The sequence below is a fragment of the Alteromonas sp. genome, from assembly GCF_984505615.1.
The window spans coordinates 1-57671 of the sequence record NZ_CFHOXV010000016.1 but is presented as its reverse complement, the minus strand read 5'-3'; the positions used below and the strand labels follow the sequence as shown (position 1 = coordinate 57671).

At 49.9% G+C, this 57671-nt stretch carries 48 protein-coding genes; 29 read left to right on the top strand and 19 right to left on the bottom strand.

Annotation, left to right across the window (positions count from 1 at the left end; all coding sequences use genetic code 11):
* Positions 1-62 precede the first annotated feature (62 nt).
* Complete coding sequence (locus tag AC4PME_RS11025; RefSeq protein WP_491046076.1) at positions 63-689, top strand: gamma-glutamylcyclotransferase family protein; 627 nt, start codon at positions 63-65, stop codon at positions 687-689.
* Positions 686-1201, top strand: a complete 516-nt coding sequence (locus AC4PME_RS11020; protein WP_491046075.1) for a GNAT family N-acetyltransferase — start codon at positions 686-688, stop codon at positions 1199-1201. Before AC4PME_RS11025 ends, AC4PME_RS11020 begins: the two co-directional genes overlap by 4 nt.
* 29 nt (positions 1202-1230) lie before the next feature.
* Here the strand turns inward: AC4PME_RS11020 and AC4PME_RS11015 are convergent, their stop codons facing one another.
* Together AC4PME_RS11015 and AC4PME_RS11010 are read right to left on the bottom strand one after the other, a co-directional pair.
* Entirely contained in the window at positions 1231-1830 is a 600-nt protein-coding gene (locus AC4PME_RS11015) for a peptidylprolyl isomerase (RefSeq protein ID WP_491046074.1), read from the bottom strand.
* 12 nt (positions 1831-1842) lie between these two features.
* The gene (locus AC4PME_RS11010) at positions 1843-3036 is read right to left on the bottom strand and encodes a methyltransferase (RefSeq protein ID WP_491046073.1); all 1194 of its coding nucleotides are present in this window, start codon (positions 3034-3036) and stop codon (positions 1843-1845) included.
* A 26-nt stretch (positions 3037-3062) separates the two neighbouring features.
* Between AC4PME_RS11010 and AC4PME_RS11005 the strand changes: the two genes are divergently transcribed.
* From AC4PME_RS11005 to AC4PME_RS10990, 4 genes are all read left to right on the top strand, one after another.
* The gene (locus AC4PME_RS11005) at positions 3063-3716 is read left to right on the top strand and encodes an alpha-ketoglutarate-dependent dioxygenase AlkB family protein (protein ID WP_491046072.1); all 654 of its coding nucleotides are present in this window, start codon (positions 3063-3065) and stop codon (positions 3714-3716) included.
* A complete protein-coding gene (locus AC4PME_RS11000) occupies positions 3704-4024 on the top strand; it encodes a BolA family protein (protein ID WP_491046071.1) in 321 nt (106 codons plus the stop codon). The genes AC4PME_RS11005 and AC4PME_RS11000 overlap by 13 nt, the downstream gene beginning before the upstream one ends.
* A gap of 270 nt (positions 4025-4294) precedes the next feature.
* Positions 4295-5251: a TIM barrel protein gene (locus AC4PME_RS10995; protein WP_491046070.1), complete on the top strand. Its 957-nt coding sequence runs from the start codon at positions 4295-4297 to the stop codon at positions 5249-5251.
* Positions 5252-5279: 28 nt separating this feature from the next.
* Positions 5280-6899 carry a carboxylesterase/lipase family protein gene (locus AC4PME_RS10990; RefSeq protein ID WP_491046069.1) on the top strand — a complete coding sequence of 540 codons (1620 nt, stop codon included), beginning with the start codon at positions 5280-5282 and terminating at the stop codon, positions 6897-6899.
* A gap of 101 nt (positions 6900-7000) precedes the next feature.
* On the opposite strand, the gene AC4PME_RS10985 is transcribed toward AC4PME_RS10990, so the two are convergent.
* Positions 7001-7933, bottom strand: a complete 933-nt coding sequence (locus AC4PME_RS10985) for an AEC family transporter (protein ID WP_491046068.1) — start codon at positions 7931-7933, stop codon at positions 7001-7003.
* Between the two features lie 195 nt (positions 7934-8128).
* Here AC4PME_RS10985 and AC4PME_RS10980 point away from each other — a divergent pair, with 195 nt between their 5' ends.
* Complete coding sequence (locus tag AC4PME_RS10980; RefSeq protein WP_491046067.1) at positions 8129-8761, top strand: phosphatase PAP2 family protein; 633 nt, start codon at positions 8129-8131, stop codon at positions 8759-8761.
* Position 8762: 1 nt separating this feature from the next.
* On the opposite strand, the gene AC4PME_RS10975 is transcribed toward AC4PME_RS10980, so the two are convergent.
* Complete coding sequence (locus AC4PME_RS10975; protein WP_491046066.1) at positions 8763-10091, bottom strand: nitrate- and nitrite sensing domain-containing protein; 1329 nt, start codon at positions 10089-10091, stop codon at positions 8763-8765.
* Between the two features lie 440 nt (positions 10092-10531).
* Here AC4PME_RS10975 and AC4PME_RS10970 point away from each other — a divergent pair, with 440 nt between their 5' ends.
* The 3 genes from AC4PME_RS10970 to cynS all read left to right on the top strand — a co-directional run bounded on the left by AC4PME_RS10970 (position 10532) and on the right by cynS (position 13666).
* Positions 10532-11389, top strand: a complete 858-nt coding sequence (locus AC4PME_RS10970) for a formate/nitrite transporter family protein (protein ID WP_119500049.1) — start codon at positions 10532-10534, stop codon at positions 11387-11389.
* Positions 11390-11479: 90 nt separating this feature from the next.
* Entirely contained in the window at positions 11480-13201 is a 1722-nt protein-coding gene (locus AC4PME_RS10965) for a bifunctional protein-serine/threonine kinase/phosphatase (RefSeq protein WP_491046065.1), read from the top strand.
* A 15-nt stretch (positions 13202-13216) separates the two neighbouring features.
* Positions 13217-13666 carry a cyanase gene (gene cynS, locus AC4PME_RS10960; RefSeq protein ID WP_474845105.1) on the top strand — a complete coding sequence of 150 codons (450 nt, stop codon included), beginning with the start codon at positions 13217-13219 and terminating at the stop codon, positions 13664-13666.
* A gap of 84 nt (positions 13667-13750) precedes the next feature.
* Here cynS and AC4PME_RS10955 read toward each other — a convergent pair whose 3' ends face one another.
* The 4 genes from AC4PME_RS10955 to AC4PME_RS10940 all read right to left on the bottom strand — a co-directional run bounded on the left by AC4PME_RS10955 (position 13751) and on the right by AC4PME_RS10940 (position 16851).
* Entirely contained in the window at positions 13751-14020 is a 270-nt protein-coding gene (locus AC4PME_RS10955; protein WP_119500052.1) for a hypothetical protein, read from the bottom strand.
* A 98-nt stretch (positions 14021-14118) separates the two neighbouring features.
* On the bottom strand, positions 14119-15312 hold the full coding sequence (locus AC4PME_RS10950) for a JmjC domain-containing protein (protein WP_491046064.1): 1194 nt from the start codon (positions 15310-15312) through the stop codon (positions 14119-14121).
* Positions 15313-15558: 246 nt separating this feature from the next.
* The gene (locus AC4PME_RS10945) at positions 15559-15990 is read right to left on the bottom strand and encodes an OsmC family protein (RefSeq protein WP_491046063.1); all 432 of its coding nucleotides are present in this window, start codon (positions 15988-15990) and stop codon (positions 15559-15561) included.
* 636 nt (positions 15991-16626) lie between these two features.
* A complete protein-coding gene (locus AC4PME_RS10940) occupies positions 16627-16851 on the bottom strand; it encodes a hypothetical protein (protein ID WP_349584089.1) in 225 nt (74 codons plus the stop codon).
* 239 nt (positions 16852-17090) lie between these two features.
* On the opposite strand from AC4PME_RS10940, the gene AC4PME_RS10935 reads away from it, so the two are divergent.
* The 11 genes from AC4PME_RS10935 to mobA all read left to right on the top strand — a co-directional run bounded on the left by AC4PME_RS10935 (position 17091) and on the right by mobA (position 32173).
* Positions 17091-18656 (top strand): SulP family inorganic anion transporter, encoded by a 1566-nt coding sequence (locus AC4PME_RS10935; protein ID WP_491046062.1) that lies wholly within the window; start codon positions 17091-17093, stop codon positions 18654-18656.
* Between the two features lie 355 nt (positions 18657-19011).
* A complete protein-coding gene (nirB, locus tag AC4PME_RS10930) occupies positions 19012-21555 on the top strand; it encodes a nitrite reductase large subunit NirB (protein WP_491046061.1) in 2544 nt (847 codons plus the stop codon).
* A 12-nt stretch (positions 21556-21567) separates the two neighbouring features.
* The gene (gene nirD / locus AC4PME_RS10925; RefSeq protein ID WP_119500057.1) at positions 21568-21921 is read left to right on the top strand and encodes a nitrite reductase small subunit NirD; all 354 of its coding nucleotides are present in this window, start codon (positions 21568-21570) and stop codon (positions 21919-21921) included.
* A gap of 52 nt (positions 21922-21973) precedes the next feature.
* Positions 21974-24745, top strand: coding sequence for a nitrate reductase (locus AC4PME_RS10920; protein WP_491046060.1), 2772 nt, complete (start codon positions 21974-21976; stop codon positions 24743-24745).
* A complete protein-coding gene (gene cobA, locus AC4PME_RS10915; protein WP_490708308.1) occupies positions 24738-25628 on the top strand; it encodes a uroporphyrinogen-III C-methyltransferase in 891 nt (296 codons plus the stop codon). The genes AC4PME_RS10920 and cobA overlap by 8 nt, the downstream gene beginning before the upstream one ends.
* On the top strand, positions 25612-26610 hold the full coding sequence (locus AC4PME_RS10910; protein WP_491046059.1) for a glycosyl transferase family protein: 999 nt from the start codon (positions 25612-25614) through the stop codon (positions 26608-26610). The genes cobA and AC4PME_RS10910 overlap by 17 nt, the downstream gene beginning before the upstream one ends.
* A 500-nt stretch (positions 26611-27110) precedes the next feature.
* Positions 27111-28436: a CmpA/NrtA family ABC transporter substrate-binding protein gene (locus AC4PME_RS10905; RefSeq protein WP_491046089.1), complete on the top strand. Its 1326-nt coding sequence runs from the start codon at positions 27111-27113 to the stop codon at positions 28434-28436.
* Between the two features lie 21 nt (positions 28437-28457).
* Positions 28458-29447 (top strand): ABC transporter permease, encoded by a 990-nt coding sequence (locus tag AC4PME_RS10900; RefSeq protein WP_119500063.1) that lies wholly within the window; start codon positions 28458-28460, stop codon positions 29445-29447.
* Between the two features lie 15 nt (positions 29448-29462).
* Positions 29463-30320 carry an ABC transporter ATP-binding protein gene (locus AC4PME_RS10895; RefSeq protein WP_119500064.1) on the top strand — a complete coding sequence of 286 codons (858 nt, stop codon included), beginning with the start codon at positions 29463-29465 and terminating at the stop codon, positions 30318-30320.
* A 90-nt stretch (positions 30321-30410) separates the two neighbouring features.
* Complete coding sequence (locus AC4PME_RS10890; RefSeq protein WP_491046058.1) at positions 30411-31613, top strand: alginate export family protein; 1203 nt, start codon at positions 30411-30413, stop codon at positions 31611-31613.
* A complete protein-coding gene (gene mobA / locus AC4PME_RS10885) occupies positions 31586-32173 on the top strand; it encodes a molybdenum cofactor guanylyltransferase (protein WP_491046057.1) in 588 nt (195 codons plus the stop codon). Before AC4PME_RS10890 ends, mobA begins: the two co-directional genes overlap by 28 nt.
* Positions 32174-32226: 53 nt before the next feature.
* Here mobA and AC4PME_RS10880 read toward each other — a convergent pair whose 3' ends face one another.
* From AC4PME_RS10880 to ccoG, 5 genes are all read right to left on the bottom strand, one after another.
* Entirely contained in the window at positions 32227-33615 is a 1389-nt protein-coding gene (locus tag AC4PME_RS10880; protein WP_491046056.1) for a sensor domain-containing diguanylate cyclase, read from the bottom strand.
* Positions 33616-33782: 167 nt separating this feature from the next.
* Positions 33783-34385, bottom strand: a complete 603-nt coding sequence (locus AC4PME_RS10875) for an HD domain-containing protein (protein ID WP_491046055.1) — start codon at positions 34383-34385, stop codon at positions 33783-33785.
* A gap of 68 nt (positions 34386-34453) precedes the next feature.
* Complete coding sequence (locus AC4PME_RS10870) at positions 34454-35077, bottom strand: thiol:disulfide interchange protein DsbA/DsbL (protein ID WP_119500069.1); 624 nt, start codon at positions 35075-35077, stop codon at positions 34454-34456.
* Positions 35078-35171: 94 nt separating this feature from the next.
* Positions 35172-36179 (bottom strand): serine/threonine protein kinase, encoded by a 1008-nt coding sequence (locus AC4PME_RS10865; protein WP_303573780.1) that lies wholly within the window; start codon positions 36177-36179, stop codon positions 35172-35174.
* Positions 36151-37584: a cytochrome c oxidase accessory protein CcoG gene (ccoG, locus tag AC4PME_RS10860; protein WP_491046054.1), complete on the bottom strand. Its 1434-nt coding sequence runs from the start codon at positions 37582-37584 to the stop codon at positions 36151-36153. Before ccoG ends, AC4PME_RS10865 begins: the two co-directional genes overlap by 29 nt.
* 265 nt (positions 37585-37849) lie before the next feature.
* Here ccoG and AC4PME_RS10855 point away from each other — a divergent pair, with 265 nt between their 5' ends.
* From AC4PME_RS10855 to AC4PME_RS10845, 3 genes are all read left to right on the top strand, one after another.
* Complete coding sequence (locus AC4PME_RS10855; protein WP_491046053.1) at positions 37850-38215, top strand: hypothetical protein; 366 nt, start codon at positions 37850-37852, stop codon at positions 38213-38215.
* Positions 38216-38435: 220 nt separating this feature from the next.
* A complete protein-coding gene (locus tag AC4PME_RS10850; protein ID WP_349584126.1) occupies positions 38436-38966 on the top strand; it encodes a DUF3016 domain-containing protein in 531 nt (176 codons plus the stop codon).
* A 230-nt stretch (positions 38967-39196) separates the two neighbouring features.
* Positions 39197-43690 carry an ExeM/NucH family extracellular endonuclease gene (locus AC4PME_RS10845; protein WP_491046052.1) on the top strand — a complete coding sequence of 1498 codons (4494 nt, stop codon included), beginning with the start codon at positions 39197-39199 and terminating at the stop codon, positions 43688-43690.
* 97 nt (positions 43691-43787) lie between these two features.
* Here the strand turns inward: AC4PME_RS10845 and AC4PME_RS10840 are convergent, their stop codons facing one another.
* Positions 43788-45548 carry an acyl-CoA dehydrogenase family protein gene (locus AC4PME_RS10840; protein WP_491046051.1) on the bottom strand — a complete coding sequence of 587 codons (1761 nt, stop codon included), beginning with the start codon at positions 45546-45548 and terminating at the stop codon, positions 43788-43790.
* Between the two features lie 279 nt (positions 45549-45827).
* On the opposite strand from AC4PME_RS10840, the gene AC4PME_RS10835 reads away from it, so the two are divergent.
* The 3 genes from AC4PME_RS10835 (at position 45828) to AC4PME_RS10825 (ending at position 49407) form a co-directional block, all read left to right on the top strand.
* Positions 45828-47696, top strand: coding sequence for an acyltransferase family protein (locus tag AC4PME_RS10835; RefSeq protein ID WP_491046050.1), 1869 nt, complete (start codon positions 45828-45830; stop codon positions 47694-47696).
* Positions 47697-47815: 119 nt separating this feature from the next.
* The gene (locus AC4PME_RS10830; RefSeq protein ID WP_491046049.1) at positions 47816-48565 is read left to right on the top strand and encodes an SDR family NAD(P)-dependent oxidoreductase; all 750 of its coding nucleotides are present in this window, start codon (positions 47816-47818) and stop codon (positions 48563-48565) included.
* A 2-nt stretch (positions 48566-48567) separates the two neighbouring features.
* Positions 48568-49407 (top strand): amidohydrolase family protein, encoded by an 840-nt coding sequence (locus AC4PME_RS10825; protein ID WP_491046048.1) that lies wholly within the window; start codon positions 48568-48570, stop codon positions 49405-49407.
* A 56-nt stretch (positions 49408-49463) separates the two neighbouring features.
* Here the strand turns inward: AC4PME_RS10825 and AC4PME_RS10820 are convergent, their stop codons facing one another.
* From AC4PME_RS10820 to AC4PME_RS10800, 5 genes are all read right to left on the bottom strand, one after another.
* Complete coding sequence (locus AC4PME_RS10820; RefSeq protein WP_491046047.1) at positions 49464-50828, bottom strand: TrkH family potassium uptake protein; 1365 nt, start codon at positions 50826-50828, stop codon at positions 49464-49466.
* Positions 50825-51481: a potassium channel family protein gene (locus tag AC4PME_RS10815; protein WP_491046046.1), complete on the bottom strand. Its 657-nt coding sequence runs from the start codon at positions 51479-51481 to the stop codon at positions 50825-50827. The genes AC4PME_RS10820 and AC4PME_RS10815 overlap by 4 nt, the downstream gene beginning before the upstream one ends.
* Before the next feature lie 197 nt (positions 51482-51678).
* Positions 51679-52863 (bottom strand): mandelate racemase/muconate lactonizing enzyme family protein, encoded by a 1185-nt coding sequence (locus tag AC4PME_RS10810; protein WP_119500080.1) that lies wholly within the window; start codon positions 52861-52863, stop codon positions 51679-51681.
* Between the two features lie 238 nt (positions 52864-53101).
* On the bottom strand, positions 53102-53869 hold the full coding sequence (locus AC4PME_RS10805) for a class II aldolase/adducin family protein (protein WP_119500081.1): 768 nt from the start codon (positions 53867-53869) through the stop codon (positions 53102-53104).
* A gap of 119 nt (positions 53870-53988) precedes the next feature.
* Positions 53989-54405 carry a hypothetical protein gene (locus AC4PME_RS10800; protein WP_491046045.1) on the bottom strand — a complete coding sequence of 139 codons (417 nt, stop codon included), beginning with the start codon at positions 54403-54405 and terminating at the stop codon, positions 53989-53991.
* 335 nt (positions 54406-54740) lie between these two features.
* Here AC4PME_RS10800 and AC4PME_RS10795 point away from each other — a divergent pair, with 335 nt between their 5' ends.
* Both AC4PME_RS10795 and AC4PME_RS10790 read left to right on the top strand, forming a co-directional pair.
* On the top strand, positions 54741-55799 hold the full coding sequence (locus tag AC4PME_RS10795; RefSeq protein WP_491046044.1) for an efflux RND transporter periplasmic adaptor subunit: 1059 nt from the start codon (positions 54741-54743) through the stop codon (positions 55797-55799).
* Between the two features lie 2 nt (positions 55800-55801).
* On the top strand, positions 55802-57671 hold a 1870-nt coding region (locus tag AC4PME_RS10790), incomplete at its 3' end, for an efflux RND transporter permease subunit (protein ID WP_491529591.1).

Genomic DNA, 57671 nt, shown 5'->3' with positions numbered 1-57671 from the left:
GAAGCCGGGCCGGCGAGACGCTATACTGACTCCCGTTATGGTTTTCCATTGCGGGAGTTTTTTTGTTAAGCACACTAAAAAAGTGGGATGAGCATGCGCAGACTAAGCCGCTTATTCTCGGTTACGGTAGCCTGATGAGTCGCGACAGCCGCGCCCGCTTTTCAGGCATTCATCATGACGGTCTGATGGTAACTGTGAGAGGTTATCGCCGCGGCTGGATCACCCGTAGTATTGAGGAGAAACAAACCTACGTGGGGGCATTACCCGATGACAATGCCAGTCTGAATGCACTTCTTGTACCGGTAGCATTAGATCCTGCCCTGGCGGAAAGAGAAAAAGACTATCAGTTTGAGAAAGTTGCCCCGGCACAAATCTTTTCCCGGCAAGATGAAGATCAACAGGCTGCTTTACAAGCGTGGCTGGCTAATCGTGAAGTCTATATTTGTCGTTCATTGCTTACCCGTACTGCAGAACAGGACTGGCCGGTACACCTGTCTTATGTGGATACATGTATGACAGGATGTCTGGAAGTTGAGGGGGAGCAGGCGGCAACGGATTTCGTTAAACAAACAGCACACTGGAATGCTCATCTGGTTGATGACAGGGCGGCACCACAATATCCCAGAGCAGCCAGAACAGAGCCCGGTGTACGCCAAATCATCGACGATATTTTAAGGGCACATCTTTGATTCTTTCTACATCGCGGCTGCGTCTTCGCAAGCCGGTGGCTGAAGATCGCAACTGGATTTTTGCGTTAAATCATGACCCTCTGTGGCTACGTTTTATTGGAAACCGGGGTGTACATACACTTAAAGATGCGAACCGGTATATTGATAATGCGCTGGTGCATTTTGAAAACCATGGCTATGGCTTGTTTGCCGTAGAAGATAAATTAACCGGTAAACCGTTGGGGATGTGTGGTTTGATAAACCGCGGTATTTTCAGTGCGCCTGATTTGGGATTCGCCTTGCTTCCGCAAGCCCGCGGGCAGGGGATTGGTGGCGAAGCCGGTGAAGCGGTTATCAGCTATGCCAGAGACACCCTTGGCGTGACTTACCTCACTGCGATGACTCATGCTGATAATACTGATTCTCAGAAACTGTTAATGAAGCTGGGCTTTAAGAAGAGGGGCAATCTGTTTATGTCAGGTGTCTTTGCGCAACATTTTTTCTGGCTGGATTTAAAAACGCGGCAGCGCTGAATTCACGCGCTGCCACAGCGTCAGCTTTTTTACACCGCCGGAAGTAAAGTGACAGATTTCAGAATGAGGGGCTCTTTAGGGGAATTCGGTTCACCCAGTGCAGGCTGATAGTCCAGCTCTACTTCCATCATTTTTTCGACAACAGCTTCGCCTTCCACAATCATACCAAACACGCTGTAACCCCAGTCTCTGCCGGGATCCAGGTTGGTATTGTCATTCATGTTAAAGAAGAACTGTCGGGTCGCTGAATGCGGGTCGTTCTGACGTGCCATGGAAACCGTGTACATCTTGTTGCTCATGCCACTGCCGGATTCGTTGAAAATCGTGCCGTAATCCGGCTTTTCATCAAACTCAGCATTGTAACCGCCACCCTGGACGATATAGCCGGGTACAACACGGTGAAAAATGGTGCCGTTATAGCTTTTCTTATCAACGTAACGCAGGAAGTTATTCACGGTGATAGGCGCACGGCGGCGGTACAGTTCGACGACAAAATCGCCCATTGTGGTTTCCATTTTCACCCGCGGGTAATAATTGTCCGGCTGAATTTGTGAGCCGTCATCTTTTGGTTTTGCTGCAATAACCGGAGTGGTTACGACAACTAAAGCCAGCAGCAAAGCACGCAGCATAGCATTCTCCCTTTAGCGTTTTGCACAACTTAAAATAACAAACTTCTGGTGGCTGGCAACTTGCGTTACGCCACCAAACAAGCGCTTTAATTTAACATGGTAATCGAGATGGCGGTTACCCACCACCACCAGATGTCCGCCTCTGGCCAGACTGGCTTTGGAATCTGAAAACATTTGCCAGGCAATGTGGTCGGTTATCGCGTTCTGCTGATGAAAGGGCGGGTTGCAGAACACTTTACTGAATCCGCCCTCTTCAGCCTGTTTCAAGGCGTCAAGGCAGTTCGATGGCACAAATTCACATTGTGCCAGTTGTTCAGGAAAGTTCTCTGCCACGTTTTGTCTGGCTGAGGCCAGCGCCATGAATGACTCATCAACAAAGGTGAGCCGCGCCTGTGGTGCCAGTGCCAGCGCGTTCAGACCTAAAATGCCGTTACCGCAACCAAGATCAATAACCCGTTCGTTGTTGGTCACGTTCATATGATCAATCATGAACCTTGCCCCGATGTCTAAAGAGCGTCCGGAGAATACATTGGCATGGTTGGAAAGTGTCAGCGTTACACCGTTCTGGCTTTTCGCTGTCCAGCGTACCGGATAAGGAGACTGTACGGGCTTCTTCAGTATCGCAGCATCCGGCTTTGCAAAAATAAGGCGGGATTTTTTCTTTGCCAGTGAAGTGGTGGTGTGACCGGTGTATTTCTCAAACAGCTCCAGCACATTTTTCGTTATGGCCTTCACCTTTGCGCCGGCCACAATACGTGTTTCAGGCGTGATGACCTTTTGCAGCATAATTAACTGATGTTCCAGCAACGCCAGAGTGCGGGGTATTTTTATAATCACCGTTTGCGGCTTTTCCGGCAACGGAGCAAGGCAATCAGCAGCTTTCAATGGTGAGGCTACCAGTCCGTTGTCATCCAGTGTGGCGGCAATATTATTACCTTTCAGGTTGTCAGCCAGCGAGCGGTGAGCAATCCATGAATCTGAGATCCAGCAGGGATTATGACTGGCATACCAGCAGCCCAGGGTGCCAAAGTCATCATTAAATATGATACATTTTCCGGGGCCTTCAGGGGCTTCTGAAGCAAGATAATCGATAATCAATTCATCGGCGCTGTCCCAGGCCTGTAAACTGATATGCTGATGTTTTGCCGGGTGGCGTATTAAGTTCAGTTCGCGGTCGCGAAAGGCAAAGGCTGTGTTGTCGCTCATGGTAACGTTAATCGGGTTCCGGATTTATGCAATTTTCACTATTCGATGATGGCTGTAACGCCGGCGCTGCGCCTCAGAAACTGGCGTTACCCGGCGCGGATGTTACTTACATACCGGGCTGGCTCGGGCCGGATGATGCTGACGCGTTGTACGCATCGCTGGCCTCATCGTTAAACTGGTCACAGGATACCATTAAACTGTTTGGTAAGCCGGTTAAAATTCCGCGTCTGCAAGCCTGGTACGGGGATGCTGTCAGCGAGTATTCCTACTCCGGCCTGACGATGGTACCGCGCCCATGGACCGCTGATCTGCTGGCGTTGAAAACACGTTGCGAAAATACCGCCGGTTGCAGGTTTAACAGTGTGCTGGCGAACTGGTACCGGCACGGGCAGGACAGCATGGGCATGCATGCCGATGATGAAAAGGAGCTGGGCGTGCAGCCGGTTATTGCATCTGTGACTCTCGGTGAAGCGAGGCCCTTCCTGTTTCGTCACCGCAGTGGTGCTACGTCAGTGAAGGTCAGTCTTGAGCATGGCTCACTGCTAATCATGCAAGGAGACACTCAGCGCAACTATCTGCACGGCATCAACAAGACGACCCGGCATGTTGATGGTAGAATTAATCTAACTTTCCGATTTATCTATCCCGCTGTGCCGGAGCAGAACCCATGCAAAATGTAAAACAGTTTATCGAACAGCAACTCAATGATGCTCTCACACCTGTGTATCTTGAAGTGCTGGATGAAAGTCATATGCACAACGTACCCGATGGTGCCCAGAGTCATTTCAAAGTAACGGTGGTGTCAGAAGCGTTTGTTGGCGTACGTCGGGTGCCCCGTCACCAGAAGGTGAACGGGTTGCTGGCCGAAGCTTTACAGGGGCCGGTACATGCACTGGCTTTGCACACGTATACCCCTGAAGAATGGGAAGCCAGAGGCGGCAGTGTAACCCCGTCACCGGATTGCCTGGGTGGCAGTAAGTTGGGATAGTTTTCCATCATTTTTGAAGAGAAAAAGAGCACGCCGGTCGTGCTCTTTTTTGTTTTCTTTGACCTCTCCCGGCCCCGTCCGGAAGAGGAGAGATCTCAAACTGGCGTCCGGTTCTGTCACTTGTCTAAAAATGTTAAACAATAGTTGTAAAATGATATCGATGTCATTAATGTAAAGGTTCTAAAGTGGGTGTAACAAATAATTAACTTCTTGCAGGCTCAACGGGACCAACGTGTTGAGCCTGTTTCTTACCGGAGAGAGGAAACAATAATGACTTCGTCACTTACCCGTCGACATTTTCTTAAAGCTGGTCTGGGCGTAGCCGGTGTGCTGGCAGCGCCGGGACTGATGGCCAACGCGATGACCGGAGGCTGTAATGCAGTTTCAGGCAGACCTTACGGCGTACAAATGTACATGCTGCGCGACATGTTTGCTAAAGATCCCGCCGGTACAATTAAAAAACTGGCCGCAGCCGGTTTCAAGCAGCTTGAAATGTTCGGTGTAGGTGGTTCAGTGAATGCAGAAGGCGCGCCGCTGTTCGGTTTAAGCATCGATGATATGGCAGATCTTATGGCAGAATATAAGCTGACAGTGCCGTCTGTACATATTAATTCCGACCTGGAAGACATTGAATATATCAAGGAACTGGGAAGCAAACTGAATATCGATTACTTCATCGAGCCCATGGCCGGCGAATTCCTGAATTTCAAAGATGGTAAAGTAAACCTGAACACCCCTTCTTCTGTTGACGAAGTTAAAGCTATTGCTGCACGTCTGAACAAACGTGGTCAGACAATGAAAGAGCTTGGCTTCAAGTTCGCATACCACAACCACAACTTTGAGTTCGATAAGGTGGATGGACAGGTGATTTTCGACATCATGATGGAGAACACCGACCCGGAGCTGGTTAAAATTGAGCTGGACTTGGGTTGGGTGGCTGCAGCCGGTCATGATCCTGTTGCCATGCTGAATAAATACAAAGGCCGTGTTATCGGCTGTCATATGAAAGATTACGACGGTTCCGTTCCGCTGAGTGACGATCCGCGTATGATTATTCCTGAGATGTCACGCATCTCAACCCCGGGGGACGGCAAATCAGACTTTGCCGCCATCGTTAAACACCTGAACGAAAATAACGTGAAGTACCGTTACGTAGAAGTGGATGTAACAGATACGCCGTTTGAAGATGCTGTGCGCGGACTCTGTCATCTGAGTGCGTTAGGTTAACCGTGGATCAGAATAAGGAACGTTTGTTATGAAAAAACGGCTGTTTGCTTTGTCTGCTGTTGCAGCAGTAATGTTAAGTGCCTGTGGTGAGAAAGTGGCTGAAAGTCCTGCGCCGGTAGCTGAAGATGCATCACCGCAGGTAACGGTTAAAAATGGTACGCTGCAGGGCGTTAAAGATGATGATATCCGCGTTTTTAAAGGGATCCCTTACGCAAAACCTCCGGTTGGTGAAAATCGCTGGCGTTCTCCTCAGCCCGTTGCAGACTGGAACGGTGTGAAAGAAGTGCTGGATTACGGCAACGACTGTATGCAAAAGCCGTTTCCAAGTGACGCTGCACCGCTTGGTAAAGAGCCTGCCGAAGATTGCTTGTACGTGAACGTATGGGCACCGCAGGAAGATGATATCAAGCGTCCTGTGGTTGTGTGGATCCATGGTGGTGGCTACGTGAATGGTGGTGCATCGCCTGCCACCTATGACGGTAGCGAATTTGCCCGTGCCGGTGTGATTTTTGTCAGCTTTAACTACCGCCTTGGCCGTTTCGGTTTCTTCGCACATCCGGCACTTTCAGCCGCTGAAGAAGGACCGTTGGGGAATTACGCTTTTGAAGATCAGATAGCGGCCATGCAATGGGTGAAAGATAACGTGGAAGCTTTCGGTGGTGATAAAAATAATGTCACCATCATGGGCGAATCTGCCGGTGGCGGCTCGGTACACAATCTTATGCAGACACCGGGCGCCCGGGGTACCTTCCAGCGGGCGATTATTATGTCCGGTGGTGGCCGTTCCCTGGTAGGCGAACGCAGCTTAACGGAAGAAGTAAACGGTCAGCCCTCTGCGGAGCAGATTGGCGTTAATTTCGCTGAAAAGAATGGCATTTCCGGAAATGGCGCAGAAGCGCTGGCTGCTTTGCGGGCATTGCCGGCAGCCAAAGTGGTAGATGGCCTGAATCTGATGGCACTGTTCCAGCCTCCCGGCGGTGTACCGACGTATGTTGGCGGCCCTATTGCTGATGGTGACATTGTACAGGGCAGCACCCAGTCATTGCTTGAGCAGGGTAAAGTCGCGAAAGTGCCGGTAATGGTGGGTACGACCAGCCAGGATATCGGATTCAGCATGTTCCCGGATAAAGAGTCATTGTTCGCCTCATTCGGTGAGTATGCGCAGGCAGCGAAAGATGCCTATGATCTTGAAGGCACCGGTGAATTACAGGATATCGGAGCGGAAGTGGCACAGGACCGTATGATGCAGGAGCCTGCAAGGTTTGTTGCAGAGCGTATGACGGACCTGGACGAAAACGTGTACATGTACCGGTATGGTTACGTGGCAGAAAGTGTCCGTAACGGCAAGGGCGCACCTCATGCCAGTGAGATCCCGTTTTTCTTTAAAACGGCTGACGTGAAGTATCCGGATGCCACTGAGCAGGATCTGACTGCCTCTGAACTGGTTTTCGACTACGTGGTGAGCTTTATCGAAAATGGTGATCCTAATGTGGCCCGGTTGCCGGAATGGAAGCCGTACGACAACGAGGCGCATAACATCATGACGTTCACCATGGACGCTACAGCGGTGCATGGTGAAGACCCCTGGACAGAGCGTCTGGATGTGGTTCAGCGTTCAACCGAAGCGGCTCAGGCAGCCATGCGTTAACCGTGCTTTTCAGCGGTATTTCAACGTAAAAGAGCGCATCAATATGCGCTCTTTTTTGTTTTCATTATCTGTTTGTTACGCCCGGGCTTTAAATCTGACCACTATACCAGGTTCAGCGAGGTCAATGTTCCGAATGCCAGAGCTGTCACCGGTAATGAAACCAGTGTGGATACAGCAATAATACTGGCAGCCAGCCTGTGGTCTCCGCCCATATTTCTTACCATCACATAGCTGGCAGCGGCTGTCGGGGCAATAGACAGCAGCAGCACAATCCCCAGGCTCATTCCGGTAAATCCGGCAAGATACGCCAGCCCTACCATCAGCGCGGGATAAAGAATGCATTTGCTCACTGTACTTAAGGTGATATTAAACCAGTCGGCGGAGAATGAGCGGAACTGCAACGAGGCGCCGGTACAAATGAGCGCAAGCGGTAAGGTTAACTGGGAAACATATTCACCGGTTTTAAGAATGGCGTCAGGCAGTGTCCATGAGTAATAGGAAAAGGGCAGTGCCACGACGATGGAAATGATCAGCGGATTTTTAGTAATACCCTTGATTTGTTTGCTCACAGAGCGGTGGCCGGTCTGATAAAAGTTAAGCACAATCACCGACAAAATATTAAATAAAATCGTGATACAGCCCAGGTATACAGAGGCGGCAGCCAGCCCTTCGGGCCCGTACGTATTGGCGCAGTAAGCCAAACCGATAATACCCATGTTGGCTCTGAAACCGCCCTGAACCACTACGCCTCTTGCCTGATAGGGCGTCACCGTCATCCTTGCCGTAAGCACCAGCAGAGCACACATGATGAGTGTGCCGGCAATACCTACCCCAATCAGCGGAAAGTTTGCGGCATGGGCAAAGTCGGCCTGACTGATAGACAAAAACAGCAGTGCAGGTAATGTGACGTTGAAAACCAGTTTAGAACCGGCTTCAACAAAGCTCTCGTTCAGCCATTTTATGCGGAAAAATAACCAGCCCATCAGCAATAAAATCAGCACGGGTAATAAGGTTTCAGTGATAAAGGAAAACATGGGCAGTCAATACAGGAGATGATGGCGGCCATTATATCAAGATTTTCGATACTTGAAGGCGTTGTAACAGCAAATCTGTTGTATTCAGCGTATTGATTCTTCCGGTAAAGCGATCCAAAGCTGCACTCAAAAGGAATAAAGACTATCTGTCAGTGACCCTTCGTTTCTATGCAATCCGATCACATCAGGCCATCCGTGTTGCGACTTATGGCTTTTGCCGGACTTTCCGGTTTGTTTCTGCTCGCGGCATGGGTACATTTTGATCCCGTGTCCGCCATCGATAAAAGCATCATGCTGATGTTCCGTCGGGCCGGGGACCCGGGGCAGCCGGCCGGGCCGTTATGGCTTGCGGTTCATTTTCGTGACATGACCACTCTGGGCAGTAACTGGTTTTTAATTGTGATCACCGGCCTGGCAGCTCTGGTGTTACATAAAAAGGGGCAGACCCGTCACGCTGTTTTTCTGATAGCAACGGTACTGTCCGGTATGGTTGTCAGTTTTGCGCTGAAGTATGGTTTTCACCGGCCTCGACCTGAACTGGTTCCTCATATTACGAAGGTGTACACCAGCAGCTTTCCCTCTGGTCATGCCATGATGTCATGTTTAACGTATCTTAGTCTGGCGTTCACCGGTGCATCAGTGAGCGGCAACCCGTCATTGACCCGCTGGTTTTCCGGTATTGCCATGTTGATTATTTTGCTGGTCGGCATGAGTCGTGTGTTTCTGGGGGTTCACTGGCCCACTGACATTCTGGCAGGCTGGTGCGCGGCTGTCCTCTGGCTGTCACTGGCTTTAATGACAATGGCACCCGGACGGCAAAATGGCTGAATCATTTACTGCCTGATGTGGCTTTTACTACCCGTTCCGCCACATCAATCAGGCGACAATTCTGATCCATCGCTGTTTTTTGCAGGCGACGGTAAGCCTGATCTTCGGTTAATTGCCATTGCTGCATAATAAGCAGTTTGGCACGGTCGATACATTTTTGATCGGTAATCGCCTGGCGGGCTTCCTCCAGTGCAACTGACATGTTTTTGATGTGTTCAGTCTGATCGCATAACAAGTCGTAAAAAGACCGGTGTGCGGACAAATTTTCCGCATTGGAAAGGGTATCCGGACCGGACATTTCTGATCCCCGTAAGCCCGGCATTTGCGGATCAAACAGCATGGTCAGTGGTGTGCCCGTTGGATTAGGCTGTTGTTCCAGCGTTTTTACCCGTTGATGATGATTTTTCAGCTCGGCATCTGCACGACTGACCAGCTCTGAAGCCAGTGAAATGAGTTTGGTGGTCAGAGCTTCGTCAATGGATTGCATGGCATCAATGCGGGTCGTGGCAATGTCATACCATACTTCACTTATTTGTCCGTCAATGGGACTGCCATCAGCCAGTTGTTTTATCATTGTTCGCAGGCGGATAAGGTCGGCCTGGGCATCGCTCTGACAGATGTCTTCCCATTGCTGCAGTGTTGGCGGATCCGCAAAAGCCGTAAATATGTCGAAACTGTGTTGCTGATCCTGCTGGAGTTGTTCAAGGCGGTCGCATAATGATTTATTAAAATGGGTTTCAGCAAAGCCAATAGCGCCCCATGCCCGTTCCTGTCCGGCCAGTTCTTTGCCTTGTAAAAAATTGAACAGCGCCACCAGAAGCCGGGTGATATCCGGATCGCTTGCCACGTCAGCGGCCTCAAAGATAACTGAGAGTAAACCCGTTACCAGCCGGCAGTATGCCTGTGTTGACTCAAGGGATGTCAGTGCCTGTTCAGCTACCTGATCCCGCAGGGAAGAAAGGTTATCCAGCCCTTGTAGCGCCATGGTGATGCTTACCAGTAAGCGCATGTTAGCGGCACTTTCGTCGCCCGAGAGGTATAGAGATTTTAGCTGGCTGCGCAAGGTTTGTTCGGCAAAATTACTGTCTGCAATCTGATCTTCCCGTTGCTGACCAAACCGTTCCCCTTTCGACGCCAGATATACGTTACTGATACCGCGCTCCCGCTGGAGTTGATGGATCATGTCTTTCACTGAGGTCACCAGTTTGCAGTTGGATGCCAGTTGATTAAGTGCGTGAATTTCGGCGTGCTTTGCCGCCAGTAGAAACCGTTTTGTCGCTTCGCTGAATACTGCCATGGTGGTGGTGGTGTCTTTCTGTGGTGGTCGCAATCGACGTTGCCTGTTTATGAGATTTAGCAAAGCCTGTTCCACCATTTTAACCTTTTGATAATAAAGGGTTAGTTTCCTTGTTCTACCTTGTTAATATGCAATCCGCATAGCTTTGGCGGAATTTTCTCCGTTTCACAGGAAAATGCGGATCTTCATTGTGCGTGGATGAACTTTTTTGGTGCAATCAAGAAATGAATGGTCAGCAAGTCACACGTTAATATTCATAACTATCAGAAAAATAATGACAATTTAAATCTGGCCTTTTCCTTGCTGTTTAAAATTGCAACACGGGTTTTTGCATACAACACAATGTAAACTTGGATAACGGCGTCCAATACCACACTGGAAACAGTGCATGGTTGGGCGTTTTTTTGTGCCCGCATTTTGTTGTGTGCAATACATGTCAGCGACTAAACACACACAACAAAAAGGTATACACAATGGCTTACTTACTTCCGAATGAATTTGTAACCAAGATGGTGGATGCGGGTGAATCCAAAATTTACATGTCTACCCGTGATACATTAATTCGCGGTTATATGGCCGGCGCAATCCTTGCTCTGGCAGCGGTTTTCGCAATTACGATTGCTGTACAAACCGGCGTATTTTTAATTGGTGCGGTGCTGTTTCCTGTTGGCTTCTGTATGCTTTATCTGATGGGATTCGATCTGTTAACCGGTGTTTTTGTACTGACACCACTGGCCTGGCTGGCGAAACGGCCCGGTGTCACCTGGTCTCAAATTCTCCGCAACTGGGGGCTGGTATTCTGCGGTAACTTTGCCGGTGCACTGACAGTGGCGTTCATGATGTCATTTATCTTTACCATGGGCTACAACACTGATGGTGGTGCTATTGCAACAAAAGTAGCCGGGATCGGTGAAGCCCGTACCCTGGGTTATGCTCAGTACGGAATGGAAGGCTGGCTGACCATTTTCATCCGTGGCATGCTATGTAACTGGATGGTATCGCTGGGTGTAGTAGGTGCCATGATCTCAACCCACGTGAGCGGTAAAATCTTTGCCATGTGGATGCCAATCATGCTGTTCTTCTTCATGGGCTTTGAACACTCTGTGGTGAACATGTTCCTGTTCCCGTTCGGCCTGATCATGGGCGGTGATTTCTCTGTGATGGATTACTTCTTCTGGAATGAAATCCCGACAGCTCTGGGTAACCTGGTTGGTGGTCTGGCGTTTACAGGTTTAACGCTGTACAGCACGCACTTTCGTACTGCTCCCAAGCGTAAGCTGGCTGCGCAATCTGCACCGGTAGCAACAGATTCAAAACCTGCTGCAGTTTAATGAAGACTTGCTGGGTACCTTCCGGCACACAGGGCCTGCCGGACATTGCCCGGCAGGCTCAATTCAAACCTCTCACTGAGCTGCTTCAATATGCTTAGTTTATCCATCGGTCAATATTCCAGTGCAGGGGAAAAGCCGCTGAACCAGGACAGTTATGGTTTCAGGCTTCCCGAAGGTGATTTGCTCACATTTAAAGGCGCTGCGGTGGCACTGGCAGACGGTATCAGTTCCAGTTCAGTGAGTCACATTGCCAGTCACGTATGTGTTAAACAGTTTCTCGAAGATTATTTTTGTACCTCAGATACCTGGACGGTCCCCCGTGCGGCTACGCAAGTTATTACAGCAATAAACCGCTGGTTACTTGGTCAGAGTCGCAACAGTCCCTATGCCGGCGAGCCGGACAAAGGTTACGTTTGCACATTCAGTGCATTGATTTTCAAGCATCAACGTGTACATGTATTTCATCTGGGGGACGCCAGAGTGTACCGGCTGCGGGGCAGGGTGCTGGAGCAACTTACCCGCGACCACCGTCAGATGATAAATGGTGAAAAGCACTATTTGTCCAATGCCATGGGAATTAATGAATCATTGCAACTGGATAAAGACAGCCGCTCTTTGAAAGAGCAGGACTGCTTTCTTCTGCTCACCGACGGTGTGTATGAGTTTATCGATGAGGCCAGCCTCTGCAGTGTAGTGACTGAATATGAGCATGATCCGGATGAGGCAGCGAAGAGGCTGGTGGAAATGGCCTTTGCCAGAGGCAGTAACGATAACCTGACAGCTCAGATAGTCAGGGTAAATACCCTGCCAGCAGCCCATACCAGTGCCGCCGTGTCTGAAGAGGAAGAATTACCCATTCCCGGCGTGCTGCAAAACGGGGATTTTCTCGATCAATTTAAAATTGTCCGTAACATCTATCACAGTGCCCGCAGCCACGTTTACCTGGCTCAGAACACAGCAGATGGCAGCCAGGTGGTGCTGAAAGTGCCTTCTGTGGAAATGGCATATGAACTGGCCCATCTTGAAGCATTCAGGATGGAAGAGTGGATAGCAAGGCGAATTCACAGCCAGCATGTGGTGAGCGCCCCCGATCAGCAGGCAGCCAAAACGGCATTGTATACCGTGACAGATTTTGTGCCGGGACAAACACTGGCCCAGTGGCTGAATGATAACCCGCAGCCGGATTTGGAAACTGTCCGCATGATCATTGAGCAGGTCGCCAGGGGATTGATGGCATTGCATCGCAAAGACGTTCTCCACCGTGATATCAGACCTGAAAATATCATGATTGATATCAACCATCACATCACACTGGTGGATTTAGGTGCGGCTTCTGTTGCCGGTATCAATGAATTTGCCGGTGATAATAATGATATTCCCGGTACAGCTATTTATGCAGCACCGGAGTATTTTCTTGGTCAGGGTGGCAGTGAACAGTCTGAGCAGTTTTCGCTGGCGGTGCTGACCTACTATTTGCTCAGTGGCCGCTTCCCCTATGGCACGCAGGTTGCCAAATGCAGAAGCGTCACATCACAACATAAATTGAAATATGAAAGCGTGTTGGATCCTAACCGGAGCATTCCCTTCTGGCTTGATCACACTTTAAGAAAAGCACTGCATCCTAATCCGCTCAAGCGCTATGACGCACTTTCAGAGTTTGTGTATGCCCTGAGACATCCCGATGCAAAATTTCTCAGCAGCGAGAGACCGCCTTTACTGGAGCGTAATCCCGTTGCTTTCTGGCAGGGAGTCAGCGGTTTACTCCTTTGTCTTATTCTCGTTCTGTTACTGGAACGATTTTCACTTATCTAACCCGTGGAGCCCACTATGATTACTGACAGACAGCAAGTCACCGCAATGATTATGAGCGCAAAAGTCACTAAAGGCATTAAATGGTCACAGGCCGCAGAAGTGATTGGCGAGTCGAAAGAATGGAGTACTGCAGCATGCCTGGGCCAGATGGCAATGACCAAAGCGCAGGCTGAAGCCACCGGTGAATTATTCGGGTTATCAGAAGAAGCCGTCGCCTGGTTACAGATTGCACCTTATAAAGGTTCTCTGCCAACGGCTGTTCCTACTGATCCGTTAATTTACCGCTGGTACGAACTGGTGAATGTGTACGGCACCACACTGAAAGAGCTTATTCACGAAGAGTTTGGCGACGGTATTATGAGTGCCATCGATTTTGAAATGGACTTAACCCGTGAACCTGATCCTAAAGGCGACCGTGTGAAAGTGGTGATGTCAGGTAAATTCCTGCCGTACAAAACCTACTGACCGCAGTCGTAACTTAAGGCGAGACGGCATCATGAAACTGAATGGTGCCGTGTCATGCATTTAAATTGCTATTTTGAAATTAAATTATTTACGTACCACGTAAAGAAACCAGCCTACGAATACTGAAATCAGAATTGCGAAAAAACCAAGCAGGGGCAAAATCGAGAATACCCAGCGGCGAACTTCTTCAGGCTCTGCTTCCACGCCGAGTGGCAGGTACATTAACCCCACAGATGTAACGATGAAAATGGAAAGTGCTGAGGTAAGTGTGGCGCGCCAGAATGGCCTTGGCATGAACCAGTTCACGATAAAGGCGACAACAATGGCTACACCTGCCAGAAGATATGCAATCAAGGGAGCTCCGTATTAGCTTAGCAAAAACGCACAGTTTGACAGGTCGCCCGCCAAATGCAATTGCTGAACTCCGCTTTTGCACGGTAAATCATGGATGATTATTGGCGGGCAGGCGCAGGTTCAAGAAAGCCGCAGGCAAGCAAACGCTGTGTCAGGGCGACACGTACATCATCACCTATTTCACCCGGAATATCGGCAACCCTGAATGCAGACGTCGTTATCATGAATTGCAATTGTGCTTTTACGCCGGGGTGAATCAGTATTTGTTCGCCGGGAACAGATAAATCAAGAATCTTGTCTGTCTCTACTAACTCGGCCATGGCAAGGGGACTTCGCTGAACATAAGTATTTACGGAGACAGGATGCCGCGCAGTCGCTGACGGCGTCAATTTTGGCATATCCTGAATCAGTCGTGCCCGTTGGCGTTTAAGTGACTCCATAATAAATTGATCGTGTTGAGCAGCACTCAATAAGCTTTGCAGATGCTCCTTCACCTGCTGAGAAACCTGCTCCAGTGCATTATTTGACGCAAGGCAGTCCGCTCTCGGACCTATGTCTTTCCGTAACGGCAAACTAACTTCAGTTAAATGATCTAAAACAGCATTAACTGTATCCCTGACGGTGACAGGGACAAAGCCAATGGATAAGTGGATTGACTCTGAAGTCGACTGCACGGTATGAACAGTTCCCCGTGGCAAGTAGATAAAATCACCGGCTTTCACATCAACCGTTTGATAACGGGGCATTTGAGGAGGGAGTGAACCCGCCTTTTTCCATCGGGTAGGAAAGGAAGGTGGTGCGTCGGAAATAAACCAGCGTTTTGTGCCTTCCAACTGTATGACAATGACATCCACCTCATCGTGATGCACCGGAGCCTGTGCACCCTGATGGCTCCAGAATACGACGACACTGACCGGTGATTGAATGAGCTTTTCAAGCGAACGGGTAAAATTCGTAAGTTCAGGTGACAGCCCGGTGACATCGGGAATGCGGACAGTATAGTCACGCTTAAAGTGATCAGAAATCAGCTGATAAAAAGCCTGTTCGTTTTCAACTTCCGTTGCCGCAGGTGGAGGGAGCTTAGGGGCATGAGAATGACAGGTCACCGCGGGGGCATACCGGCGATGTCCCCGGAGTAATTTTTCCCTTGGAGATGTACCGCCAATCGCTGCCCTGAAAGGGTTGTTGTCTTTGATTATTAGCGGCTTTTTACCTACGTAGGAATTGAAAAAATCGTCGTAACTGACCGGGTTCAGGACCCTTTGCAGCACTTCCCTTGCGTCTGAAAGCATTGGTTTCCCTCCAAAAATTCTCATACTACATTAAGAACGCCCGGATAAATGTAACCTTTTGTAAAGAAATTTGAACAGTGAAACACTTAGTGAATTCAGCTCGATTTATTTTCCCGTTCCAGCCTCATTCCGATTTATTTTGTATTTGTGGGGACTACCCACACCAGAATGAACGGTCACAGTAAAGCACAATTTCACAGGTGCAGTTACTGAGACCGTCCCCGGCTTCATTTGCTTGTCGGCCGGTTAGCTTTGTAAAGTGTAATCAAGAGTGATTTTCGCGTTCAGCAATTTAGAGATCGGGCAGTTTTCTTTTGCGCCCTTCGCGATATCTGCAAACTTATCTTCATCAATCCCGTCTACTTTAGCTTCAAGGGTTAATGCAGATTTCGTTACGGTAAAGCCATCACCGTCTTTTTCCAGTGTGACCTCAGCATCAACTTTTAGATCACCGTTTTGATAACCTGCGTCTGATAACGCAAACGACAACGCCATGGCATAGCAACTGCTGTGAGCAGCAGCAATCAGTTCCTCAGGATTAGTACCGCTCTTGTCTTCAAAACGTGTATTAAAGCCGTAAGGCTGATCAGTCAAGGCACCACTTCCGGTACTCACATGGCCTTTGCCTTCTTTACCCAGCGGCTGATAGTGCGCAGAACCAGTTTTTACAATAGACATAATTTCTCCTTTTTCGGGAACAGTGACGGGAAGCCTTTCTGGCCAGAAAGGGAATTCACATTTAAAACTCGCGGTAAACCCATCCCTGGGCGCTCGGCAGCCGCATCCATGCGGCTGACGGTTTTAAATGTGAATTCCCACTCTGTCCGCGGCTTCCCCGAACTAATCCCGAATGCAGTCCTTATGCCGTCAGCTATACTTTGTGCTGCAGCCCTTGCCATGAGAGAGCTGTATGTAATGTGGCTGCACATCCTCTGCCTCACATTTACTGAAGGTTACTGTAACCCTTACAGAGCCGCTGTACCTTTTTCTGGCAGCCAGTGATTGCATAATTCATATGGAAGTTGTTAGTATTTACAAGCTGCATTGACCGTTGATGCATATTCAATAAAATTACTTTACTCTGTACTGAGAAAATAAATAGCAGATAGTCAGGCTTACCAAGAATGCGGCCGGGACCGCGAAAATATATTCAGAAGGTTTCACGCTAAAGATATTAGCTATGAATATTGTCGATATGCCGGTCACGACCAACGCTAATGGGACACATTGTTTCATGCTTTCAAATTTCATAATCCTAACTCCTGTATATAGATATTTGCAGGCACTAAATTGATGCCCGCAAAACAATGGGAATCAAGCAGTCGTTAACGCTATTGCAGTGCCGCTTGAAAAGATTGAAGCGCCAAGCATTACACCCACGCCTATAGGAGAAAGCACTCCCGTCAAGCTAAGCCCCAAGCCTAAAAAAGTCAGTGCACTCGCAACACTGGCACCGTATATAGCATCGTCACTCACGCCACCATTCACAAGTGTAATTTCAGTTTCCGACAATTCCGTTAATTGGTTATCTTTTTTCATTTGTTTTTCCTTAAAAATGCAGAATCACTCAGGATTAAGTGATACGTCTATTATCTACATGCTAAGATTTTAAATAACTGTCACTGTGGGACTAATAAAGATCAGTTTATAAAGAAATTAGCCTTATGACTGCTGACAGCAAGACAGCCGGTTTTAACATTCTGTTAAAGGACTTTGCAGGGCGATGGTGATAGAATCGCCGACCGTTTTTTAACCATGTACTGAATAATTGGACACCCATGTTTGATTTGATTAATAGCAAAGACAGCAATGTTAAAAACGACGTGCTGTCTGGCATTACTGTCGCACTGGCTTTAGTACCTGAAGCTGTGGCATTTGCCTTTGTTGCCGGTGTAGAACCTATGATTGGTTTGTATGCGGCCTTTATGATGGGCCTCATTACGTCTGCCATCGGTGGCCGTCCGGGCATGATTTCCGGTGCAACAGGGGCCATGGCCGTTGTAATGGTGGCACTGGTTGCTGAGCATGGCGTGCAATATCTTTTTGCTGCTGTGGTGCTGGCAGGTTTGCTGCAAATATTGTGCGGGGTATTCCGTCTGGGTAAGTTCATCCGGCTGGTACCCTATCCGGTGATGCTGGGCTTTGTAAATGGCCTGGCTATCGTTATATTCCTTGCCCAGTTAGGTCAGTTTAAAGTGCAAAATGCGCTGGGCTCACTGGAATGGATGCAAGGCACCATGCTGTATATCATGCTGGGCCTGGTGGGGCTGACAATGGCAATCATCTATCTCTTGCCCAAGCTGACAAAGGCTGTTCCAGCCTCGCTGGTAGCTATCGTCACCATTACACTGCTGGTACATGGTCTGGACTTAGAAGCCCGTACCGTTATCGATTTTGTCCGTGATTTATTGCCGGCAGATCAAAAAGCCACGGCCACACTGGCCGGTGAGCTGCCAACTTTTTCTATCCCTATGGTGCCGTTCACCTGGGATACGCTGATGATTATCCTGCCAACTTCAGTCATTTTATGCCTCGTTGGCTTAATTGAATCGCTATTAACTCTCACGCTTATCGATGAGATGACAGATACCCGTGGTCGCGGAAACAAAGAATGTATCGGTCAGGGTGTGGCAAACACCGTGAACGGTTTCTTTGGTGGTATGGGCGGTTGTGCCATGATTGGACAGTCGATGATCAACATCAACTCAGGTGGTCGTGGCCGTTTGTCAGGGATTACTGCAGCGGTTGTACTGCTTGGCTTTATCCTGTTTGCAGCGCCGCTGATTGAAATGATTCCCCTTGCTGCACTGGTTGGCGTCATGTTTGTGGTGGTAATCGGTACCTTCGAATGGGCATCGTTCCGCATAATCCGTGGTGTGAATAAGGAAGATGCATTCGTGCTGTTCCTGGTAACAGCGGTAACCGTTATCTCTGACCTCGCCATTGCTGTTGTTGTTGGTGTGATTGTGTCGGCACTGGTATTTGCCTGGAAAGCGGCCCGTTACATTGAAGCAAAAACCCACATCGATGACGATGGCTGGAAGGTTTATGAGCTGCGCGGACCGGTTTTCTTTGGTTCGATTCATCACTTTAAAGAGTTGTTTGATGTAGCTAATGACCCGAATGACGTGGTGATCGATTTCAATAACAGCCGAATCTGGGATTCTTCCGGTATCGATGCGCTGGACAGTCTGGCCGGTAAATATGAAGAGCAGGGTAAAAAGCTGCACATCCGGCATATCAGTTCAGAGTGTCGTGGCTTGCTTACAAAAGCCGATAAGTTTGTTGAAATTAATGTCAATGAAGACCCGCGTTATCGGGTAGCAACGGATAAATTAGGTTAAGCCGGTTAGTTGCGCCTGAGGTTGCCGGTCAGGACAAGGTTGGCACTAAAATGGTGCAATTGCAGTGTTAAGGTGCGTGTTTCCGGAAGCAGAATACGCATCTGAATCGCGCAGTTTAAGCTAACTTATTGATCTGTAGACATTGCTCAAACTGGCATCATACCTGCTATATCCAATACATAACCGTAAGCGATATCACGTAGATATCCACATAGCGTGAAGTTAAAGGCCGGCAAGAGCCTGACGCTGTGTAAGGAAACAATTTGTGCACGTTAAGTGCGTATCAGGCAAAGAAGCCCATGTTCAGTTTATCTGAGTGTGGGCTTTTTTTATGGCTCAAAGAAAGGGTTAAACAATGACAACATCAACAACACATCCAAAAGTACTCGTTATCGGTAACGGGATGGTTGGTCACCACTTTGTTGAACAACTGGTCGCCAGTGAGTACCCCTGTGACATTACAGTGTTAAGTGGCGAAAACCGTCTGGCATATGACCGTGTTTATCTTTCTTCGTGGTTTACCGGTGCAACGGCTGCCGATCTGGCCATGACAGATGAAGAAACTTATACCAAGTGGGGCGTTAACTTTAAGCTGAATGCCCGGGTCGAAAGCATTGACCGTAAGAACAAAACCGTCAGCACCAAAACTGACACCTTTAATTATGATGTGCTGGTGATGGCAACCGGTTCATATCCGTTTGTTCCACCTATTCCGGGTAACGACCAGCCTCATTGTCTGGTCTATCGTACCATTGAAGATCTGCAGGCCATCGAAGCCTCTGCTGCCGTCAGTAAAACTGGCGTGGTAGTAGGCGGAGGATTGCTGGGTCTTGAGGCAGCAAACGCACTGAAACAAGCCGGTGTAGAAACACACGTGGTTGAGTTTGCGCCTCAGTTGATGGCCGTTCAGCTGGACGGGCAGGGCGGTGATCTGCTGCGCACTAAAATTGAAGATTTGGGCGTAACAGTACATACACAAAAAGCTACCCAGGTGATTGAGGCCGGTGAACAAAGCCGCTACCGCATGGTGTTTGCCGACGGCTCACACTTAGAAACCGACATGATTTTATTCTCTGCCGGTATACGCCCGTCGGATGCCCTGGGCCGGTCAGCGGAGCTGGCAGTGGGCGAACGTGGTGGTATTGTCATTAACAATCAGTGCCAGACTTCAGACCCCGACATCTATGCTATCGGTGAGTGTGCGTTATGGGACAACCGTATTTTTGGTCTGGTTGCGCCGGGCTACACCATGGCCCGTGCGGTTGCAGCAAACATCGCCGGTAAAGAAGGTGAGTTTGCCGGTGCAGACATGAGTACCAAACTTAAACTGATGGGCGTAGAAGTTGGCTCTATCGGTGATGCACATGCCAGAACCCCGGGCGCACTGAGCTATACCTATCACAACCAGCCAGACGGCGTATATAAAAAGCTGGTGGTTGATGCGGCACAAAAGCAGGTTATCGGTGCAGTGCTGGTAGGTGATACCAGTGATTACGATACCTTATTGCAATACGCGTTAAACGGCATTGAACTGCCTGAGCACGCTGAATCTCTTATTCTGCCTTCTTCGTCAGACAAGCCTGCTCTGGGCGCTGACGCGCTGCCGGATACAGCAACTATCTGTTCCTGTCACAACGTAGCGAAATGCGATATTTCGGCAGCCATCGACGGCGGTTGCTGCAGTGTTGGCGACGTGAAGTCAGCGACCAAAGCGGCAACGGGTTGCGGTGGTTGTGCAGCACTGCTAAAAAATGTGGTGGACAGCGAGCTCGAGAAACGTGGTGTGGAAGTGTCAAAAGCCATTTGTGAGCACTTCAACTTTACCCGCCAGGAGCTTTACCACATGGTGAAAGTGGAAGGGATCCGAAGCTTCGATGCACTGCTTGAAAAGCACGGTAGCGGTTTGGGCTGTGACGTATGTAAGCCGGCAGTGGGTTCTATTCTGGCTTCAGTATGGAATGACTACATTCTTACGCAAACTAATTTGCCTCTGCAGGACACCAACGATACCTACCTGGGTAACATGCAAAAAGACGGGACTTATTCCATTGTACCCCGTGTACCCGGCGGTGAAATTACCCCTGAAGGTCTTATCCTGATTGGTGAAGTGGCTAAGAAATATGGTCTGTATACCAAAATTACCGGTGGACAACGTATCGATTTATTCGGTGCCCGCGTAGAGCAGTTACCTGATATCTGGCAGGAACTGGTCGACGGTGGTTTTGAAACCGGCCACGCCTACGCCAAAGCACTGCGTACGGTTAAATCCTGTGTGGGCAGCACCTGGTGCCGCTACGGTGTACAGGACTCTGTAGGTCAGGCTATTGATCTGGAAAATCGTTACAAAGGCCTGCGTGCACCTCACAAAATCAAGTTTGCAGTATCAGGTTGTACCCGTGAATGTGCAGAAGCCCAGGGCAAAGACATTGGTGTCATTGCAACGGAAAAAGGCTGGAACCTGTATGTGTGCGGTAACGGCGGTATGAAGCCCCGTCACGCAGATTTGTTCGCCACCGATATTGATGATGAAACGCTGGTGAAATATATCGACCGTGTACTGATGTTCTACGTGAAAACAGCTGACAGATTACAGCGTACATCTGTGTGGATGGAAAACCTGGAAGGCGGGCTCGATTATCTTAAATCTGTTGTGATTGATGATGCGCTGGGTATTTGTCAGGAGCTGGAAGATCAGATGCAGGCTGTGGTTGATGCTTATCAGTGCGAATGGAAAACCACACTGGAGTCCCCTGAATCACGTAAGCGTTTCCGTCAATTTGTGAACAGTAAAGAGAGCGATTCAAACATTCAGTTTGTAGACGAGCGTGGTCAGATCCGCCCTGCCACAGAGGCAGAGAAAATTGCGGGTACATCGCGTATTCCGGTAGAACTGGTTTAAGGAGACAACATCATGCAAGCATCTGTAGAAATTATGCCGCGCTGGCACGACATCTGTGAACAAAGTGACCTGGTTGCCAATAGTGGCGTTTGCGCCCTGATTGACGAACAACAGGTTGCGATCTTCGCCCTGAATACAGCTGGCGGCACCAACCTTTATGCAGTCTCAAACTGGGACCCGGTAGGTAAAGCCAATGTGATGTACCGCGGGATTGTCGGTTCTGTTAAAGGTGAAGCCGTGATTGCCTCTCCTTTGTACAAAGAGCATTACTCTCTGGTGACGGGGAAATGTGTCGAGAATGAAGCAGTCAGCCTGTCTGTATACGATGTCCGTCTTGAAGACGGCCGCGTACAGGTTGCATTGTAAGATTCCGGTTTAAAAGGTCTGCTGACCACCATTAAAAGCACAGGTAACTACCATGAATCACGCCCGCGCCACAGTAATTTCAGTACAGTCTGCCCCTAAGAGTGTTGCCAGGACACCAACGCTTGCGCAGACAACGTGCCCTTACTGTGGCGTTGGTTGTGGTGTGGACATCACGCTGGAAACAGCAGGCAATAAAACAACGCTTAAAGCCCTTACCGGTACGCCTGAACATCCGGCCAACTTCGGCAGATTGTGCGTGAAAGGCACCAATCTGCTTGAAACCAATGATCTTACTGGCCGCCTGACTCAGCCTCAGATGGGCGGCAAGCCGGTATCCTGGGACACTGCAACCAGCGCCATTGCTGAAAAAATGCAACAGGTGATTGATGAGCATGGACCTGATGCTGTGGCGCTGTATGTTTCAGGACAACTGCTCACTGAAGATTACTACGTCGCCAATAAGTTTATGAAGGGGTTTGTTGGCAGCGCGAACATCGACACCAACTCACGACTTTGTATGTCTTCTGCGGTTGCCGCGTATAAACGCGCTTTCGGGGAAGATATCGTACCGTGCAACTACGAAGACCTGGAGCAGACGGATTTGCTCATCCTTACAGGCAGCAACGCCGCCTGGACACATCCGGTGCTGTTCCAGCGTATGGAGCGGGCAAAACGACAAAATCCGGATATGAAAGTGGTTGTGGTTGATCCGCGGGCAACAGATACATCCACGCTGGCCGATTTGCACATTCCGTTAAAACCGGGCACTGATGCGGTGCTGTTTAATGGTCTGCTGCATTTTCTGGCACAAAATGGAGGCCTGGATACTGATTTTATCGCCGCTTCTACCAGTGGTTTTGAGGCGGCACTGTCCAGTGCGGCAGAATATTCGCTGAGCCGTGTGGCTGAAGAATGCGACGTACCGGAGCACGATATACTGGCACTGTTCACGCTGTTCCTCGAACGTCAGCGGGCCATTACCTTTTTCTCTATGGGCATCAATCAGTCCACCAGTGGTGTAGATAAAGGTAATGCCATTATCAACTGCCATCTGGCAACAGGCAAAATTGGCAAAACAGGCAGCGGTCCGTTCTCCATCACCGGACAACCTAATGCCATGGGCGGCCGCGAAGTAGGCGGACTGGCGAACATGCTGGCTGCTCACATGGATATTGACAACGCACAGCACCGTGACCTGGTACAACGTTTCTGGCAATCGCCCCGTATGGCTGATAAGCCGGGGTTAAAAGCGGTTGATCTGTTTAAGCGCATTAATGAAGGCAAAGTGAAGTTTGTCTGGGTCATGGCCACCAACCCCGTGGTGAGCATGCCAAATCGCTGTGAAGTCGAAGCGGCACTGAGCAAATGCGATATGGTTGTGGTATCGGATATGGTGACTAAAAACGATACTCTGAAGTTTGCTCATATTGCGCTGCCGGCATCCGGCTGGTCAGAAAAAAACGGTACAGTAACCAATTCAGAAAGACGTATTTCACGCCAGCGCGGTTTACTGAAACCGGCAGGTGAATCCAGACATGACTGGCAGGCGTTATGTGCTGTGGCTGCAAAGATGGGGTTTGCAGAACATTTTGATTACCAGCACCCGGCTGAAATCTTCGATGAACATGCCCGCCTGACTGCTTTTGAGAATCACGGCGACCGCGCTTTGGATTTGGGCGGTCTTAGCGGCTTAACAATTGCAGAATACGATAACTTCCGTCCTGTGCAGTGGCCCGTGCCGGAAAAAACAGTAGCCGGCGCGACACGCTTGTTTGCTGACGGCGCATTTTTTACCGCAGATAAAAAAGCCCGGTTTATCGCGATTTCACCCCGTTTGCCCGAACAGCAAACCACAACAGCATTTCCGTTTGTGCTTAACACTGGTCGCAGTCGTGACCAGTGGCATACCATGACCCGCACAGGTAAAGCAGGGAAATTGCTCAAGCATGCACCGTATTCTCAACTGTCTTTGCACCCTGAAGATATAAAAGCGCTTGGACTGTCAGCACAGGAACTGGTCGCTGTGAACAGCGCCTGCAATACCGGTGAGCCGGTTATTTTACCTGTGGTTGAAGATAAACAACTGCGTAAAGGCAATTGCTTTGCGCCTATTCACTGGTCTGCTACCTGGGGCTCTAACCTGACACTTGGTGCGTTATTTAATGGCGCCCACGACCCATTATCCGGACAGCCTGAACTGAAACAGGGCGCGGTGAGTGTTGCTGCAGTCAGTTTTAATTTACACGGACAAATGATTATCAGCGACGCTGATGTGGCAGCGGCTCTGTCTCCGGCTTTTGATTACTGGGCGAAAACCACCACTGACGGCGGTACGGCCTTCCGCATCGCCAGCAACAACGACACCGGGGTTCTGTTCAGCAGTTTAAAATGCGTGCTTCCCGCGCACTGGTTATTCGTTACCCGTCAGCATGAAAAAGGTCTGACGGTCATCGCAACCAGTGAGAATCGTTTTGTTTTCGGTTTATGGCTGGAACAGAGCTACCGTGCTTTACCTGATGAGTGGCTGGACAGTTGTCTGCAACAGGATGACATCTCTTCAGAGTTGCTGGCTAATCTGTTGCGCGGTACACCTGATGAAGCGTTCCTCAACGGAAAACTGGTATGCAGTTGCTTCTCCGTTCGTGAAAAAACCATTGAAACAGCCATACAGGCAGGTTGCTCATCTGTCGACGGACTGGGCAACGAACTTAAATGCGGTACTAACTGCGGTTCCTGCAAACCGGAACTGCAGAAGATGCTCGACAGTTATTCTTCTACTCAAACTGCAAAAGCAGTTACACCTGAGGTGATTCTCCATGATTAATTCAGCCATCGCAAAACTGCCGCAAATGTTCTTCCGTAAGCTGATGACCGGTCAGCAACGTCACCGTGTCATGCAGCCTGCGACGCCGGCATCCCTGACGGGTGAGAAAAAACAGGGACAGGTGTTTATTGTCGGCGCCGGTCCGGGCGATGCAGAGTTGCTGACAATTAAAGCATGGAAGTGCCTGCAGCAGGCCGATGTGGTGTTGTTTGACTGGCTGGTGGATGAGTCTGTCATTGCAGAAATTCCCCGTCATGTGAAAACGGAATTCGTGGGAAAGCGGGCAGGCAAGCATTCAATGGTGCAGGATGACATTTGTAAGCGGGTGGTTGAGCTGGCACAGTCAGGATTAAATGTGGTGCGGCTAAAAGGCGGGGATCCGGCAGTTTTTGCCCGTACCTGTGAGGAAACCGCTGCGCTGGAAGCCGCTGACATTCCGTTTGCCATTGTGCCCGGGATCACTGCCGCTTCAGGGGCTTCGGCTTATACCGGCATTCCTTTGACAGAGCGCAACTGCGCGCAGTCGGTGACATTAACCACCGCCAGTTTTAAAGATAAAAACCAGATGCCCGACTGGGCAACGCTTGCAGATACCATGCAGCGTCAAACTGTTGTGGTGTACATGGGATTGTCCCGGTTGAGCAAAATCACGTCTGAGCTGGTGGATGCCGGTATTCGTGAAACCCTTCCGGTGGCGGTGATTGAGAACGCTTGCACTCCCAACCAGCAAGTGATCACCGGCACTGTTTCTTCTATCGCTGAAAAGGTAACGTCAGCAAACCTGCAAGGTCCTGCTTTGTTGATCTTCGGAGAGGTGGTAAAGTCTCGCCAACAGGTCTCCACAGCGCTGCTTCAGCAGGTAACCCATGTCGCAGGAATTTAGTCAGTACATCAAAATAATAGGAAAGGGTCAGAAAGGTAGCCGTAGTCTGACCCGCGAAGAAGCATTCACCGCGATGAGAATGCTGCTGGCCGGCGAAGTGACCGGTGATCAACGGGGCGCATTTTTAATGTTGCTCCGTACCCGCGAAGAAACCCCCGAAGAAGTCATTGGTTTTGTTCAGGCATGCCATCAACTTATCCCGCAAGATTTAGCAACACTCAAACCTGACGTAGATATTGGTTGTTATGCCGGTAAAAGACGCCAGTTGCCCTGGTACCTTTTATCTGCAGCTTTGCTGGCAAAAACAGGCAAACGGGTTTTTCTGCACGGTGCCCATGAACCCGGTTCCGGTCGGTTATATGCCAGCCACGTGCTGCCAACGCTGGGCTTACAGGCTGTGACATCAATCAGCGAAGCAAAGTCTCAACTGGACAGCTTCAATGCCAGCTATCTGGATTTAGGCGTGGTTCTGCCGCCGCTGAATACGTTAATAAAGCTCCGCGAAGTTTTTGCGCTGCGTTCCTGTGCGAATACGCTGGCGCGGTTACTGAATCCTACGGTAGCCCCGTATTGTGTGCAGGGGGTTTATCATATGCATCTTGACCACAAACACCGGCACGTCAATGAAGCCTTCACTGCGTGGGATTCATTGTGTTTCCGGGGAGATGGTGGCGATCCGGAAGTGAACAGTGAAAGGCCTACGGATTTGTTTATTACCCGTAAAGGTGAAACGGAAACGGCAGTGTTACCTGCTTTTACGGAAAAGTGGGCTATGAAAGACAGGGAAATGGACATTGCTGATATGCTGGCTTTCTGGCGCGGCGATATTCAGCATCAATATGGTGAGCAGGCCGTTCATGCGACACTGGTGAGCTATCTGATGCTGACAGATTCCTTGTCATCAGAGGAAGCCGCGAAGCTGGCTGTTACTCTCTGGCAAAACAGAGATAAGCAAGCTTTACCCTTCACTCAGTCTTTGTAAGGCTGAATTTTCCATCTTGCCGTTGCCGGCAACATTCTGCATTTTATAGCGCAAATCAGGCAGTTTAGCTGCCTGATTTGTTAATTTAATGTTTTTTTGCACCTTAATGATACATGTCGGCGGGTTTCTATTTGCATCCCAATTGAGCGCAATGCGCGCTTTTTGTGCACAATTTTGAAACACCTTTTACCTTTTCTAATGCAGTATTTTGCTAAGTGGCTGATATTAATATCTTTTAATTTTTGGCATACCTGATGCAATAACCAATTTGCGACAGTTACTGCTTATTAAAAGAACATTAATAGTAACGCGCTCACAACTTATTCATGCTCCAAAGTGATTTGGAGTGCGGCAACGAAGCCCACCACCTTAGCGGTCATTCGCTAAGGTGGTGGGTTTTTTTTTGGCAACGAGGAACCCACATGAAAGCGTCAAAACCGTTATTTGGTCTGACAAAGAAAGTAAAAGCGCTGGCATCTACGCTGGCTCTGTCGTTGACAATGGCAGGCGCAAGCGTCTCAGCTGTTACAGCACAGGAAATTGACTGGCCCGAGAAAGAAGAACTTAAATTCGGCTTTATCAAACTGACTGATATGGCACCTCTGGCTATTGCGTATGAGAAAGGTTTCTTCGAAGACGAAGGTTTGTATGTCACGTTGGAAGCGCAGGCAAACTGGAAGGTTCTGCTCGACCGTGTTATTGACGGTCAGCTTGACGGTGCACATATGCTGGCCGGACAGCCTCTGGGTGCAACCATCGGTTTCGGTACTGAAGCGCACATTATTACTGCATTCAGCATGGACTTAAACGGTAACGGTATCACCGTCTCCAACGACATCTGGAAGGAGATGGAAAAGCACATCCCTCAGGAAAACGGTCAACCAGTTCACCCGATTAAAGCGGATTACCTGAAGCCGGTAGTCGACAGTTACCGTGAAACGGGCAAGCCTTTCAATATGGGCATGGTATTCCCGGTATCTACCCACAACTACGAGCTGCGTTACTGGCTGGCGGCCGGTGGTATTCACCCGGGCTTCTATGCACCGCACAAAGGTGACACATCCGGTCAGATTGATGCTCAGGCACTGCTGTCTGTGACACCTCCGCCGCAAATGCCGGCCACCATGGAAGCGGGTACCATTTACGGTTATTGCGTAGGTGAACCCTGGAACCAGCAAGCCGTGTTTAAAGGCATTGGTGTACCGGTTATTACCGACTATGAAATCTGGAAAAACAACCCGGAAAAAGTATTCGGTGTCAGCAACGAATGGGCCGAAAAGTACCCGAACACGCACCTTCGTGTGGTAAAAGCGATGATCCGTGCAGCGATGTGGCTGGATGAAAACAACAACGCTAACCGTCCTGAAGCGGTAAAAATTCTCTCTAAACCTTCATATGTAGGTGCAGACGAAGCGGTACTGGCAAACAGCATGACAGGTACATTTGAATACGAAAAAGGCGACAAGCGTGAGGTGCCTGATTTCAACGTATTCTTCCGCTACAACGCTACTTACCCTTACTACAGCGATGCAATCTGGTATTTAACGCAAATGCGTCGTTGGGGTCAGATCTCTGAAGCGAAACCTGACAGCTGGTATATGGACATGGCGAAGAAAGTGTATCGCCCTGACATCTACGCCGTTGCTGCTAAAGCGCTAATCGCGGAAGGTAAAGCGAAAGCTGCAGACTTCCCTGATTTCGACTCAGAATCTGGTTTTAAACCACCTCAATCAGAATTCATTGACGGCGTAACGTACGACGGTACTAAGCCCAATGCTTATCTGGAAAGCTTTGGTATCGGCCTGAAAGGCGACACCGTACTTTAATTACGCATACGGGAGACGAACATGAGCAAGTCAGCGTCATTAGTCACATCCATTGGATTAAAAGAAGGCAATATGGGCAAGGTCATATTATCAAACCTGCAAGCGTTGTTGTTGCCAGTCATTGGTTTACTGCTTTTCCTCGCCGTCTGGAACGGGGTAGCAAAAACCATCGATACGTCACTGGGCCAGTTCCCTGGTCCGGCACAGGTATGGACGCAGGCGCTGACCCTCATGGATGAACACAATGCGCAACGTGAAAAGGCTGACGCATTTTACGAGCGTCAGGAAGAACGTAATGCTGCGCGGGTAGCAAAGGACCCGGACTATGTACCGAAAATTCGTCCTTTTACCGGCGCACCAACCTTCTTTGATCAAATCTGGACAAGCTTGTACACCGTTATGGTCGGCTTTTTTATTGCGTCGGTCATCGCTGTACCGGTAGGGATCATGTGCGGACTAAGCAAGTCTGCTTACACCGCGATTAACCCTCTTATCCAGCTTTTCAAACCCGTGTCTCCGTTGGCCTGGCTGCCATTGGTAACGATGGTAGTCAGTGCCCTTTATGTGTCAGACGACCCGATGTTTTCAAAGTCATTTGTCACTTCTGCATTCACGGTATCACTGTGCTGTTTGTGGCCAACACTGATCAATACGGCTGTGGGTGTATCTAACATCGACAAAGACCTGGTGAATGTAAGCCGCGTACTGCGTCTCAAGCCGCCTACGCACCTGACTAAAATTGTTTTACCTGCCTCAATTCCGATGATCTTTACCGGTTTGCGCTTGTCGCTGGGTATTGGCTGGATGGTATTGATTGCCGCAGAAATGCTGGCACAAAACCCGGGGCTGGGTAAGTTCGTGTGGGATGAGTTTCAGAACGGCAGCTCAGAATCACTGGCCCGAATTATGGTTGCTGTACTGACTATCGGTGCTATCGGCTTCGTACTGGACCGCATCATGCTGATGTTTCAGCGCATGGTGAGCTGGGACAAAAACAGCGTATTACGCTAATCAGGAGAAACAGATATGACTGCAAAACATCTTGAACTGACGCAGGTAGGTATCGATTTTCCTACCCCGAAAGGCCCGTTCACTGCTTTACGGGACGTAAACCTGAAAATCAGCAAAGGCGAATTCGTATCATTAATCGGGCACTCAGGGTGTGGTAAGTCCACCGTACTGAACATCGTTGCCGGTTTACATCAGGCAACTTCCGGCGGAGTCATTCTGGACAACGCAGAGGTGAAAGAGCCCGGTCCGGAACGGGCGGTAGTTTTCCAAAACCATTCTTTGCTGCCCTGGCTGACCGTTTACAAAAACGTAGAGCTTGCTGTTAAGCAAACTCTGCGTGGTAAGTCTAAAGCCGAAATCAAAGACTGGGTGATGCACAACCTTGAGCTGGTGCATATGACCCATGCTATTGACAAGCTGCCTTCGGAAATTTCCGGCGGGATGAAACAGCGTGTTGGTATTGCCCGTGCACTGGCTATGGAGCCTAAAGTACTGCTCATGGACGAACCCTTCGGTGCCCTTGATGCACTGACCCGTGCCCATTTGCAGGATTCACTGATGGACATTCATGCTGACCTTGGTAATACCGTCATCATGATTACCCATGACGTGGATGAAGCCGTTTTGTTGTCTGACCGCATCGTCATGATGACTAACGGTCCGGCTGCAACGGTTGGCGAAATTTTGGATATTAATTTGCCAAGACCACGGGATCGTCTGGTGCTGGCAGATAACCCCGAATACAACCATTACCGCCATGAAGTACTCACCTTCCTGTACGAAAAACAGAAAAAAGTTGAGCCGGTAAACAGCCGTCAAAAAGATTCAAAAAACACTAAGGCTACATCAGCAAAAAAGTCTGATGCTGCCTGACTAAAGCACACAATTTAATAAAAACAATAGGATAGCTCAGCTGCAAGGCACGGGCGGGCTATCTCTGTCTCAAAATCAGAGGAACACACGATGAAACTAACTGCAATGTACCCGCGCACACTGCTTGCTGTTGCGCTCACAGGTGTCTTTTCCCCGGCTATGGCAGCCGACTGGTATGACGCAATGAAAGAAACCACTGCCACGGCAGCCTTTAATTTGCGTTACGAGGGTGTGCAACAGGATAACGCGCTGGCTGACGCTGATGCCCTGACGCTACGTACAATGGTGGGAATTACATCCGGCAGTTACAAAGGTTTTTCTTTCACTGCTGAAATGGAAGATGTGCGTATTGCTTTAGGGCAGGGCGATTACTCAGTGCCACCGGCCGGTTATCAGGCAGGAGAATATTCCGTTATCGCAGACCCGGAAACCACCGAGCTGCACCAGGGATTTGTGCAATATAAAAATGAAGGCCTGACCATCAAAGGTGGTCGTCAGATTATTGCACTGGACGGTCACCGCTTTGTTGGTCACGTTGGCTGGCGTCAGGACTGGCAGACCTTCGACGGGGTAACCGCAAAGTACACGTCCGGTAATATGTCTGCGTTTTACGGTTATGTTACCCAACGTAACCGTATTTTCGCTGAAGCGGCAGACCTGGACAGCAAAGATCATCTGCTGAACCTGTCTTACAGCAGCGATATCGGTAAGTTCACGGCGTATGCGTACTTACTGGAAGTGGATAACGGTATTGATAACGGACTCGATACTTACGGCATCAGCTATGCCGGCAGCACCACAACGGACTCCGTGAAGTGGATTTATAATGCTGAATATGCCACGCAAACCAGCGATACCCCGGCGGCCAGCTATGATGCCGATTATTACATGTTAGAAGGTGGTGCAGTGGTTTCCGGCATCACGGCTAAAGTGACTTATGAAGTACTGGGTTCAGACAACGGCATGTACGGCTTCTCTACACCGCTGGCAACCCTGCATAAGTTTAACGGCTGGACGGATCAATTCCTTGCTACGCCGGCACAGGGCCTTGAAGACCTGGCCTATACCGTCAGTGGCGGTCTGGCAGGTGGTAAATGGCTGGCAGCTTACCACGCGTTTGATGCAAATGAAGCTACTGAAGGGGTCAGTGATCTCGGTAGTGAAATCAATGTACAATACGTTACAAAAGTAGCTGAGCATTTCACACTGGGTCTGAAATACGGTACGTATTCTGCCGGTGATATTAAAGTGGACACTGACAAAGTATGGGTTTGGATCGGCGCGAAATTCTAAGTCATGAAACCGCAGGGTTAGTACTCTGCGGCGGCAAGTCATCCAGAATGGGGCGGGATAAATCCCGCCTGACACTGAATGGTTTGACGTTGCTGGATACTACGCGGCAAACATTGTCAGGTGTTTGTGAGATGGTTTACACCCTTGGCAAAACAGACTGCGATTTTACCGATTTATACGAAGATAAAGGGCCGGCTATGGCCCTTTTCAGTATGCTCGGCCAGGCCCGTATTCAGGATGGTGCCAGATTACTGGTGATGCCGGTAGACATGCCCCTTTGTACTGCCTCGTGCCTGCAGGCAATTCTGCAGGAGAGCCGCCAGCGTGAGACCAGCGTATATACCAGTGATGCTATTATGCCACTGGTGATCTGCTATTCGAAGCAGGGCATGAATAACCTGAAGCAATGCGTTAAAGAGCAGTCCTCATTATCCCTGCGCAGATTACTCAATTGTTTCGGCTGCGAAGCGGTAGACCTGCCACAATTTGCAGACGAATTGATGAATGTGAATAACCCTGACGACTGGCAGAAGGTGCTGGACAGAAAAGGCAGTGAGTAGGTTTGTCTGAGCGAAAATGAAAAATTACGTAAAGTGGTGAATGCGGCGGAACCTTATATGATGCGATTCCGGCCGGCTTTTTTTGCATCGTAAAGCGCTCTGTCAGCCTCATCAAATGCCTGCTCAAATGGAGCGCCTGTAGTTGCTTCAGCAACACCGAAACTACAAGTGGCAGTGAACTCAAAACCAGCAAACGAAAGTTGTGAGATGTTTTTTCTTAACGTAGCGGCAACCTGTCTGGCCCTGTGTACATTTGTCCGGGGTAAAAGTAAAACAAACTCGTCTCCGCCAAACCGCCCGAACACATCACTTTTGCGTAATTTTTTACGCACACAAATAGCAATCTCTCTGAGTACATTGTCACCCACAGAGTGACCGTAGGTGTCGTTAATCACTTTGAACTTGTCCACATCAAACACTATCAGACTGACCGGCTTGTCGTAACGTGCCGCGTATTTCAACTGCTGTTCAGCCAGAGCCGTGAAGTGTTCACGGTTTAAGGCCTGTGTCAGATAATCTATATGTACTTTTTCAAACAGTGCCCGGTTGTCTGCTGCCAGTGCAGGGACGCACATAGTAAAGTAAGCACTGCAGGCGATGACATTGATGCCGAACTGGTAAATATAGGCCTGCGTGTCTACACCAATAACAGCCACTATAGCCGCTGTCAGAATACTCACTGCAGCCAGGCTGATACTGGCTCTGAATGGTGTCTCAGTAAATACAATCCAGGTGACAGGAATAGCGAGAAAGAAAATGAAGCATGCTATCTCCTCTGAGTTAAGCCATTCTGCCGTGATTAAAATTATGCTTAATAGCAAACCTGTCAGTACCAGTTTCCAGATAAACGTCGAAAGGGCTTTCGGGCGATCATAAAAATTAATTTCCGGCATGAATGAGTAACGTGGAAATAAACGGGTGACTATGCCGGCAAAGATCGGGGTCATAACCACAACACCCGTCATATCCCCAATCCACCAGGCAATCAGGCTGTCGACGCCATCGTAAGAATAAATCAGAGCCAACCCACTTGCCGCCAGAACCAGACTGCTGACAGCGGCAATCAGCAAAAATCTGGTCACAAGAGTGACTAAGTTAAAAGACGCTGAAAGCGCCATCTGGCGCTTGAGCAGTAACGCGCCTCCACCATACAGGAACGTGTGTAAAGTGGCGAAGATACCGCCGGAAGTTAACAGTTCAGCGGTATCCCTGGATGCATTAAATAAGCTGTTTTCCCAGAACGTAGAGAGCATGCAGGCAAGCCATACAGCAAGCGTTGCAGATCTGCTTCCCATGAGTAAGAAAGCTGCAAAGGTAAGTCCTGCAGGAGGAAACCAGAGGCTCGCGTGGGGTGCATATTCCAGAAATACAGACAGCCTCCAGAGCAATAACCACAGTGGAAGCAGAAGACAACATTTAATGACAGCAGAGAAATTTAACAAGGATCCAGCACAGCATACGAATATCTATACTTCCATCATAAAACGACCCTCTTGCTGTTCCAAATAAAACTGGCGTTTTTACCTGAGGACCAAAATGAAAAGAGAAAAGTTCAGTGCTTGTTGAACTGTGTGAGAGCGATTTGCGGACATCCCTCAGCTCAACCAGGCTATGCCCCGTCACCGTTTTTCAGCCATCCCTTCACAACGGCCAAATCAAGTTGTTCGTTTACATAGCGCCATAAGCCCGGGGCGGCTTGCTGCAAGTGGGCGTTGCGGGCAAGAATTTTCTCTTTTGCTACCCCGTGACGTACCCAGCTTCCGCCTTCTGCTGCCATGTTCTGAAACACCGGTAATACTCTGTCCATGGCTTTGGCAAATTTAGCATCGGGGGTTTCTGCAGCTTCAAACTCGTGCCACAGCGCCAGCAAAGTTTCCCCCTGGCCCCGGGGAAGTAATCCGAAGATGCGCTCTGCGGCAGCAAATTCTTTTGCTTCCTGTTCAGCGTGATCGGCCGCTTCAGCAAAAGCGAACATATCACCGGCGTCGATTTCAACCAGGTCGTGGATAAGAATCATCTGTATGACACGGTGAATATTCACGTTTTGTTCTGCGTACGGTGCCAGTACCGATGCCATTAACGCCACGTGCCAGCTGTGTTCGGCGCTGTTTTCCTGACGGTCACCATCGCAGGGCAGGCGGACCTGACGTTTTACAGCTTTGAGATTATCGAGCTCACGGATAAAAGCGGCCTGAGCCTGAATATCTGTCATAAAAAGCATTCCTGTGTAGCAAAGAAAAAACGCGCCGTGCGGCGCGTTTTAGGTAATTTATAAAAAGCTTATTGTGTAGACAACCACACGATCAGGTCTTTCACGTCATCCATAGTCATGCCCTGGGTGAACGTTGCCTGATAACGGCCATTCACGATGAATGATGGCGTACCACGAACGTAGGCGCGGTATTGATCCTGCAATTTGATGTTCTTCTTCACCATGTTGTTTACGCCGAAGCTGGCAGCCAGCTTATCGAACTCGGCCGGATCAACATCGTTAACAACGAACAGGTTTTTCAGATCAGCCAGATTTGTTACCGGTGCACGTTGCTCATGAATGTACTTGAAGATTGCGCCGTTCAGCTTGTCTTCTTCTTTCATTGCACGGCCAATCATCATGGCACGGGTAGCATCGTTCTGTGCTTCTTCTGAAGCACCGGGCATAAAGTTTACGTGAATTTTTGTGAACTTGGTGCCGGCAGGCAGATCTTTCTTAATTTCAGCTACAACCGGCTCGAAGCGGTAGCAGTGACCACACCAGAATGAATGGAATTCATACACTTCCGGTTTGGCTGTCGCCGGTTCATCCAGTACTTTATAGTGCGTACCTTCTTTCCATTTAACGTCATCTGCACAGGCCTGCAACGGGATCATCAGTGCCGCCAGCAGAAATAAACCTATTTTTTTCATTGTTTAACAATCCGTAAAACCAAAATACAAAAAAAGAGTACCACAGCAATTCCCGTCCGGGTAGCGTACGCGACAAGTCGCTCACATCTCAGGGCTAGTAACCCAGTTTCAACGGCGGTTCATGCAGGGCTGCCAGCTGTTCCTTCAGTGCCAGAATTTGTCCTTCCCAGTATTTGTCTTCGGCAAACCAGGGGAACGCACGGGGAAAAGCGGGATCTTCCCAGCGCTGTGACAGCCATGCCATATAGTGCACCATACGCATCGCCCGCAGAGGTTCTATCAGGGTAAGCTGGCTGTTATCAAATGAATGGAATTCTTCATAGGCTTCAACCAGCACATCAAGTTGCAACATCTGTTGTTGCCTGTCACCGCAAAGCATCATCCACAAATCCTGAATGGCCGGCCCGCTGCGGCAGTCGTCCAGGTCGACAAACATGGGGCCGTCGCGCCACAAAATATTGCCGGGGTGGCAATCGCCATGTAAGCGGATAAGGGTTGAATTATGGTAGCGCTGGCGGGTTTCTTTGATCAGCGGATCGAGAATAGCGAAAAAAGCGGTTTCCAGATGTGACGGCAGCAAGCGGCTGCGGGTGAGTACATCTCTTGGTGCATCCAGAAAGCTCTGAGTATTCAGCTCAGGCCGGTGAACAAAGGGTTTAGCCTGAGCCACACGGTGAATTCGGCCAATGAAGCGGCCCATCCATTCAATCTGGTCAAGGTTGTCGACTTCAAACTGTCTGCCGCCTACCGATGGAAATACCGCAAAGCGGAATCCGCAAGCCTGTTGCATGGTTTTGCCATCGATGGCAAGCGGGGCCACCAGAGGAATATCGGCACCGGCCAGCTCCAGAGCAAAGGCGTGTTCTTCGAGGATCTGTTCATCTGTCCAGCGACCGGGTCGATAAAATTTGACTACCAGGCGCTGACCGTCTTCGGCTTTAAACTGATATACGCGGTTTTCGTAACTGTTCAGCGCCAGTAAACCGGACTCAGGATAAATGCCACAGGTTTCCAGCGCGTCTAAAACAGTATCCGGGCTGAGCCCGGAAAAGGCGAAATCACCCTGAGGTGTTTCACCGGTAGAGGAATTTTGTTGGTTCATTGACTTCCACAACATTGCCCTCAGCGTCCTGAGTACGGACACGGAATGATATTTCCGTTACCGCCTCGCTGAGGTTCTTCGGAGAGGTTTCCAGAGATATTGGCATACTGAAGACTTCTCCGCCACCCACAGTCACGGTTGTGTCACCCAAAATGTTGTAATCGGGCAGGCCTTCAACCTGAATGGTATAGGTGTGGGTATCCTGAGATTTATTCAGAATCTTAATGGTATAGACGTTTTCCACGTTGCCTTTGCCGTTTTCCCTGTACAGAGAATTACGGTCGCGGATTGAATCCACTTCCAGCGGCGTGCGGGTGGCAATGTCGGCAATCAGTAACCCGACCATCAGCAGCAGGACAATCAGGTAGCCTATCAGTTTGGGTCTGACGATATGGGTGGTTCCGCCGGTCAGCCTTTCCTCAGAGGTAAAGCTGATAAGCCCCTTCGGATAATTCATTTTCTCCATAACACCATTGCAGGCATCCACGCAGGCGCCGCAATTGATGCATTCGTATTGCAAACCGTTACGGATGTCGATACCGGTGGGACACACCTGCACACACAAGTTACAGTCGATGCAGTCTCCCAACTGTTTTGTCGCCAGATCTTCATGACTGAGCTTACGGGGGCGGGGCCCGCGTTTTTCACCACGGTTATAATTGTATGACACGGTGAAGGTGTCTTTATCAAACATGGCAGACTGGAAACGGGCATACGGACACATGTGGGTGCACATGATTTCACGCATCCATCCGGCATTACCGTAGGTGCAAAAGGTAAAAAACAGAATGGAAAATACTGACCAGAAGCCGGCATTAAAGGTGAAAAAATCAATAAACAACTGTCCGATTGGCGTGAAGTATCCTACAAACGTCAGTGAGGTCAGCAGGGCAATGGCAATCCAGGCGCTGTGCTTGAGTGTTTTGCGCCAGAACTTGTCGAAGTCCATGGCCCTTTCATCCAACTTGATACGCTTATTTCGGGGACCTTCGATTTTCTCCTCGCACCAGATATACATGTAGACCCAGGTAGTTTGCGGGCACATAAAACCACACCACACACGGCCTGCAAATGTGGTAACAAAAAACAGGGCGAAAGCACCGACGATAAATATGTAAGCCAGCAGGGTAAGGTCCTGAGGCCATAAAGTCAGGCCGAAAATGGTAAACCGCTGCTCCATGATATCGAGAAGAATGGCCTGATGGCCATCATAGCGGATCCAGGGGATCACGGCGAATAAACCCAGGAAGATAAAACCGAACAGGCGGCGGAACGTTTCGATGGGGCCCTTCACCGCGCGCACATAAATCTGACTGCGTGCCGACTGGCGTTTATGACTTACGCCGCCGGCGGGCTGGTGTACTTTTACCGTGGATACTTGTTTAACCTGAATTTGTTCGCTCATTAGGCAACCTTAACTGGCACAGGTGTGTAGTGTACTGCGGGCAGTATAACAAGTGTATGTCTGTCACACTTAATATAGATCAAATAAACCCCTTCTGTGCATACTACTCAGGCTTATAAAACCTCATAAATAAGTATGAAAACAAATCTGTTGCACTTGACGTTAAGCGGTTAAATTATCTACAGGGCTAATTGTCACCAATGATTTATTACCGGGCGGGGAACGGGCCGGGGTAGTCAGAAAACAACAGGAAAAAGTAAAGCAGATGTGGCGTAGTTTTGTGGTAGTTTCAGAGATTGTAGTACTGGTCTTTGTGCTTCGGTTACCCTTCGTCCAGTACATGTTTAAAGACGCACAGGACGTGGTCGGCCAGTGGTATGCCTATGTGGCTACCTGGCAGGACAGAAATGAACTGGCTGAGCTTCATACTATCAGTGCTGCACAACGGGACCTGCTTCGTCCCTTCCAGCAGGAATACGTGGACGGTATCATGGCGAGCCGCCACAGTGTGCAAATATTCCATAAGAAATTCTGCGGTACAGACAACATCAATCCTTATATCCACGGTGCGCAACTGGCGCAGTTTTGCCACTCAATAGAGACCACCGGCCTGCTGGCGATGGACTACTGAACGCGGTTCAGCTTCCATTCATCTTTTCATGCTTTAATAATGGTGATTTAGCGGAACAATCTGCTTAATCACTGCTCTAACAAAGTGTCTGTTTATTGTGTCCGTGCGGGATTTCGCATGAGAGGCGCGGTAAATCCACTCAAAGCAGGCACCGGATAACCGGAGAATGTTTTCGCCGCCCGCGGGCAACGCGGCCGAAATTATCGGGGAGATGCAAAGCATGAACACATTGATTAAAACTGCACTGGTTTCTCTGACCGCCGGCAGTTTACTGCTGTCTGTACAGGCATGGTCTGCCACCACAGAAATTACCTGGGAAAAGCCGGAGAAGTACACTGATGTACGTCCTGCTAATGAAAGCCGGGTGAAGTTCCGCGAACGTACATTTAAAGCGCTGGACGAATACTTCGCCAAACTGGCAGAGAAACTGCCTGAAAAAGACAAGCTGGCGATCACGGTGACAAATCTGGATCTTGCCGGCCAGGTGTGGCCAAGCAGCTTTGTCTTTGGCAACGCCACCGGCACCGATGTTCGCATTGTGAAACGGGTGGACATTCCGCGTATTAAATTCAGCTACACCCTCACTAACGAAGCGGGCAAAGTCGTTAAGAGTGCAGATGTCGACTTAAAGGATATGGGATTTTTAGATAACCCCCGTACCTTCACTCAAAATACGCACCTGGGTTACGAAAAAGCCATGATTAAAGAATGGTTTAACGAAGAGATGGCCAGCGCGCTGGTGCAAAACTAACCTGTTATCTCACCACTTTCTTCAGTGCCCTGAATCCCCGGGCACAACCCCTTCCTTGTACATCAATTTTGTCTGATATACCTGCATCCCTTTGCTGTCAGGGAGTACAGACCATGTGGTCAAAAAAGTACCGCTGCTGGCCAAAAAATTGTCATTTCTTTGTAGTAATTTCTTTATACTCTGCAACTGCACTTTGGGATAGTTTCTAATTACAAGCAGGAGCACTAATAATGAAAGCACCAATCCTGCTTCCTCTCGTATTGGGGATATCAGCATCTGCCATTGGCGATGAACTGCTTATTTCTCAGTATGTTGAAGGGAGTAGCTCTAATAAAGCGATAGAAATCTATAACCCGACAGACAGCGCGGTATCACTGACTGGTTATACACTGTCCATCTATTTCAACGGAAAAACTGCAGCGGGCGCAAACATCGAACTTTCAGGTTCAATCGCAGCGCAAAGTACACAAGTTATTGCCAGTTCAAGTGCCGGAGACACTTTGAAGGCATTGGCTGATGTGCTGACTTCACAGTCTATGTTTAATGGTGATGACGCCATTGTTCTGACTGACAGTAGCGGTAACGTACTGGACAGTATTGGCCAGGTTGGCGTTGATCCCGGTTCTTCCTGGGGCAGCGGCAGTGTAACCACAGCGAACGACACACTCATACGTTTAAGCAGTGTTGCCGGTGGCGATACTGACCCGTTTGATGCCTATGATACGTCGGAATGGGAAGGTCTGGCACAGGATGATTTCACAGGCCTGGGCAGCCATGATTACACCGGTGGTGGTGATGACGGCGGCGATGATGGCAGTGGCACCGGCGGCGGTGACGAAGACTTAAGCGGTGTTTGTACAAACTGTCCTGATCTGGACAAAGTTGCAGATGCCGGCGAATTTGATGCTGCTTCATACTACGCGGCGGTTCAGGCTGAAATCGATGCCAGTTCCGACACCTCTGTTATTCGTCAGGTACTCAGTGAAACCATTTCCGGTCAACGGGTGCTGACTTATTCTGAAGTCTGGACGGCATTAACGGAAACCGATGAAGATCCTGCAAATCCGGATAACATCATTCTGATTTATTCCGGCAAATCGATTCCTAAGTCAGAAAACGGCTCCGGCGAGTATTCCAGCCAGCCTGACTACTGGAACCGTGAGCACAGCTGGCCAAAGAGTCATGGTTTCAGCAGCTCGTCAAATGAAGCTTATACCGATATTCAGCACCTGCGTCCGTCTGACATTACTGTTAACAGCAGCCGCAGCAACCTGGATTTCGACAATTCCGACAACGCCCTTTCTGAAGCGCCGGCCAACCGTATCGACAGTGACTCTTTCGAGCCACGGGATGAGGTAAAAGGCGACATCGCGCGGATGATGATGTACATGGATATGCGCTATGAAGGCGCCGGCAGCGATGTAACGCCGGACCTGGTACTGGTTGACCGAATTACCTCAAATGGTGAAGCGGCGCTGGGCAAACTGTGTACGCTGATTGCCTGGAGCAATGCTGATCCTGTAGATGCAGACGAAACCCGTCGTCACAGTGCCATCTATGAATATCAGGGCAACCGTAATCCGTTTGTCGACCATCCTGAATGGATCGACTTATTTTACGATGCAGACAGCTGTGGTGATGTCACAGCGCCCGATCCTGAGCCGGACCCTGAACCGGAGCCGGAGCCCGATCCGGAACCACAACCTTCCGGCAGCGGTGCACTGATGCTTACCGGTGTATTTGACGGCCCGTTATCCGGCGGTACACCTAAAGGTATCGAATTACTGGTAACGCAGAACATTGATGATCTCAGTGTGTGTGGTGTCGGCGGAGCGAATAATGGTGGCGGTTCTGACGGTCAGGAATTCACTTTCCCTGCGGTATCAGCTGTGGCCGGCCAGTTCATTTATGTTGCCAGCGAAGCCACAGGGTTCGCAGATTTCTTCGGTTTTGCACCGGATTACACCAGTGGTGCTATGTCTATCAACGGTGACGATGCCATTGAAGTCTTTTGTGACGGCGCGCTGGTAGATTACTACGGTGACCGTGATACTGACGGCACGGGCACAGACTGGGATTATCTGGACAGCTGGGCTTACCGTACCGGCGGTAGTGCTTCTTCAACGTTTAACATTGCAGACTGGCAGGTTGCCGGTACCAATGTGTTTGACGGTGAAACCAGCAATGCCACTGCGGCAATGCCTTTCCCGCTGGGTTCTTACGTAGCACCAGCCACAGAGCTTTTCTTCTCTGAATACATTGAAGGCGGTTCTAATAATAAAGCGGTTGAGATTGCTAACCTGACATTGTCTGACATCGACCTGAGTACATACGATGTGCAGATTTACTTTAACGGGTCAGCCTCTGCCGGTCAGACATTCACATTAACCGGCACACTGGCTGCGGGTGATGTATTTGTGCTGGCGCATACTTCTTCGGAAGATCCAATCCTTAATGTGGCAGACATGACCAGCGGCAGCGTTCAGTTCAACGGTGATGATGCTGTTGTGCTGCGTAACAACGGCGTGATCATTGACAGTATCGGTGTTATCGGTGAAGACCCGGGTTCATACTGGTCTGGCGGTGACGTGCGTACACAAAACCGCACGCTGGTACGCAAGTCTTCTGTTACGGAAGGCGACAGTGATGCCTATAATGCGTTTGACCCCAGTGTTGAATGGGATGCGTACGCTCAGGATACCTTCGATTACCTCGGTTTCTACGGCACCGGCAATGACGATGGCGGCAACGCATCATTAGGTATTTGCGGTGACGAAGCGACATACATCAGTGCTGTACAGGGAAGCGGTGACAGCTCACCACTTTCAGGTCAGAGCGTGATTGTTGAAGCCGTTGTAACCCACGTAACTCCGGCTCTGGACGGTTTCTGGATTCAGGAAGAGAGCAGCGACAGTGACGGCGATGAGACTACCTCTGAAGGTGTGTTCATTGCCAGCGCTTCACTGGCCGGCTCTGTTACTGAAGGTGAGATTGTCCGTTTAGCGGGTACGGTTGGTGAAGACTACGGCCGCACAATGATCACTGCCTCTTCAGAAGCCCTGTCCTGTGGTTCAGGCTCTGTGTCTGCAGTGGCGATTACTCTGCCTATGACAGATGCTTCCGGATTTGAAAAATATGAAGGTATGCTGGTAACCAGTAACGAAAACTGGGTGATCAGCAATATCTATCCGTATTCTGACTTCGGTGAAATCTGGGTGTCTACAGAACGTCTGTTCAACCCGACACAACTGTATGCACCGGGTTCTCAGGAAGCGGCGGACCTGGCGACAGCCAACGGACTGAACAAACTGATCATTGACGACAATGCAGACGGTTATGCGTCAGAGTGGATGCTGCCTGCAGGTGGTTTCACACCTTACAACACTATCCGTTCCGGCGACCTGATCACCGGTGTAACCGGCGTGATGGACTATGGCTATTCTGCATACCGAATCCGTCCGGTTGAGGTGCCGTCTTTACTGGCTGATAACTACCGTGAAGATGCGCCAGTGGTATCTGAAGGTAACCTGAAAATTGCCAGCTTCAACGTACTGAACCTGTTCAACGGTGACGGTAATGAAGGTGGTTTCCCGACAGAGCGCGGTGCAGATTCCTATGCAGAATATCAGCGCCAGCTGGCGAAAATTGTCAACGCGCTGGTAGCCATTGATGCTGACGTACTTGGACTGCTGGAACTGGAAAATGACGGTTTCGGTGCTGACAGTACAGTGGCTCATCTGGTCGATGCGCTGAATGCGGAATTCGGTGAAGGCACTTACGCCTATGTAGATGCCGGTGTTGAACAGTTAGGCACCGATGCGATTACATCAGGTATTCTGTATCGTCCTGCCGTGGTTACACCTTCAGGTGCACCGCAAATTCTGATGGAAGCGAACAGTCCTTCTGATGAGGAAGGCGTGTTGTTTGCAGACTACGGTAACCGTCCGTCTCTGTCACAACTGTTTACTCACACTGAAAGCGGTAAAACCTTCGTGGTTGATGTTAACCATCTGAAATCGAAAGGTTCAAGCAGCAGCTGTCAGGAAGACGGTAATACCGAACAGGGTTTCTGTAACCGTAAGCGTACCCGTGCCGCTATGGCCATTGCACAGTGGTTGCAAAGCACTTATCAGGACACGCCGATGATCCTGCTGGGAGACTACAACGCTTATGCTCAGGAAGATCCTGTGCAGGTACTGGCAGACGCCGGTTTTACCGACACCGTGTCTGAATTGAAAGGCAGTGCATCTTACAGCTATACCTATGACGGCCTTGTGGGTACGCTGGATTACATGTTCAACAACGCCGCTGCCCGAGATATGCTGGTGGATGTTACTGAATGGCACATCAACAGTGATGAACCGGAGTTCTTCGATTATAACGAAGAATATAAGCCGGCTTCATTCCTGAACGAGCTGCCCTTCCGTGCGTCTGACCATGATCCGGTTATCGGTACCTATCAGCTGGACGCAGATGTGCAGGCAGTGACAGGTGACTGGGACGGCGACGAAGACGTGGATAACAATGATATCCGCAGTTTCATGTTTGCTATCATCGCCCGTCAGGCTATCGACATGGCTTTCGATTTAAATAATGACGGCAAAGTGAATACCCGTGACATCGCAGTAATGCGTTCGTTATGTACACGCAGCCGCTGTGCGACGGAAGACGCGCAGAACAACGGTGCCCGCCGCAATCTTGGGGCGCTGTTACGCAGCAGATAAATACTGCTGATTTGATATAAATGAAAAGGGCGCCTTGCATTGCAGGCGCCCTTCTTTTTTATCTGTGGCTATTGTTGCCAGTGATGATTAGCGGTAATCAGCGGTAGTCAAACTCACTGCCAGTGACAGCAAGTACATTCTCAGCGCCGCTTAACATGGCTGACAAGTGCGCGTCCCGCCGTGGCAAGATACGTGCAACGTAAAAATCTGCACACTTTTGTTTCGCTGCGGCAAAGGTGGGATTGTCTCCCTGCGCGGCTTTATCTGCCATGCTGTACCAGCACAGACCAGTTAATGAATACGCTGTGTATGCCAGATAATCACAGGCCGCAGCCGCTACAAATACCGGATCTTTGTCCAGGCAGGCAGTGGATGCATCCATCCAGCTGCTCAGCAGAGTCTGTGCATTCTGTCTGGCGTCTGAATCTGTCATAGCGTCAACAAGTCCGGCAAAAACGTCGTAAGTCGCTTTCAGCATGTTGCCGCCATCGCGGGTCAGTTTACGGCCAATTAAATCCAGCGCCTGTATGCCATTGGTACCTTCATACAACTGGGCTATACGCACATCCCGCATCAGTTGCTCCATGCCCCATTCCCGGATGTAGCCGTGTCCGCCGAATATCTGGATCCCCAGGCTGGTGGTTTCCAGCCCCATATCAGTGAAGAATGCTTTGCAGACCGGTGTCAGAAATTGCAGAACCTGACCGGCGTGCTGTTTCTCGTCCTCTGTCCCGTAGTGCTCCGCATCCATATACTTTGCATACAACAGTGATAAAGCGCGGCTGCCTTCCGTTAACGTTTTCTGGGTGAGCAGCATGCGGGCCACATCAGGCTGAAATACAATAGGGTCGGCTTTCGCGTCCGGTTGCTGAACGCCTTGTGGCGCGCGGCTTTGCAGCCTCTCTCTGGCATATGTCAGCGCGCCCTGGAAAGAGGCTTCTGCAGCACCCAGACCCTGCAGACCTACCTGAAAACGGGCATCATTCATCATGGTAAACATACAGGCCAGGCCCTGGTTTTTACCGCCAACCAGCCAGCCTGTCGCGCCATCGAAATTCATCACACAGGTGGGACTGGCTTTGATCCCCATCTTGTGTTCAATACTGCCCACAGACAGCGAATTAGCTTCACCCGGTTCTCCCTGACTGTCCGGCATAAACTTCGGCACCAGAAACAGGCTGATCCCCTTCACACCTTTCGGCGCATCAGGTAAACGTGCCAGCACCATATGAATAATATTCGACGTCCAGTCGTGGTCGCCGCCGGTGATGAATATTTTGCTGCCGGTGATGCGATAACTGCCGTCGTCCTGCGGCTCAGCTTTAGTGTTCAGCAAAGCCAGATCAGTACCGGCCTGAGGCTCTGTCAGGTTCATGGTTCCGGTCCACTCTCCGGACACCAGCTTAGCCAGATAAGTGGCTTTTAAATCCTCACTTGCATGGCGGCTGACAGCCAGAACGGCGCTTTCTGTCAGCATAGTCGTCAGGCGCCAGCTCAGGTTGGCTGAGTTCAGCATTTCATGCACCGGCACCGCCATGGTGTAGGGTAATCCCTGACCTTCGTAGTCCACCGGACCAAGCATGGCGTTCCAGCCATTGGCAACATACTCTTCATAGGCCGCAGCAAACCCTTGCGGCGTAGTTACGGCACCATTTGCAAACGTACAGCCGGCTTCGTCACCGCTGCGGTTTAGCGGTGCCACCACGTCTTCTGCAAACCTGGCTCCCTGAGTTAGCACTTCACTGGCAAGCTCAAAATCGAAATCTTCCAGTCCGGTCGACTGATAATGGTCACTGACGTTCAGCCAGTCCCGCAACAGAAATTGAAAATCCGCCAGTGGCGCCTGATATTGCGGCATGATTCACTCCAAAGTTAAACGCTTGTTTGAATTTTAACATTATATGCACAAACTCACCGGACAAGATAGCCTGCAGGTTTTAAATTTAGCGTTTGTCATCTGAATGAAAGCATAGTCCATGAGCTGAGAAAGGGCAGCGGTAGCAGTAGCAGTAGCAGCGTGAATTGAGCAGGCCGGTTGCGGGGTAATCCTGATTATCCCTTTAAGCGTAGTTATGAGATGACAAAAAGCGCCTGGTCAGATTCTCTGAGTACAGGCATGTGATTTACAGGGAAAGAATTGCAATTTCGTAAAGATATAAACGGACTCCGTGCGCTGGCAGTGATTGCCGTGGTGCTTTTTCATTATCAACCGGAATACCTGCCCGGCGGCTTCGCCGGCGTCGATGTGTTCTTTGTGATATCCGGTTTCCTGATGACTTCAATTATCAGCAGGGGGCTGGATAAAAACACCTTCGGTACCTGGCGGTTTTATTGCGCCAGAGCTAAACGTATCGTTCCTGCTCTGACAGCGGCTTGTCTGGTATTACTGGTGTGCGGCTGGTTTGCTGTCACGCCGGTTGATTATGCCGCGCTGAGTAAGCATATTGCGTCCAGCCTGACTTTTGTTTCGAATATTGTGTACTGGCAGGAGGCCGGTTATTTTGATGCGGCATCGACGCAAAAATGGTTGCTGCATACCTGGTCACTGTCTGTGGAGTGGCAGTTTTATCTCCTTTATCCACTGATACTCATCGGGTTGCGTAAGCTGTGCGGCAGTAAATCCCTCCCGCATGTTGTGCTGGCTCTCACCCTGCTGGCCTTCTTAGCTAACCTGTGGCTGTCTTTTGCTTATCCTTCAGCAAGCTATTTTTTAATTTCTGCACGGGCCTGGGAAATGCTGGCCGGCGGAGTGGCTTTCTTCTATCCGTTAAATGTTTCGGACAAAACGCGGGGTTACCTTGCACTGGCGGGACTGGCGCTCATCGCAATAACCTATTTTGTTATCAGCGAAGATAATCTCTGGCCCGGCTATCTCGCATTCTTTCCGGTTGCCGGCACGTTTATGGTTATTCAGGCGCGGGATGAAAAGAGCGTCATCACCACCAATGTCGTCAGTCAGAAACTGGGATTGTGGTCTTACTCCATCTATCTCTGGCACTGGATCATTGTGGTGGCGAACAATATTTACCACCTTGAACTGTCTTTCTGGCTTTTTGTCGCCCTGACTATTCTGGCAGGCTGGTTGTCTTACCGGCTGATAGAGCAGTACCACCGGCCCCGACGTTACTGGTTGATGTTCATCCTGACCCTTGCGGGGAGTTTATGGGTTTACCAGCAACAGGGATCGCCGGAGCGCGTGCCGGAGAAATTCCGTCATGATGCTCTGTCTTACCATGAAACCTATTATGGCGGGGCGGGATACAGTGCCGATGAATGGATTTATTTTCATGCGAAGGACAATGACTACAAGTTTATTCTCATCGGTGACAGCTATTCTCTTCAATATGGCCGTACGCTGAGTGACAGCGGGATCCCGGTACTCGGACGGTTTTATCATGGCTGTCCCTTCTTTCCCACACTGGCCAAATATGAAGAAGGCGGTGAACTTGAAGCTTGCTCAGATCAGTTTGAGGAAGTGAAACAACGGATAGAAGGTAACGACAAGCCACTGGTTCTGGCCCAGTCATGGGACAGCTATCAGGAAAAAATCATGAAAAAAGACGCCAGTAATAAGCTGGAGCTTACCGAAGAAGAATATAACGACAAAGTCATCGCTGAAATGGAAACCTTTATCTCAAGGTTGGGTGACAGAAAGTATTTTCTGGTTGGTGTGCCACAAAAGGCGTGGGTAAATGCTTACGAATGTCTGGCCAGGCAGTCACTTCCCGCTGCCGGCTTTTTTCCTGTATGCAGCAGTACTCAGCCGAAGCAGGACTACTCCGTTAACAGCCGCCTGAAGCAATTTGCTGAAGCGCACAGTAATGTGTGGTACGTGGATCCTGATGCCGCCCTTTGTGAAGGCGAAACCTGTACCATCATTGATGACGGGGAACCGGTTCACTCAGACCGCTCTCATCTTGCGGTGCACGGGGCAGGAAAAGTCTGGCAGGAATTGATGCAGGTGATGGCGTCTGCTGATGTCAGCCTGGCGACGGAGAAGCCCTGACCGCCTGAGATTGTCAGTTATGAAACTGAACGCTGCCGGCACGGTTCATTTTTACTTTTCCGTCAACTGCAGGCATCCTGTTAGCCATTGTGAAGGCGAAAGCTGAAATAGGAAAAGTAATGCAACAATCATCACCTGTTTGCGTGGTCACCGGCGGCAGTTTAGGTATCGGTCTGGCCGTCTGCGAAAAGTTTGCGTCCGCGGGATATCAGGTCATCAATTTAGATATCCGTGATTTCGATAACCCTCCTGAGCACGCGCAATGGATGCAGTGCGATGTCACCAGTGCTGCAGCGGTCAGTGACTGTATCAGTGACATTGCAGCGCGTTTCGGACGTATCGATTGTCTGGTAAGCAATGCGGGTATGCATTTCTCTGCCACCATCGAAGACACCACGCCGGAAGACTTCGATAAGGTGTTCTCTTTAAACGTGAAAGGGGCCTATCATGCAGTACGCGCGGTGTTGCCGGTAATGAAACAAGCGAACAAAGGCGCAATCATCATTATGGCGTCAGATCAGGCGATCATCGGCAAGCGTAATTCTTTTGCTTATAACCTGAGTAAAGCGGCGCTGGCATCCATGGCTAAAACCACCGCGCTGGATTACGCGCCTTATAATATTCGTGCAAACGCGGTTTGCCCGGGCACAATTGAAACGCCTTTGTATCATAACGCCATCGATAAATATGTGGCCGCAAGCGGTGCGGATAAAGCCGAAGTGCACGCAGAAGAGGCTGCAGCACAACCCCTCGGACGGCTGGGGCAACCGGAAGAAGTGGCTGCGTTAACATTCTTCCTTGCCAGTGATGATGCGGCTTTTATCACCGGCAGTCTGCAAAGTATCGACGGCGGCTATACCACACAGTAACCATGAAAATCATCGACGCCCATCTGCACTTATTTGATTTACAGGCCGGTGAGTACCACTGGTTGTCCCCTGACAATCCGCCATTCTGGCCGGATAAACCGGTTATCGCGAAAAATTTCTCTGAGTCTGATTTAGTGGTGTCAGCCCCGGAGCAGCTTAGCGGGTTTGTGCATATTGAAGCCGGATTCGACAATGCAATGCCCTGGCGTGAGGCTGATTACCTGGCGCAGCATTGCCATATCCCTTTTCGCGCAGTTGCCGGTTTTGACTTGCTGGCAGGTAATAATCAGCATGTGATTTCAGAATTGCTCAAACGCCCTTGTATTACCGGTGTCAGGCATATCCTGGACGACGAAGCCGCGTCTGTTCTGAATGATGCTGAAGCCAAAGCGAGCCTGGCATTGCTGGCAGAGGCGGGATTGAGTTTTGATGCCCAGTTATCCTTGTATGACACTGCCGGCGTCCAGGCGCTGTCTGCTGTGGCTGCGGATTTTCCTGCCATGTCGTTCATTCTGAATCATGCCGGATTTCCGTTGGCAGATAAAAATATTAAGGTGTGGCAGGACAACCTGAAAGCCTTAAGCAGGGCTGATAATATTGCCGTAAAACTGTCCGGTTGGGAAATGCATAACCGTCAATGGCGCGCGGATGATATTGTGCCGGTGGTGAACACCGTGCATCAGTATTTTGGCGAAAGCCGGGTAATGACAGGCAGTAATTTTCCCTTGTGTACCTGGCACAGTGATTACGGTGCTTTCTGGCACACAATAACGCAGGCAGTGCCCGCCTTGTGTGCAGACAAATGGCTGAGTGAAAATAGTCTGTACTGGTATTTTGGTTAGCCTGCCGGCTATTCAGGTAATCCACACCGGCAAGCTTAGAGATAAGGTCTGAGACTTTATCCGATAGAAATACGGCTGTCAGGGTAGCGAACATGACGTTGTCTCGGACTTGCCAACAAATAGGCGAGGGTAAGCGGCCCCAGCCGGCCAAGGAACATCAGCACAATAATAATGCCTTCACCGGCAGCGGATAAGCTTCCTGTCAGTCCTCTCGACAGACCCACCGTGCCCATCGCGGATACGGCTTCAAAGACGATATCCAGAAAAGGGGCATCCTCTGTGATGGTCAGCAGAAAAATCGCCACCCAGGTCACCCCGCCTGAAATCACTGTGAGAGCCAGGGCCTTAGACACGGTTTCTGTTCGGATGGTACGCTGAAAAAGCGTTGGCGCGTGGTCGCGGCGCAGAAAATTGTAAGTGGCGGTCAGAAGTACCACGAAGGTTACGACTTTGATACCGCTGGCGGTACTCATTGACCCGCCGCCGATAAACATCAGCAGCAACATAAGGGTGACAGAGCCGTCTTCCAGCGCAGCAATATCCAGGGTGTTAAAACCCGCGGTTCTCGGCGTGACTGCCTGAAACCAGGAGGCCCACCATTTACCCGCCGCGTCCAGCTTGCCCAGTGTGTCCGGGTTATCATATTCAATGGCATAAATTAGCAGTAACGCGACTACGTTGATGATGACCGTACCGGCTATCATGGTTTTACTGTAAGGCGTCAGCGTTTGCCAGCTTCGTTTTTTAACCAGATCTATCCATACAGAAAAGCCCAGTCCGCCAGTAATGAACAACGCGGTAATCGTGATATTAACCACAGGATCGCTGACATACCAGGACAGACTGTCCGGCTGCAGTGCAAAGCCGGCATTATTGAACGCGGATATGGTGTAGAAAAAGGCTTCGTATGCGGCCGTTGACCAGCCTGATTCCGCCTGCCAGTAGCAGGTCAGGATCAGCATGCCTGCGGCTTCTGTTACCAGTGCAAAAAGAATAACGGCTTTGGCGGTACTGACCAGTGACGACGTGTCGGTTTCATTAAACGCTTCCTTCACCGCGCTTTGTTGCAGAAAGCTTATCTTACTGCCTACCGCGACCAGCGTTACAACCGCAAAGGTCATTAAACCAAGACCGCCAAATTGAATGAGCCCGGCAATAACGGTTTGCCCGAAAAGGGTGAAGCCGGTTCCGGTATCCACAACGGCGAGCCCCGTTACAGTCACCGCTGAGGTGGCGGTGAACAGGCTTTGCGTCCAGGTGATTGGTGCTGTGGTGGCAAAGGGCAATTTAAGCAGCAGGGTGCCAAGAACGATAAAGCTCAGAAAGCTCAACGACAGGATAAGAGGCGGAGCCGCCTGAATTTTTCGCGCACCTTTCGGCTTTCGTTCCAGCGGGCGGTTCGCCGGTAACCAGCGTTTCAATGTTTAAGTCTCGGCGCAATTTTAACCAGCAGTTCCCTGGGACCACTCAGCACCAGCTGATCTTCAGGTTTCAGCTGAAACGCCATGTCAGGCGTACAGTATATCTGATGCTTACGTTTAACCATCAGGCAGTGAATATCGTCTTTGTAGCCATTAATGACTGTATCCAGTGTCATGGGGGACTTTGTTTGCGGTACCACCACTTCTACAATGTAATGGCCGTGCCCCAAACTCAGATAGTCACTGACCATCGGGTAATTCAATGCCTGAGCCACACGAACGCCCATCTCTTCTTCAGGGTGAATGATGCGGCTCACATCCAGTTTTGAAAGTATGGTGTGATGCGCCTTACTGTTAGCCTTCACCCAGATATTCTGCACACCTTCATTTTTCAGGTTCAGCACACACAGCAAGCTGGCCTGCATATCTTCACCGATGGCGACAAGCACGGCATCACTGTCGTGAAGACTGAGTTCTGCCATGGCTCTTTCGTCGGTGGCGTCACAGATAAGGGTTTGGGTCAGTTCGGTAGAATATTGTTCAGCCAGCTTTTCATCGCTGTCGATACCGGTAACAGTGTGACCCAGATGGATCAGCTCTAAACTGGTGGTAATGCCAAAGCGGCCAAGGCCGATGACAGTAAAATGCGCCATAAGTGCTCCAGAAAACGGAAACGGCGTCGCAAGGATTGCGGCAACTGGCGTATGGTACGTGAGAGACAGGAAAAAGGAGCGGTTATTGAACGTGATAGTTGGACGTTTCAGCTATGTAAGCCGTCGTTTTTCTGCGGACAGAAAAAAGCCGTTCAACGGATGAACGGCTCTGAAGGTTTTAAATGCGTCGTTGAGACTTATTTCAGTTCAGTCACTGACATGTTGGGTGAACGGTAAACCACTTCATCATTCAGCTCAATACCAATTCCCGGTGTGTCCGGCGCTTCAATAAAGCCATTAACCGGTTGAGGATCCTGAATACATAATTCACGGTTCCACGATTTGGTTGCGTAGGTGTGATGCTCGTGGATCAGGAAGTTAGGAATGGCGGTTTCAAGGTGCAGGCTGGCTGCCGTTGCCACCGGACCACCGCAGACGTGAGCCTGAATGCGCACATCGTATATGTCGGCGTAGTCACACACTTTTTTCGCTTCGGTGAAGCCGCCGCACAGACCAATATCAGGCTGTAAAACGTCCAGAGACTGATCTTCCAGATATGGACGGATGCCCCAGCGGTTATACAAACGTTCGCCGCCGGCAATCGGTGCTTTCACGTTACGGGCAACTTTGTCATGCAGTTTTGAGTTCAGGTAGTTAACCGGTTCTTCGTAGTACATACAGCCGAATTCTTCTACCAGTTCGCCCAGTTGAATAGCCGTGGTTGCACCCGGTAAGCTGTGGCATTCAAAAATAATATCGCCTTCGTCACCCATGGCATCACGGATTGCCTGCAGACGTGCACGGAACAGTTTCATTTCCCCTCTGGAAATGATTTTCGTGCGGTCATAATGGGTGTCGCCGTTAATGTCATAAACGATTGGGTCAACTTTCACCGCAGTGTAACCTTCAGCCATCGCCTTTTCTGCGGCACGGCCATATTCTTCAGGCTGGATCAGTTTGGTAATAGTGGTGTCCCAGTCGAACTGTAACTGACTGGCGTAAGAACGCAGCTTGCCGTTAGTCTTACCGCCAAGCAGTTGATAAACCGGCAAGCCAAGTGCTTTACCTTTGATATCCCAAAGGGCTGTATCCACCGCACTCATGGCGGCGTAAATGACAGGACCGCCACCTAAGCCCCAGAAGCTCTCACGGAGCATTTTCGACCACAGACCTTCAGTGTTGAAAGGGTTCCAGCCAATCAGCATAGCTTCTGCGATTTCTTTGATCATGTGCGCAGCAGCCGAATGTCCCCAGTCGTAAGCCAGACCGGCTTCACCAACACCGGTAATACCTTCATCGGTGTAAATACGCACAAAAACCGGATTCCATGGCGGACGTTCCGGGCACTCAATATCGAATATTTCAACTTTGGTAATTTTCATCTTTTGTCCTGAATGTAGTTGCTCAGACTATCGCGTCGCGCTGTTGCGGGAACGGGATTGTCATTCATAACACGGCGTAAACCCATCCATGGGGCCTCGACTGCCGCTTCCCTGCGGCAGACGGTTATGAATGACAAAACCCTTATCCCGCAGCGCCACCGCGATAGCTGGCAAGATTCCGTATAAACCGGTGCGTTATGAATGCTAATCCCGTCCCCGTAATCAGCCTGCAACTAGCTTATTCGCAGAATGTCGGGTCGAGTTTCCAGGCTTTTCTCAGCATCGCTGGCCAGGCTTTCTGGCCGCCGGTTTCGCCTGAGTGTACAATTTTTGCCTGATCATAAATGCCCTTTACAATGGGCTCGGGTATTTCAATCACTTCCTGACCGGATTGCATCAGTGACATTTGTATATCACAGGCGCGTTCCAGATCATAAAAGCGCATAAATGCGTCGCCTACCGTAGGGCCTAACGTCAAGCCGCCGTGATTGGGCAATAACATATGGTTGGTATCGCCCAAATCATCCTGTAACTGCTTTCTTTCATTATCATCAACCGCCAGACCTTCGTAGCTGTGATAGCTCAGCGAGGGCAGGGAAAACAGTGAATACTGGCTCCAGGGCTTCAAACCACCTTTTACTGACGCCACGGCGATAGTGGCTTTTGTATGCAGGTGAATAACACATTTCGCATCTTCACGGACTTCGTGAATGGCGCTGTGAATGGTGAAACCGGCCGGATTGATCTGGTAGGGGGAGCCATCGAGAATATTGCCGTCGAGATCAACCTTCACCAGATTCGACGCGCGCACTTCATCAAATGCCAGACCAAAAGGGTTAACCAGATAATGCTGTGTACCCGGTACTTTAGCGGAAATGTGAGTATAGATAAGATCGCCCCAGCGCATGTTATCTACCAGCCTGTAGCAGGCGGCGAGATCGACGCGGGTTTGCCATTCTTCCGGCGACACCTTGTCTTTCAAACTGAAATGTTCAAGCTCAAACACGGGTATCACTCCTTTTATGTCCTGTTGATACAAAGTAGCAGACGGACTGACAGTCAACAATGCCAGTATCGTCTGACTTATTATTTATCATCCGGAGGAAAAAGCAGAGACGTTGAGATTTACTCTCCGGACTGGTTCGCTGTGGTGGTGTTACCACCGGCTGGTTGCGTATTCTGATGCAGTATTGTGACGCTGTCACGCAGCGGGATCAAATGATCGCGGTTTTCCATGTCTTTGATATTGATTGAAAAAACATCACGCTTTACCCAACTGAGTGATTTGCCAGTCCAGCCGGGCGAGGGGAAGTCGTCAGTGATGTTGTCCAGGCCGGCTTGCTGGGTGCATTCGTACACGGCCATATTCTGGCTGGTGATCAGCACAAGTTTACCCACTTCCACATTTACACCGGTTTGTTGCCAGACCTGTTCATGCAGGGCGCACTGTTCACTTTGCTCTTCATTGATGCTGGCCAGTGGCATGGTCAGAAGACCTCCGGCATTTTCCAGCAGTAATGCGTATTTATCTGTTTTGATCACACAGGCGAGAGCGTCATGAGCCGGTAAGGTGGATTCAACTGAACGGCAAACCGGAGGCGCGGGAACCTCAGAGCAGCCAAAAAGCGGCAGAAGTAACAAAACGACTGATGAGCGAATCCTAAAAAGCATACAACCAGGTAAAATAAAATTTAAATAATTATAAACAAACAGACCGGCGGCCTGATTTCATCAAGAGTTGTCCGGCAGTATAACAACAATAACAACAGCCACGTACCAAGGCTTGTTTTAATTTCTCAGTGCATGGAATAGAAATGCATACACAGTGTCAGCATCGCCCTGACTGTGCAGTTGAGAAACGTTGATAGGAATCAGAGATGTCGAAAAAGTCCTTTTTGTCCCCGTTACTGGTGGGCGTTGTCGCGTTAGGTGCGTTCTTAATTTATATCAATCTGCCTGCTGAAGAATCTTCTGCAGGCGGAGGCCGTTTACCTTCTCCCGTTCGCGTGACTGTAGTAGCCGAGCAAACCTTTCCGGTGACCATTGAGGCGCTGGGTACGGCCAATGCCAACGAATCGGTCACGATCACGGCGCAGCAGACCGACCGCGTTACAGACGTAAAGTTTGATGACGGTGATACGGTAAAAACCGGACAATTACTGGTTCAGTTGAATAATGACGAAGAGCTGGCCCGTATTGTTGAACTTGAAGCGAACATTGTGGAAGCGAAAAGTCAGTATGAGCGGGTAGTGAACCTGGCGAAAACCCGCGCGGCATCGCAACAAATACTTGGCGAACAGCAAGCCAAACTGAAAGGACTTGAAGCGCAACTGGATGTTGCGAAGTCTCAGCTGGATGAGCTGCAAATCCGCGCCCCCTTTGCCGGTCTGCTCGGCATCCGCAACATCAGTAAAGGCTCACTGGTACAACCGGGTGATGCCATTACCACGCTGGACGATATCAGCATTATCAAGGTCGATTTCAGTGTGGCAGAAGGGCAGCTTGCCAGCCTTTCTCCCGGTCAGCGGGTTATCGCACGGTCCGTAGCGTATCCGGGAGAAGATTTTGAAGGCACCATTACCACTATTGGTTCCCGTATCGATCCGGTCTCACGCTCTGTTCTGGTAAGAGCACACATTAAAAACGAACCGGTGAAAATCCGTCCCGGTATGCTGCTTCAAATCACACTGGAAAAGCAGGTTCTGGAAACACTGGTTATTCCTGAAAAAGCGCTGGTGCCCATTCAGGATAAGCAGTACGTATTTGTCGTGAATAACGATGTGGTCGAGCAACGCGAAGTGATTATCGGCGAACGCAAACCCGGTATCGTGCAGGTTGTCGACGGTCTGGTCAGCGGTGAACGTATTATTACCGAAGGCACGTTACGTGTGCAGGAAGGCTCTGCCGTTCGTGTACTGAATGCTGAGGGAGTGTAACCATGTGGTTATCTGATGCTTCCGTAAAAAGGCCGGTGTTCGCATCGGTGATTAATTTGCTGGTGGTGATCTTCGGCATCGTGGCGATCAGTATGCTGTCGCTGCGGGAATATCCGGATATCGACCCGCCAATCGTATCAATCAACACCAATTACGACGGCGCTTCAGCCAACATTGTTGAAACCCGTATTACGCAGTTGCTGGAAGACCGCATCAGTGGGATTGAAGGGATAAAAAATATCACCTCAACCAGCCGCAACGGACGTTCGTCTATTTCAATTGAGTTTAAGCTGACCCGTGATATCGATGCTGCAGCCAATGATGTGCGGGAACGGGTGAGCCGTGCGCTGAACAACCTGCCTGAACAGGCTGATCCTCCCGAGGTATCAAAAGAAAGTTCAGACGAAGATGTTGTGGTTTGGTTTAACCTGCGCAGTACTAACCTGGATACCATGGAGCTTACCGATTATGCCGAGCGCTTCCTGGTAGACCGTCTGTCCATTGCTGATGGTGTGGCCAGGGTTCAGCTGGGCGGCGGCCGGACCTATGCCATGAAGGTGTTTCTTGACCGTAACGCTATGGCGGCACGTGGTATCACCGTTACCGACGTGGAAGATGTGATTCAGTCAGAAAACGTAGAGTTGCCGGCAGGTGAAGTTGAATCCAATGACCGGGATTTTGAGGTGCGGGTAGCGCGCTCATTCTTAACGCCTGATGATTTTGCCCAGTTGACTGTCGCGGTAGGTAACGACGGTTATCTGGTACGACTGGGTGAAATTGCCAATGTGGAGTTGGCACCGGAGGATGACGAAAGTGAATTCCGCGGTGACGGTGTAAACATGATTGGCCTGGGGATCATTAAGCAATCGAAAGCCAATACCCTCGATGTGGTGCGTTCTGCCAAAGAGCAGATTGCTAAAATTGAAGAAACGCTGCCGGATAACATTTTCATTGTACCCAGTTACGACTCTTCGGTATTTATCGAGGAATCAATCAACGAAGTATACAACACCCTGATTATCGCCATGATTCTGGTGGTGGTAGTGATTTACCTGTTCCTCGGGAATGTCCGCGCAACACTGATCCCTGCTGTCACCGTGCCGGTGTCGATGATCGGTGCGTTCATTGTGATGTATATGCTGGGCTTTTCCATCAACTTGCTGACGCTGCTGGCGATGGTGCTCGGCATCGGGCTGGTGGTGGATGATGCCATCGTTGTGCTTGAGAATATTTACCGTCGTATCGAAATGGGAGAGCCGCCTTTACTCGCGTCTTACCGCGGGGCAAAAGAAGTAGGCTTTGCTGTTATCGCCACCACGCTGGTTCTGATTTCTGTATTTGTACCGCTAATCTTCCTGGAAGGAAATATCGGGCGGTTGTTTACAGAATTTGCGCTGGCCATGGCCGCCGCTGTGGCTTTCTCCAGTTTTACGGCGTTATCGCTGTCTCCCATGATGTGCTCGAAATTACTGAAAAAGCAGTCGCGGGACAAAGGCTTCGGCAGCTGGCTGGATAAGCGCTTCAAGGCTATCGAGAACCGCTACGAAAGCAGTCTGGGTACCACCATCCACCAGCCATGGCTGATGGCCGTGCTGTTCATCATTACGCTAATTCTCATCTGGCAGCTGTTCGGGAAAATTCCCGGAGAGTTCACCCCGAAAGAAGACCGGGGGACTTTTTATATAATGGTAAAAGGTCAGGAAGGTGCGTCTTTTGAAAATACAGCGGAAAGCATGAGAAAAGTGGAATCGATTCTGATGCCTTACCGTGAAGAAGGGACTTTCGATCGCCTGCTGGTACGTGCGCCGGGCCGGGGCACCATGGCCGGGCTGGCTGTGGTAGGCGTGATCCCATGGGATCAGCGTGACTTCA

Excerpts from the sequence above, each read along its gene's own strand:
- AC4PME_RS10845 (WP_491046052.1), top strand. The coding sequence starts at position 39,197 with ATGAAAGCACCAATCCTGCTTCCTCTCGTATTGGGGATATCAGCATCT.
- AC4PME_RS10810 (WP_119500080.1), bottom strand. The coding sequence starts at position 52,863 with ATGAAAATTACCAAAGTTGAAATATTCGATATTGAGTGCCCGGAACGT.
- AC4PME_RS10910 (WP_491046059.1), top strand. The coding sequence starts at position 25,612 with ATGTCGCAGGAATTTAGTCAGTACATCAAAATAATAGGAAAGGGTCAG.
- mobA (WP_491046057.1), top strand. The coding sequence starts at position 31,586 with ATGGGTTTGGATCGGCGCGAAATTCTAAGTCATGAAACCGCAGGGTTA.
- AC4PME_RS10945 (WP_491046063.1), bottom strand. The coding sequence starts at position 15,990 with ATGTCTATTGTAAAAACTGGTTCTGCGCACTATCAGCCGCTGGGTAAA.
- nirB (WP_491046061.1), top strand. The coding sequence starts at position 19,012 with ATGACAACATCAACAACACATCCAAAAGTACTCGTTATCGGTAACGGG.
- AC4PME_RS10905 (WP_491046089.1), top strand. The coding sequence starts at position 27,111 with ATGGCAGGCGCAAGCGTCTCAGCTGTTACAGCACAGGAAATTGACTGG.
- cynS (WP_474845105.1), top strand. The coding sequence starts at position 13,217 with ATGATTACTGACAGACAGCAAGTCACCGCAATGATTATGAGCGCAAAA.
- AC4PME_RS10895 (WP_119500064.1), top strand. The coding sequence starts at position 29,463 with ATGACTGCAAAACATCTTGAACTGACGCAGGTAGGTATCGATTTTCCT.
- ccoG (WP_491046054.1), bottom strand. The coding sequence starts at position 37,584 with ATGAGCGAACAAATTCAGGTTAAACAAGTATCCACGGTAAAAGTACAC.
- AC4PME_RS10890 (WP_491046058.1), top strand. The coding sequence starts at position 30,411 with ATGAAACTAACTGCAATGTACCCGCGCACACTGCTTGCTGTTGCGCTC.
- AC4PME_RS10830 (WP_491046049.1), top strand. The coding sequence starts at position 47,816 with ATGCAACAATCATCACCTGTTTGCGTGGTCACCGGCGGCAGTTTAGGT.
- AC4PME_RS10840 (WP_491046051.1), bottom strand. The coding sequence starts at position 45,548 with ATGCCGCAATATCAGGCGCCACTGGCGGATTTTCAATTTCTGTTGCGG.
- AC4PME_RS10970 (WP_119500049.1), top strand. The coding sequence starts at position 10,532 with ATGGCTTACTTACTTCCGAATGAATTTGTAACCAAGATGGTGGATGCG.
- AC4PME_RS10940 (WP_349584089.1), bottom strand. The coding sequence starts at position 16,851 with ATGAAAAAAGATAACCAATTAACGGAATTGTCGGAAACTGAAATTACA.
- cobA (WP_490708308.1), top strand. The coding sequence starts at position 24,738 with ATGATTAATTCAGCCATCGCAAAACTGCCGCAAATGTTCTTCCGTAAG.
- AC4PME_RS10795 (WP_491046044.1), top strand. The coding sequence starts at position 54,741 with ATGTCGAAAAAGTCCTTTTTGTCCCCGTTACTGGTGGGCGTTGTCGCG.
- AC4PME_RS11005 (WP_491046072.1), top strand. The coding sequence starts at position 3,063 with ATGCAATTTTCACTATTCGATGATGGCTGTAACGCCGGCGCTGCGCCT.
- AC4PME_RS10995 (WP_491046070.1), top strand. The coding sequence starts at position 4,295 with ATGACTTCGTCACTTACCCGTCGACATTTTCTTAAAGCTGGTCTGGGC.
- AC4PME_RS10855 (WP_491046053.1), top strand. The coding sequence starts at position 37,850 with ATGTGGCGTAGTTTTGTGGTAGTTTCAGAGATTGTAGTACTGGTCTTT.
- AC4PME_RS10965 (WP_491046065.1), top strand. The coding sequence starts at position 11,480 with ATGCTTAGTTTATCCATCGGTCAATATTCCAGTGCAGGGGAAAAGCCG.
- AC4PME_RS10815 (WP_491046046.1), bottom strand. The coding sequence starts at position 51,481 with ATGGCGCATTTTACTGTCATCGGCCTTGGCCGCTTTGGCATTACCACC.
- AC4PME_RS10990 (WP_491046069.1), top strand. The coding sequence starts at position 5,280 with ATGAAAAAACGGCTGTTTGCTTTGTCTGCTGTTGCAGCAGTAATGTTA.
- AC4PME_RS10875 (WP_491046055.1), bottom strand. The coding sequence starts at position 34,385 with ATGACAGATATTCAGGCTCAGGCCGCTTTTATCCGTGAGCTCGATAAT.
- AC4PME_RS10865 (WP_303573780.1), bottom strand. The coding sequence starts at position 36,179 with ATGAACCAACAAAATTCCTCTACCGGTGAAACACCTCAGGGTGATTTC.
- AC4PME_RS10950 (WP_491046064.1), bottom strand. The coding sequence starts at position 15,312 with ATGCTTTCAGACGCAAGGGAAGTGCTGCAAAGGGTCCTGAACCCGGTC.
- AC4PME_RS10850 (WP_349584126.1), top strand. The coding sequence starts at position 38,436 with ATGAACACATTGATTAAAACTGCACTGGTTTCTCTGACCGCCGGCAGT.
- AC4PME_RS10920 (WP_491046060.1), top strand. The coding sequence starts at position 21,974 with ATGAATCACGCCCGCGCCACAGTAATTTCAGTACAGTCTGCCCCTAAG.
- AC4PME_RS10935 (WP_491046062.1), top strand. The coding sequence starts at position 17,091 with ATGTTTGATTTGATTAATAGCAAAGACAGCAATGTTAAAAACGACGTG.
- AC4PME_RS10900 (WP_119500063.1), top strand. The coding sequence starts at position 28,458 with ATGAGCAAGTCAGCGTCATTAGTCACATCCATTGGATTAAAAGAAGGC.
- AC4PME_RS10870 (WP_119500069.1), bottom strand. The coding sequence starts at position 35,077 with ATGAAAAAAATAGGTTTATTTCTGCTGGCGGCACTGATGATCCCGTTG.
- AC4PME_RS11010 (WP_491046073.1), bottom strand. The coding sequence starts at position 3,036 with ATGAGCGACAACACAGCCTTTGCCTTTCGCGACCGCGAACTGAACTTA.
- AC4PME_RS10985 (WP_491046068.1), bottom strand. The coding sequence starts at position 7,933 with ATGTTTTCCTTTATCACTGAAACCTTATTACCCGTGCTGATTTTATTG.
- AC4PME_RS11000 (WP_491046071.1), top strand. The coding sequence starts at position 3,704 with ATGCAAAATGTAAAACAGTTTATCGAACAGCAACTCAATGATGCTCTC.
- AC4PME_RS11015 (WP_491046074.1), bottom strand. The coding sequence starts at position 1,830 with ATGCTGCGTGCTTTGCTGCTGGCTTTAGTTGTCGTAACCACTCCGGTT.
- AC4PME_RS10825 (WP_491046048.1), top strand. The coding sequence starts at position 48,568 with ATGAAAATCATCGACGCCCATCTGCACTTATTTGATTTACAGGCCGGT.
- nirD (WP_119500057.1), top strand. The coding sequence starts at position 21,568 with ATGCAAGCATCTGTAGAAATTATGCCGCGCTGGCACGACATCTGTGAA.